Here is a 57,671-nt window from a genome sequence, read left to right on the forward strand (position 1 = left end):
GCAGGTGCAGCAGCATGGTGAACCTGGTCGTGCGCTCCACCAGCGTGCCGATCGCGGACTTGCCGGTGCCGATGATGAGGTTGCCTTCCCCGTGACCCGGGACCGCGCGGTCCTCGGCCTCGGCGGGCGCCGGCTGATCACCACCTCGGGTGTGATGTGCCCACTCGCCCGCTGTCGGGAGCGGGCCCGGGGAACCCGCAGCGCCCGCCCGGTGCGCAGGCAGGCGACCAGCTCGCGCTTGAGCGCCCCGCGCCCCTGGACGCAGAGGGCCTGGTGGATCGCCTCGTGCGAGATGCGCGTGGACTCATCAATCGGGGAAGTCGGCTTCGAGCCGGTTCGCGATCTGCTCGGGACTCCACGACAGCGCCCACCGGCGGTCCTGACACCGGGGCTCGTCGCGCCCCTTCCACGGCGATGCCTGCGGCCCCGCGACCGTTGTTCCGTCCGGACGGCAGACCTCACCGGCGAGCCGTTCCCGCACGTACTCACGCAGCCGCTCGTCGGCCACCAGCTTCGGCGTCTTCGGACGCCGCGCCATCAGCTCCGCCTTCCACTGCGCGGTCGAAGCCCGGTAGCTGAGCTGTCCGCCACGCGTGACAACGTTGCGCCGCAGTTCCCGTGAGACGGTCGACGGGTCTCTGCCCAGCCGGCGTGCGCTCTCGCGTACGCCTTCGCCCTGGGCGTTGAGCAGCGCGATCTCCTCGCGTTCGGTGAAGGACGGGTACCGGCCCGAGAGCGGGCCGAGCCGGATCGACGGCATGCCGCCACGCTCACGGAACCACCGCGAGCCCACCACTGGGGATGCGCCGCAGGAGACCGCCGCGTCCTCGCTGCCCATCCCCTCAGCGATCTTCGCCCGGAAAGCCCGTGCCGCATCTCGACGGATCGGAGGTCGGCCCGGCGACCGCATCACCGGACGCCCCGTCGACCTCGCCGCCCAACTTGGTGGTCTTCCCACACGACACCTCCGTGATCAAGGTGTCGCGGCGACCGCTTGAATCCACTCAGTGCTCCACAGGCGACGGTGGGGCAGCCAGTGGCGGGTCCACTCGACCGCCTGATGCTCTGGGGCCGGATGAAGCCCCGGGCTGACGGGTTCGTCGAACGACTTCCAGGTCGATGCAGAGGATGGCTCCGCGCTCAACGAAGTGCTTACCCGGCACATCGTCAGGTAAATCAGCGCCTGGTCAGCATGAGGCCTCGCGTACTCCGAGGCAGGTGCTCGAGCGGGTCCTTGGGCGGCGACGGCACAACAGCCGGATTCCACGCGGAAGCGCAGGTGGGGAGCCTTCTTGCCCAAGAGGGATCGATGTTCCTCGGAGTCTTCGAGTGCGAGGAGTGTCGGTGTACAGTGAACAACGCCCCTGACCTGCAGAAAGCCGGCAGGGAGCCGTCTTCCGGGAGTCCAAAGTGCTGCGTACTCTGTTCAAGTCCAAAATCTAACATTTGGGTGTTTGTGCAGGTCAGACGCCTGATCGGGTCGCTCAGGTCAGCAAATGGTCAGCAGCGCGCGGGCGAGCGTCCCAGCTTGCTGACCTGGTGGCCACCGCGAGAGGGAGGCCTGGACACAGGCGCCTGGTCCCGCTTTGGGAGGTTCGCTGCGTGACTCGTCGGTTCTTCCGCGGCATGGGCCTCGGCTTCGACACCTTCGTCATTCCCGACACTGAGACCGAAGCCGACTCCACCGGGGCGATCCTCCGCGTGACCTGCTGTGTCATGATCATCCACGCTCGCGAGCGGAGCTGGCCCTGGGTCGGCAGGGCGGCCGGTTGCCGCGCCACCGGGGGCTGCAAGGGTAGGTCATGTTCCGCTAGGCGCCCACGGGGTGAGACGTCCGAGGGAGGGGCGGGCGGCGCCCGACCCGTACGTATGACAGAGGAGTCCCGTATCCACCATGCCGCCGCCTCCCAGCAGCGATACTGGATGCATGGACACGACGACCACCGCCCCCCGCGCCGAGGTGCTGCGGGACCGCTACCGCAGCCGACTGCCCGAGCGATTGCAGGAGCTGGCCGGCCCCGTCGAGGGCAACGTGGACCTGCCGCTCCACATCGTCTGGTCCGGGCGGACGAGCTACAGTCTGGACCGTCCGAAGTCCCGCATGACGCTCTACCGGACCGTCCTCGCCGAAGGACTGCGTGAGGACCTGGTGGCCCTCCTGCACCACCGGCTGCTCACCGAGCAGTGGCCCGTGCTGCGGCGTTTGATCAGCCCCTACATCCGCGAGGTCTGGGAGGATGCCTTCCCCGAGCTGCTCCGCACCGCTCCGGCCGACACGACCGCCGCGTGAAGCTCACTCCGCTTCACGAGCGTCTCCTCGCCGACATCCTCGACCTCGGCTCCCCCTACCCTCTGGTCCTCACCGGCGGATACGCCGTGCAGGCCCACGGCCTTGTCGAACGATTCAGCCGTGACCTCGACGTCGCCACCGAGAACCCCGCCCCGATGCAGGAGATCGTCGCCTCACTCACCGCAGGCCTCAGTGCGCGCGGATGGCGGACCACGCACGTCCAGACCGATCCGCTCAGCGGCCGGTTCCTCGTCACCGATCCGGACACCGGCGAGGAGTGCGAGGTCGACGTCCTCAAGGAGGCATTCTGGGCCCCGCCGGCCCAGACCCCCTACGGCCCCGTCCTCTCCCTCGACGACGTGATCGGCACCAAGGTCCGTGCCCTCGCCGACCGGGGCACCGTCCGCGACCTCATCGACGTCCAGGCCGCCTCCCGTCACTGCTCCACCGCCGACCTCGAATCCCTGGGCCGCCGTCGTGCCCACGACGAGTTCAGCCTCGAAGACCTCCGGGACCGGCTCATCGGCGCGGACTGGTACGAGGACGAGGACTACACCGCGTACGGGCTCACCTCCCGGCAGATCGAAGAACTCAAGGCCTGGGCGCTGGAGTGGGCGGAGGATCTGGGTGCGCGGATCCATGACGAGAACGCCTGAGCGGTGTTTGACAGCGGGTAGAAGCCGCTTGACCTCTGGCTGACCCATGCTGACGGTGACCAGCTGGAAATCTACGCTGCGGTCTGGCCGGACGAGGCGGCCGGTTTCAGCGATGGTGACATCGGTGAACATGCGAGGAGGTCGATGTTGAGCACCCCGGGCTCAACCCACCCTCCGTCTTTCGCAAGCGGACCGCGTTCGTACGTCACGCCGACGAACGCTGGCCCGCTTGCAGGGTCGTGATGAGGCTCAGACCGGCAGGTACGGGCTCGGCTTGTCGTGCCAGCTGATGCGGAGGGCGTCGCGGGCGCGGGTCGCGGCCACGAAGAGCAGCGAGCGTGCCCTGAGCTCCTCGCGTGCGCAGCGCTGGGGGTCGGTGGCGCGGTAGCGCTCGATGACCTCCGTGCGGGGGATGACCCCGTCGCGGGCGCCGACGATGGCCAGCTTCTGGTATTCGAGGCCTTTGAAACGGTGCATCGTGCCGACGTGCACCTCACCGTCCCCCTTGGGCCCGTCCTTGGTGAGTTCGGCGACGGTGATGCCCGCCTTGGTGGCCAGGTGGAACATCACCTGGCTGACCATGTCCCGTTCCGCGACGCACACGGCGATGCTGCCGCGCGGGTCACGGCGCGGGCCGGCGCCGCCGTTGCCCGTGACGATCTCCTCGCGCCAGGCGGTCAGCGCGGCGGCGAGCCGGTCGAGTTCGTCGTCCCAGGAATCGCAGCGGACCAGATCGGGCACGGGGCCGCGCAGGACGGAGCGGTACCCGTCGAGGGTGTCGGTGCTGTCGTCGAGGTCGTCGTAGGCGAGGTTCCTGCCGGTGAGGTCCACCACTCGCATGGCCCGGGAGAGGATCTCCTTGGTGGTGCGGTAGCTGAGGGTGAGCCGGGACGAGCGGCCCCGGATGTTGACGCCGACGGTGCTGAGGGTGACCTGCTGGTCGTAGATGCGCTGGTGCGTGTCGCCGGCGATGAACAGGTCGTCGGGGCCGGGGGCGACCATGGCGCGCAGCATCTTCCAGTGGGCGGCGCGCAGGTCCTGGGCCTCGTCGACGACGATGTGGCGGTACCGGTGGTGGAGGAAGCGCATGCCGGAGCCGTCGTCGCGGTGAATGAGGTCCTTGCCGCCGACGGCTTCCTTGTGCTCCTGCCGGGCCCTGATCTTCGCGTCGCGCTCCATCTCGAGGCGGGCGGCGCGTTCGGCGGCCTGCCCCCAGGTCTCCAGCCCTTCGGTGTCCAGGCGGGCGGTGAACTGCTCCAGGATTTTCCAGATCTGGGCGCGCTCGGGGCGGGTGACGGAACGGCCGCGGCCGGCGCGGCGGGCGTCGAAGTACGCCTTCCGGCTGCCGATGGACTGGCCGAGGATCACCTGGTCCCACTCCTCGTAGAGGAACTCGGCGTCCCAGCGGCGCTCGTCGAGTTCGAGCAGGAGCTGGCGCAGCACGTTGAGCGCGGTGCTGTCGTAGACGCGCTGCTTCGCCGCACCCTTGACGGCGTTCTCGCTGAGGATGCGGGCGGCGAGCTGGTCGATGTGGGCGATCTCGATCCGGGCGAGCAGCTCGGGCTCCAGCAGCGAGGCGAGCCGGGCGCGCAGGTCGGTGGTGAGGTTCTTGGTGAACGTCGTCAGCAGGATCGGCTTGTTGTGCCCGGGCGGCAGCTGCTGCGCGAGGTGCTTGACCCGGTGCAGGGCGACGATCGTCTTGCCGGTGCCGGGGCCGCCCGAGACGCGGGCCGGACCGTTGTAGGTACGGTGGACGAGCTTGGCCTGGGTGGGGTGCAGGAAGACCTTCCAGGCGCGGAAGTCGCCCTCCTCCAGGGCGGCCTGGATGTCGGCGTCGATGGTGGTGACGGTGGTGCGGGCGAGCGCGGCGCCGAGGTCCTGCTCGTAGTCCTGACCGAGGTCGACCTTGACCGGGACGGTGATCTCCTTGCGGACCTCGTCGAGGGGCATGCCGGCGGCGAGCCCGTACAGGATGTCCTTGGACAGCAGCGGCGCACCGGCGACCAACTGGTCGAGCTCGTCGCTGTCGGTGACGGCGAGCGCGAGGTCGATGAGCTGGTCGGCGACGCCCAGGTCGCGCAGGTCGTCGGCGGTGACACTGGTGAGCAGGGGCTCGGCGGTGGCCGGAGCGGGCTCGGGTTCCGGGGCGGGCTCGACGGCGGGTTCCGGGGCGGGCTCGGGTTCGGTGGGGGTGAGGGTGATGCCCGCGCGGTGCAGCACGCTCTCGCCCACGACGGAGAGGTCCACGAACTCGATCTCGCCCGTGATCCGGTTGATCGCGACCGAGAGTTCCTCGTAGACGTGCTTGCGGTGGCGCACCGCGATGACGAGCCAGTTCTCCCGGCCCTTGTCGTCGACGCCGGCCTTGGCCAGCAGGGCGCGGTACGACTGGTCGATCTTGGCGCGGAAGACCCGTCCGTCGCCCTTGAGGGGCTTGAGGTCCAGGCCGGGGTGGTCCGGGTCCTCGCGGAAGCGGTGGCAGAAGTCGTAGAACCTGCCCTTGACCGAGCGGTCGAGCTTGTACAGCTCCTGTTCGGCCTTCTGGTAGAGGCTGAGCCGGGCGGTCATGGGATCAGTGCTGCCTTCCGTTGCCGTGGAGATCATGGGAGTCGTTCGTGCCGTGCGCTTCCGGAGCGTCGGGGAGCCTGCCGACGAGCGAGTCGAGGTGGTCGAGCCAGTCGGCCGCCGTGCGGACCGTCCATCCCGCGTCGGCGTAGGCCCGCTCGCGCCGGAGGGCCTCTTCGTCGTCCTCGCCGTGCGGTGCGGCGACGACGGCGATTCGGACGCCGGGGTCCTGCCAGGCGAAGTCGGCCGGCCAGCGGCGTTCCCCGAGTTCGAAGCCGAAGACGGGGGCGAGCTTGCCGTGTGCGGCGAGTTCGCGGGCGAGCCGGGTGAGCGCGGAATCCGGCTCGTCCTCCTCGAGCAGGGGGAGGATCTCCTCGTCCCAGGCGGCGTCGCGCAACAGCCGGGCGACGGCCCGCTCGGCCAGGGAGCCCCCGGCCTCCGCATCGGGCTCGGGCGCGACGGTGGCGGGTGCCTCCCGGGCCACCGTCGCCGTCGGTTCCTGCGGCCGGTGCAGGGCGACGAGCGAGTCGAGTTCGCCGATGCCGCCGGTGACGGCCAGCACGTCGACCGGGAAGGCGGACGCACGGCTGCCGGCCAGCTGGACGCCGTCCCCGCCGGCGAACGCGAGGAACTGCAGCAGGTTCGACCAGTAGAGCCAGGCACGCCAGCGCAGCTTGTGCGCGTCGGTGCCCAGGACCTCGTCCCGGTCGTCCAGCACGGCCAGGGCGCTCCACCGCACCGCCTCCGGCTCCTCGCCGTCGGTCGCGTCGACGGTGAAGAGCAGGGGCAGACCGGTCCGGTCGGCCGCCTGGAGCACCAGCACGGCCCCGTCGCCGGTGACGGGCTCCACGGACGGTTCGCGGCCCGCGCCGTACGCATCGAGTGCGGACCTCAGCGCCTGGCGTGCCTGGGCGCGGTCCGCCTGCATCGCCAGGGCGGCAGGCTCGGCCATGAGCCCGCCCACCAAGGCCCTGGCGCGGCGGCCCCACCGCTCCTTGGCCGGCTCGCGCAGGTAGGCGAGGAGCGTGTCGACGGGGTTGGCGAACACCGCCCCGGCGAGGTCGGCGCGCTCGCCGCCCATCTCCTCGTACCAGTCCTTGGCCGTGTCCTGCGCGCTGCGCGGGTACGGCGGCCAGACCGGCTCGGCCTTCGCGGCCTCGCCCTTCTCGAACAGCTCCAGGTCGTCCCAGGTGATCTGGAAGACGACGTGGTTCCTGCTCCGCAACTGGTTCCGCTTGTCGCAGTCCGCGGCGATCCGGTTGTGCGCGCGGGTGGCGTGGTAGCGGTGGCCGTCGAGGTAGACGGTGACGTACTCCTTGGGGCCGTCCGTGGACTCGAAGGTGAAGTCGGTGCGGGTGAACTCCATGTCCCGCTGCGCGGTGAGCCGCCAGCTGGCGCCCTGGCTGAAGCGCAGGTAGCCGCTGGCCGTGCTGCTCTCCTCCAGCACGGCGTCCCGTTCCCCGCCGGTCCAGGTGCGCAGGGCGGCCAGGAAACGGGCCTCCAGGTCGGACTCGACCTGCCGGTCCAGGCCGATCAGATCCGTGCTGGGCAGCTCCGTGACCTTCCACAGGTCGACGGGCCGGCCGTCCTCGTCGCGCACCGGCTCCCCGTCCTGGTCGACCGGTCCCAGCAGGTCGTTGATGATCTGCAGCGCCTCGAGGCGCGAGACGGTGTCCTGGTGCCGTTCCTCGGTGTAGCGGTGCAGGCAGCGGTGGCAGGCGAGCCGTCCCTCGTCGCGGCAGGGGCACTTCAGCAGTGCCCGCCGAGCGTCGGCGAGGGCCGCCCGGAAGTGGGCCGGGTCGGTGAGCCGGTGCAGGTAGCCGGTGCCGCCCGGCAGGCGGTCGAACAGCACCAGGAAGTGCCGCGTCTCACCGGTGGCCTGGTCGGGCATGCGCGCCAGGGTCGAGTCGAGGTGCTGCGGATCGCCGCCGAAGTGGTGGTCGACGCCCAACCGCAGGGCCGCCCGGAAGGAGTGGATCTTCTCGTCCACCAGGACGGTGGCGGCCGGCAACAGCACCCGCAGCGCCTCGGTGCGCAGCTGGTGGGCCAGCAGCACCGGCTCCTGCGGCACGTCCTGCGGCTTCCTCCCCCGGCGCAGCGGGCACCACGGCTGGTGGTGCTTGAGCTTGGGGTTGCGCGCCGCCGCGGAGTCCAGGGCGTCGGTGTCGTGGTCGAAGACGGGCCGCCCGTCGGCGGTCGCCGCACCGCAGCCCGTGCACACGTGGAACGGCGCCATCCGCACGCTGTGCCCGGCGAAGTCGTCCTCCGCCCTGGCGTCGAACCGCATCGGGCCGACGTTGACCCGCCGGATGACCGCCTTGCGGCAGAAATCGATGCCGAACGTCTGCGTCGCGTGCCGCCAGGAGGTCTTCGGCTCGATGTCCTGCGCCGCGATGTCGACCGCGTCGATCACCGTGTAATGGCGCTGCTCTCGGTCGTCCCTGTCGTCACCGATCCGGGCGTCCTCCCGCTTGTCCCGGGAGGTGACGACGGCGGGTTCGACGACCTTGTGCAGGCAGGAGCCGTCGTCCGCGATCCGGGCGCTGCCGCAGCGCGGGCACGGCGAGCGGTCCTCCTCCGCGTTCTCCGTGCGCACGTACCCGCACTCCTGGCAGAACCGCCACAGCCGCCAGTCGGGGTCGGTGGCGGTGCCGATCTCCAGGCCGGTGACCTGGTGCTTGTAGCCGTTGACGTAGAAGGTGTTGCCGGGCGCGAACTCGGACAGGGCGTAGCGGCGGGGCCGGTCGTAGGCGCGGGTTTTGGACTTGTACCGCTCCCGGCCGGTCTTCTCGTCGGCTCCCTCCGGCCAGTACAGCGTGGCGTTCAGGGTGGTCACCGTGTCGATGAGCGCGTAGTTCGGCAGCAGCCCGAGGTCGCACAGGGCCTGCTGGGCGGTGGTGAGCCCGAGCGACAGCAGCCGCTTGCCGACCGACCGGTGCTCGGCGTCCAGCTCGGCCTTCTGCCGGGCCTGCTCGTCGTCGCTGTCGTGCAGTTCGTCGCGCGCCTCGCCGATCATCCGTAGCCGGCGGCGCAGCACCTCCTCGCCGCGTCGCCACTGGCGTTCGGCCTCCTCCACCGCGCTGCGCAGCCCGCGGGTGGCGTAGTCGCGCAGCTCGCCGCGAGCCTGGTCGCTCACCCCGCCGGGGAACAACTCAAGGAACCCGCCGACCAGCTGGTCACCGCACCTGAGGGCGGCCTCGACCAGGTCGGCGAGGTAGCCCGAGGGCCCGAACAGCTCCGGCGCCCTGGCCGGGACCGCGGGCAGCGGTTTGCCGTCGGGGCGCGGCAGGCGTCCGCGGGCGGCCAGGTCCAGCAGGTGGGCCAGGTACTGGCGGCGCAGGATCTCGATCGCCGACAGGTGGCTGCCCGGCGGCACGATCCGGCCGGCGATCATCTCGCGCGGCTGGTCCAGGAAGTACAGGTCGCGGCGGCTGCGGTCGGGAATGGTCAGCAGGAACGCGTTGCCCGTGCGCCGCCCGGCCCGGCCCACCTGCTGGGCGTAGTTGGCGGGCCGGCGCGGCAGCGCGGCCAGCACGACGGCGGACAGGTCGCCGATGTCGATGCCCATTTCCAGGGTGGGCGTGCACGACAGCACGTTGGGGTCCTTGAACCCGGTGCCGTGCTTGAACGCCGCCTCGACCCGCTCCCGCTCCGGCCGGGTGAGCATGCCGGTGTGCTCGGCGGTGATCACCTGGTAGGTACCCGCCTTGCGGTACAGCCGCCGGTAGTAGTCGTCCCGGTAGTTCCGGTCCCGGTGGTGCACGCCCAGCTCCTCCGGGCGGTTCCCGGCGACCAGCTGGCCCCGGCGGCAGCGGTACGACGGGCACGGCTGCCCGTGCCACTGGTCCAGCAGCTCCGGGTGGACGGTCTGCTCCCAGAAGCAGACCGGGCAGCGCACGAAGGCCTCGTTGACGACGTCGTCGGCCAGGAGTCGCACGTCGATCGCCCCCGGCTGGAGCCCGTAGACGCGCAGGCTGCCGTCGGCCGGGGTGCGCACCGACAGCAGCCCGGCCGAGACCAGTTCGGGCAGCAGCCGGTTCCAGAACCCGGCGGTCTGCTCGCGGGGCAGGTCCAGGCAGCGCTGCGCCCAGCGCTCGTACCAGGACAGCCGTCCCGTCGCGAAGTCGAACTCGCTCCTGGCCTTGGGCTGGTCGAGCAGGAACACCGGGGCCGCGACGCCCCTGGGGAAGGCACGCATGCCGACCGGCCGCTTGCCCCAGATGAAGTACCGGCTGGTCCCGGCCTCCTTCAGATAGCCGTCCAGCCACTTGTGGCCGATCGCGCCCCGGGTGCGCAACCGCTCCAGGAAGATCCGCAGGAAGGCGAGGTAGCGGGCGTCGTCCTGCTCGACGGGCGGCAGCCCGCCGCGCCGGCCCTCCTCAGCCAGGTGCGCGGCCTTCACCACCGCGACCGCCGCCGCCACGTCCGCGACGCGCACCTGGGCCGCCGCCGTGCGGGTCAGCTCCAGGGTGCGGCCGTTGCGGGAGCGGAACCCGAACTCCATCAGGGCCTCGAACGCGAAACGCTCGCCGATCAGGTTCCACGTCTTGCGGTCGCCGCCGCGCCCCTGGCCGGACAGCAGCCGCTTCACGCCCTGGATGTCGTGCAGGTCGGTCGGTACGACGGCGGCGAGCGTCGTGCGGTCGGTGGTGGCCGCGACGACGTCCGCGATCAGGTCGTTGAGCGCGGTCGGCCGTTCCTCCGACAGGTGCTTCTTGAACAGGGCGCGCAGGGAGAAGGTGTACGAACGGGAGGCGACGAACCCGGCCCGGTGCGCGGCGTCCTGCACCGAGTCGTTGAACATCAGCGTCTTGTCCTCGCCCTGCTTCTCGTCGAGCTCGCCGCCCGTGAACAGCTGGGTGATGGAGGCCGCGGCGAGCGCCGCCGCGCCGGTGCCGAGGAAGCGGATCGCGTTGCGCGAGCCGCACGCCGGGCACCAGTCCTCCTCGGCCGCCGTGTTCGCGGTCTCGCCCAGGTTCACCAGGACGAAGGCGGAGTCGCCGGTGGCCGGGCGAGGGTCCCCGGTCGAGGGATCGTAGTCTCGGACGGGATCGGGCAGTCGCAGCCTCCGTTCCGGCCCGTCCAGCACGCGCAGCTGTCCGCCCCGCCCGGCGGAGAGCGCGGACGCGGCCCGCCCGCCGTCCGCGCCGCGCCCGGCCGACGCCATCGGCGCGGCACCCGAGCCCTCGCGGGCCTCGGCGTCCGTCGCCGCGATCAAGTTGCGCACCCGCATCTTGTCCTGGCTGACCGAGGCCCGCCGGATCTTGTGCGAGTCCACCTGGACGTGGGTGTCGTCCGTCTCCGGGGAGAACACCGCCCAGCCCGAACGCCCGCAGTCACGGCAGTAGACGGCGGGCAGGAACAGGTTCGCGGCCTGGCCCGCCGTCGCCGTGGTGACCGGCGCCGTCCGGGCGTGCCGGTCGCCCTGCCGGTCCGCCGCACCGGCCGCGTCCCACTGGAACTCCGCCTTCGGCCACGGCAGCACGCCGCGTACCAGGCGGGAGACCGACCGGGCCCACTGGTGCACCTCGATCTGCACCAGGGGCCGCGGACTCTTGGGCGTGGACTCCGGGTCGCGGGCGACGGCTAGCAGCGCGACGAAGCGGGCGAGAGCGGAGGCGGCGACCTCCGGCCGCTCGGTGATGGTCTTGCCCCACGACCGCGCGCCCTTGCGCCACATCAGGTCGAGCACTTCGCCGGTGGTGCGGACCTCGCCGTCGAGCGCCAGCATGACGGCGGAGGTGAGCGTCTGCCGCTTCAGGTTCCGGCCCAGCAGGAACGGGTCCGGATCGCGCGTGCCCGTCACCGTCTCGACGAGATCGGCGAACTCCTCCTCCCCGAGGGACGGATCGGGCAGCAGCGCCAGCTCATCGGGCGAGGGGTACGGCAGCGCCGGGTCGAAGTCGTCCGGCGGGAGGAACTCGTCGACGCTCTGCCGGTCCTCACCGATGATCGCGTCCTCGGTGAACTCGGTTCCGAAGACCTGCGTGGCGACGTCGAGGAGCCGGCGCACCCCCTCCCCGTCCGTGCCGGACGCCAGCGTCGCGGACGTGGCGACGGGGCAGATCCGCCCCAGCGGCCTCCCCGGCTCCGATGCCCCGACGGCGGCGGCCAGGCGCCGCAGCAGCATCGCCACGTCGGTGCCCTGGGCGCCGTCATAGGTGTGGAACTCGTCCACGACGACGTACCGGATGTCCGCGCCGTTCCACAGCGCGGCGTCCTGGGAGCGCTGGAGCAGCAGGTCCAGCATCTTGTAGTTGGTGATCAGGATGTCCGGCGGCGACAGCCACATGTCGGAACGGCGGGTGTAGACCCGGTCGTACGTCGTCTCCGCCTTGTCGCCGATGTACAGGCCGGCGCGGAGCTTGCCGAGGTCGGCGTCGTGCTCGCGCAGCAGGTCGTTGATGCGCTGCGCCTGGTCGGTGGCGAGCGCGTTCATCGGGTACAGGAACACGGCCTTGACGCCGTTGTTCCCGGCGTTGCGCTCGCGTGCGCAGTGGTCCAGGACGGGGTAGAGGAACGACTCCGTCTTGCCGGACCCGGTACCGGTCGTGACGAGCGTCGGCCGCGGGGTCCGCCCACCGGCCGACGACAGCCGCTCGAACGCCCTGGCTTGGTGGGCGTACGGGGTCCAGCCGTCCGTGCGCCGCCAGTCCAGCAGTTCCTTCCAGGAGTCGTCGGCCTGCGTGAACGGCGTCCGTATCCGCAGGAACGGCCCCCGGAACATCCCCGAGGTCTCGTCCCCGAGGAACCGGTGTAGCGACTCCCGGGCGCCCTCGTCGGTCAGCGCGTAGGTCGTCGACAGGTACTGGAGCAGGCTCTCCTTGAGCCCCTGCGCTTCGAGCGTCGGCCTCACGGCTCGGGCACCTCCTGCTTCACCGGGTCCCACTCACCCTGGGCGACGGCCTCGTCCAGCCGCTTCTGGAAGTAGGCGTGCGCCTCGCGCATCTCCTTCTCCCGGTCGGCCTTGTAGAAGGGGGCGGTGTAGCCGTCGGGGACGGGGTTGTTGTCGGGGTCCTTCCTGTACGCCTCGAACTGGGCCCAGGTTTCCTTGGTCTGCCGCTGGCCGATGGTGCGGGCGTTGCCGGCGAGCTTCCAGCCCTCGGCGTCGAACCAGGTCACGGCCTCGTACTTCTGCAGCACCGGGAAGCGACCGCGGTAGGCGGCGATCAGCGCGTCGGCGTCCATGCCGAGCCAGACGGCCACGAGGGCGTCGATCTCGACGAGGGCGGACCGGCGGGCGCGCTCGGTGCGAAGGGGGGTGTCGGGGCGCCAGTCGGGGGTGACGTCGTGGAGCGGTTGCAGGCCGGGCCAGGGGAGGGCCCAGGGTTCGTAGGCGGGCCAGGTGGGGTCGTACAGCTCGCGCCAGAGGTCGGCGTAGGCGGTGGTGAGACAGTTCAGGCGGAGGGTGCGCAGCAGTAGAGCGGGCGCGAGCGGGTGAGGATCGTCGGACGGAGCAGGGGTGGCTTTAGCACTCCGGCCAAGAAGGTCGCTGCGACCGGTGACCCGCAGGAAATAGTCGAGCGGGAGCGATGCCCAGAATCCCGCGACCAGCACCGTGTGGTGGTTGTCGGGCATTGCCAGGCTGTTCATGGCATGGATGTGAGTGGCCCCAGGCGGAAGTATCGCCGCGTACAATGCACGCTCAGTGTCGGGTGCGATCTGGCGACGCCAAGCCAGTCGGTAAAATGTTGCATAACGTCGCTTCGCCCGCTCGGTAAGCAGAGCATCAACCTTGGCCGGGGCAGCCTCTTCCGGAGCGACGTTTTCCGTCCGAGCGACTTCCTGGCGAGCGCGAGCCACCGCCTTCTTGTCCTTGCGGAGACGTTCCATGACACGATGATCGACCCAGCGGTCCTGGGCTTCGAGGTACGCCTGACTACGTCCCTTCGCTCGCACGTACTCCGTATCGGGCACGAAGTCAGCAGGAAGGGACATCAAGTCAGCGCCATACGGGTCATTGCTGCTGGCATCGTGGCGCTTAAAGATAGGGGTGGCAGCGCTGATCTGCGCGCCCTTGAGGATTACATGACGCCAGCGGACCGGCTGGTACTTCAGGCCGGTGACAGGATTTGGGCGGTTGTAGTCGATCAGGTTGTCCTTCTTTGCTCCACTCTCGTCGTAACCACGGGTCATCTGCGGCGTAAGCGCGCGCAGTCGCAGCGGATAATCCGCCAGTGCGTCGATCGCGCTAGCTTCTGCTGTGCTCACCGGAAATAGCAGGCGCGCCCGCTCGGTCGGTTCGTCCTCTTCGTCCAACAGGCGTTGCCAAACGGTAAGCAGATCTGTATCAACGTGGACGACTCGGGTCCGGTGCGGTCTCTCGTCGAACTCGCCATTACGGTAGCGAATGCCGGGTACCTCACCAGTGCCATCATGCTCAGCGGAGAACCGCAAAGCGTCGGCTGACACTAGCCAGGAAAGATGGTCGAAACCGATTTCTTGCTGACAGCCATACACGTGCACGCCGAAGTGCGTGGTATGTCCAACAGGCTTAGGGAAGAACCGCCAGACTGCATTGACGAAGTCGCCGTGAATACGGAGTCGCCGGTAGGCGGCTTCCCTCAGCGCACCCTCCTTATCGCCTGTGAAATGGGTGTCGGGGTGAACTAGTCCTGTCGTTCCCCTGGCCGACGCGTGATCCCATACCTGGCACATGAAGGCCCGGTACATGTCTGGCTGCGTGCCGGTCAGTAGGGGATAGACCTGCGAGGCCCCGAAAACCGCTACTTGCCCGGTGATGTTGGTCAGCTCACCCAGCACGTACTGGCGTGCCTTCGGGAGTCGCAGAAGCTCGACCCGCCGCTTCTCCTTCTCCGCCGTCGACGCCCGCTCCGTGAGCTCGAACCACGGCTCGTGCTCGGCCAGCACCGCCCCCTCGTTCCACCGGGGCCGTACCCACGGCGGATTACCCACCTGCAAGTCGAAGCCGCCGCCCTGCGCGAAGACCAATGCGAAGTCCAACTCCCAGTGCAGGAAGCCCTGTTCCTCCGCGATGTTGGTGACCACGTGCATCCAGGGGAAGCGGGTCTCCGGGTCCGCGAGGTCCATCCCCATCAAATGGGGGAGGTTCTTCTCGAAGTCCTTGAGCGCGTCCAGGTTGTCGAACTCGGTGACCAGGTTCTCCTCGTCGGGGTCGACCGTGCCCAGCAGGGCCTCCAGGAAGTCCAGCCAGTCGTCCAGCTCAACCAGCGGGATGGTGTTCCGCCAGGTCCGCCGCTTGGACTGCTTCGGTGCGTTGCGCCTGGACCGGCCGCCCGCCTCCACCGTCTGGAGGTCGATGAGCGGCTCCTCCTCCGCCAGGGCGGACACCAGGGACTCCTGCGTCGGCCCCGACGCGAACAGCATGGTCTGCTCAGTGAAGCGCGGACCGGGGATCATCGCCTTCGTGGGCTCGCCGTCCCCGTCCGGGGAAGCCGTTCCCGCCTCCCCGCCGACCAGCGGCACCCCCAACAGGTCACCCAGCGCGTCCGCGGAGGCCACCGCCGGTACCGTGTCGTCGTACACCCCGTCCGTGCCGTCCAGCAGGGACGCCTTGTCGGCCGGCCAGAACCACAGGGCGCACCAGGCGTCCATGACCTTCTTCAGGCGCCAGTACGGCGTCTCGGTCGCCAGGAACAGGTCGGCCATGACCTGCTCCTTCGGCACCGCGCCCGCCGCCGTGCGCAGGAAGCCGTACTCGGGGTCGTCCGGTGCCGCGCCCCACACGTCGATCTTCCGCGCGATCGCCGCCTCGGAGAGCTGCATGCGCTTGATGACGAGCGACCACAGGAACTCCGCCCGCTTGGCCGCGTCCCGCAGCCGGGTGAACTGCGAGGGCGCTTCCTTCCTCGGCCTGCCCGCCTTGTCCAGCTTGGGCGTGCCGTCCTTGTTCAGGTGCGCGGTGCTGCGCTTGGGGCGCTGGAGGATGCCCTTCTTCCAGGCGGCCAGCTGCGCCACCTGGTCCTTGGCGAGTTCCTTGGCCTCCTTGGAACCGGTCACCGCCGCCCACCCGGGGCTCGGCAGCAGGAACTGGTGCACCGCGTCCTCGGGCAGCGGCTGCTGCTCGCCGTCCTTGAGGAACGGCAGCGGCGTCGGCGCCAGGGTGTTCTTCGCCGCGAGCCAGGCCTTCGCCGGGGAGACGACGTCCTCGCCCGCGTACACCGCCCGCCGTCCGCCGATCAGCGAGTTGCCCCGCCGCAGGTGCAGCCCGAACCACGGCGCCCGCATGCCCGGGTGCATCGTGTTGAGCCACAGCGAGACCTCGGCCAGTTCCACGCCCGTGGCGTTCAGGTCGACGCCGTACGCGTTGTGCAGGGCGACGTACGCCTTGACCTTCTGCTTCTCCGTCAGCGCGTCCGCGGCCGGGACGGAGACGCCCAGCTCGTCCTGCCGGCGGCGCAGGTACTCCTCGGCGACCTGGTTGATCGCCTCGTTGAGGAACGCGCCGGAGCCCAGCGCGGGCTCGCAGATCTTGTACTTCAGCAGTTCCGAGGCCCGCGTCCGGACGACCTCGCCGTTCTCGTCGCGCTCCTGGTCGAGGAGGTGCTTCAGCGCCAGCTCGACGGTGACCTTGGTCAGGGACTCGGGGGTGTAGTACGAGGCGGACGTCTCGCGGTCGCGGCCCGCCAGCCGGTAGACGAACTCGCCCACCTTGTACTTCTTCGGCCCGCGCAGGCCCTTGACCGCGTCGTGCTCGTCGTACTCGACCCAGGTCTTCTCCGGGTACTCCTTCAGGCGGTGCGCGGGCACCAGCCACGAGCCCTTCTCCGGGTCACCACCCTTGGCGACCTCGCACAGCTCCTCCTCGGCGATGATGCCGGTGTACGACATCAGGCCCTCGTACACGGCGCCGAGCTGGTTGATGCCGAGGTTGCGGTAGGAGATGAAGCCGCCGCGCTCCCCGCGCCGCTTGGCCTTCTTCATGGTCAGCAGCCGCAGCACCTCGTGCAGGGCGCTGTTGCGCAGGCGCAGGTCCAGCCACTTCGGCTCGGCGTCCTCGTCGCTGCGCGGGTCGAGGACGCCCCGGCCGATGAGACGGATGGACTTCGGCTCGAAGAGCTCGCTGCGCAGCGGCTCGAAGCGCAGGCCGCGGTCCTCGCTGCGCCGCTTGGCCTTGAGCTTGCGGGTCTCCTCGTCGTCGTCCGGCAGGTCGTCGTCGGGTTCGGTGCCGTAGGGGCGGTGGCCGTGGTTGACCTTGTTGAACAGGACGTCGAGGGAGGCGAAGAGGTGGAAGCCCTTGCGGGCCTCCTCCTCGACGAGCTGCTCGTCGCGCTCGACGAGTTCCCGCAGTCGTGCCACCGAGTAGCCGGCCTCGTAGGTGCCGTCGTCGGCGGGCAGGATGCCCAGCTCCGGGCGGGCCTCGGCGTACAGCAGGAACAGGATGCGGTAGAGGTAGCGCAGCGATTCGCGGGTGAGTTCCTTGGCGAACGGCAGTTTCGGATCCTCGATCTGACGGGGCTCGACACCCGCCTCGTCCAGCCGGTCCAGGACCTCGTTGGCGATGATCTCGACCGAGCGCTGCAGTCCCTCGCGCAGTTCGCTGGAGACGCCGACCGCGTTGTCGCGGGAGGCCTTGATCAGGGCGTCGATGCCCGGTCCCTTGCCGTCCTCGGCGGGGGCGAGCATCTCGTGGCTGAACAGGGCCGCGATGGTGGCCAGTTCGCCGGTCTGCTTGCGGTCGTTGCGCTCCAACGCGGCGTCGAGGTTGACGGCCAGGAAGCGGCCCTCGTCCCACACCTGGCGGTCGGCCAGGACGAGGACGCCGCCGCACAACAGCAGCACGAAACGGGGCGGTTCCCCGCCGGGCTCACCCAGTTCGCTCCGGAAGAGCCAGGTGGCGAGGGACTCGCCGGTCTCGTAGACCTCGCTGCTGCTCACCCGCAGCGGGTGCAGCAGCCGGCCGGGGCCGTCCGCGTCCAGGGCGGTGTCGTTGCCGTCGGCCCAGCCGCACTCGACGGCCACGATGCCGTCGCCGTGCCAGGCCGTGGCCACGGTGTGCTCGCGTCCGGCGCGGTGGACGGTGAGCTCCCGGCGCTCGGGAGCGCCGGGAAAACCGAGGGCCGCGAGCACCTTGTCGTGCCAGGCATCGAGCCGCTCGCGCCAGTCGACGTCCTGGTAGGTGTTGAGGCGTGCTCCGGCGGAGGCGCTGTTCTCGTCGGCGTCGTCCTCGGCGTCCAGCTTGGCGCGCTCGGCGAAGAAGTTGCGGAACTCCTCCGACAGGTACGGGCCGCGCAGGGCGCGCACCCTCTCCCTGGGCGTGGGACGCGGGTCCTTCTCGTCGGTCTCGCGGCCGGTCCAGGCGGCGAGGAGGCCCTTCTTGAGGTCCTGGCCCAGCTGTTCGGCGAAGTAGTGCGCCGACAGGTACTCGCCGCGGTTGGAGAAGGAGTCGAAGTCGGTGCTCATCGGGTGGTCTCCCCAGCAGCGGAGGTGGACAGGGGCTGCAGGACGCAGAGCAGGCGCAGCATGGGCGCCCCGGAGGTCTTCAGCGACTTGATGAGCGTCTTGCGGCGGCTCGCCGTGAGGTTGATGCTGTTGCGGCCCTTCGCCGAGCGGGCGGAGGCGAACAGGGCGTCCTGCTGCCACCGCGTCACGCGCTTCTCGTACGGGGCGAGCATTTCGTCGATCCGCCGCGTGTACTCGGCCTCCCGCTCGCGCAGGTACCGCGCCGCCTCGTCGACCGCCCGGGGCACGAGCCGTTGCAGTGCCTCGCGCTCCTCCTCGGACACGGCGCGGCCAGGCATCTTCGGACCCACGCCGCACGCGTCGAGGAAGGCCGCGTCCATGCGTACGACGCGGGGAGCGTCGGGCAGGCCGACGACGGCCATCCATTCCACCACGGTGGGGCGGCCCAGCGCGTTGGAGTGGATGCCCTGCACCAGGTGGACCGGGCCGGTCAGCTCGTCCGGCAGACGGGGGTCCAGCTTGGCCGCGGCGTCGGCGTCGGGACGGCAGGCGAGGACGAACGCCTCGTCGTGGCGCAGGGACGCCAGGGCCTTGTCGGTCACCCACTCCAGCACGGGATGTACGTCCGAGACGTAACTGACATTAGGCCACTGGGTCTTGGACGACTCGCGGGCCGCCTTCAGCCGCTTCTCCCCGAGCCCCTTGTCGAAGGTGATCCGCAGCCGGCCGGGAGCCTTGCTGGTGGGCAGGATGTTTTGCTCGGTCAAGTACGACTTGGGCAGCGCCTTGAAGCGGTACTGGAGGTCGGCCGGCGGCTCGAAGGCGATGGTGCCGTCGTCCTCGTGGCGCAGCTTCAGCTCGTTGTCCGCCCCGGTGGGACAGATCTGGCGCAGGGCCTCCTCGAAGTAGGCGGAGGTGGAACGGAACAGGCTCGGGACGGTCGCGTACGCCACGTCGTCCTGGACCGGCTTGGCGCCGATGTTGCCCATCAGCTTCCGGAGCATCGACGGGGCGCCCCCGCTGGACCGCTTGATGGACTCCTCCACGGTGCGGCCGGCGAGCAGGTCGCGGGTGAGGCGGTTCTCCTCCTCCTGCGCCCGGTACAAGCCGGTGACCGCCTCCGCCGAGCCGTCGATCCGGTGCGCCTCCTCCTCGCGCCTGAGGAGCTTCGCGCCGACCAGCCGGTCGTCGAGAGGCAAGGCCTCGCCGGTCTCCGGGTCGCGGCGCCACTCCACGTCACTGGTGAGGACCAGGGCGCGGAACTGCGGCTTCTCCTTCTGCCCGTAGCGGTCGACACGGCCGTTGCGCTGCTCGATGCGGATCAGCGACCAGGGCAGGTCGTAGTGGACGAGCTGGTGGCACTCCTGGTGGAGGTTGACGCCCTCGGAGGCGACGTCACCCGTGAACAGGATGCGCACCGGGTCGTCGCGCAGCCCGAACTTCTCGACGATCCGCTTCTGCTCGTCCTCGTTGGTGGCCTCGCCGTGCATCACCTGCACGGCTCCGCCGTACACCAGCCAGGGCCGGTTCTTCCTCTCGCCCGCCTCGACGGAGCCGCTCTGCTGGAACCCGAGCCGGGCGGGCACGACCTCGGCCAGCCAGGTCAGCGTGGGGATGCGCTCGGAGAAGACGACGACGCGGGTGTCCGAACCCGGGCCGACGCCGATCTTCCTGAGCTGCTCGACCAGCGCGTCCAGCTTCGCGGAGTCCTCGTCCCCGATCTCGCCGGCCAGCCGCTCCAGCTCCACGATCGCCTCCCGCTCGATCTTGAGCGCGGCCTCGCGGGCGGCCAGGTCCTCGCCCTTCTTCACCTTCGCGGGCTTGGCCAGGTAGCGGCGCCGCGCCTCTAGTGACTTCTGGAGCGCCTTGTGCGAGGAGAGGAAGGCTTTGAGGAAGTTGTACGCGGCGAGTGGGTCGGCGCAGACCGAGGAGGCGGCCGGATCGCGCGGGATCCAGCGGGCGGCCAGCTCCTCGAAGACCGCGCGCTCCTTATCGGTGGCCTGCGCGGTGACCGGCTCGGACGGGCCGCGGTCGGCCCACACCCCCTTGAGGGAGTCCCGCACCTCCTTGTCCGTCTTGGTGCGCCGGATGTAGAGGTGGTCGAGGTCCTTCACGTCGTAGTCCGACGCGTTCGCGATCGCGGCCTCGTCCAGCATCCTGATCAGCTCGGCGAACGACTCGGCGTCGCCGTTGTGCGGGGTCGCCGAGGCGAGGATCAGCGCGTCGGTGCGGCGGGCCAGCAGACGGGCGAGGTCGTTGTTCTTCGTGCCCCGGTTGACCAGGTTGTGGGACTCGTCGATCACGACGGCGTCCCACTCGGTGGAGTCCAGGTGGTGGGCGTACACGTCGCTCTTGAGCGTGTCCACGGAGATGATCGCCCGCTTGAAGTACGCGAACGGGTTCCGTCCCGCGGGGATGTCCTGCTGGATGCGCTGGATGCCCGTGGAGTCGAGCCGGACGAGCGGAATGGAGAACCGGGTCCACAGCTCGCGCTGGAACTGCTCCAGGACGTGGGCCGGGGTGACCACGAGGATCCGCTCACCCCGCCCGCGCCGGATCAGCTCGGCCAGCAGGATGCCGATCTCCAGCGTCTTGCCGAGACCCACCACGTCCGCGATGAGCAGCCGTGGCTGCGGGTTCTTCATCGAGAGGGCGAGTTCGGCGGGCCGCAGCTGGTGGGTCTGCCTGTCCATGAGGAAGCTGTCGGCCAGCGCGAGCCCGTGCTCGGTCTGGGGCAGTGCCGTCTTGCGGATCACGGCCTCCAGGTAGAGGCGCGCCTTGCGGTGGTTGGGGGAGTCGTCGGGGACCAGCTCGGTCTTCCGTGGATCGAGCACCTGGATGTCGTCGAGCCGGCTGTAGAAGACGGCGTCGGTGCCCCGCACGAACGGGGAGACGCCGGTGACCTCCACCATCCAGCCGTCCCGGGCCGTGGGCGCGACCTTCCGGACGAGCCACTGCTCGTCGCGGACCCGGACCTGGGCACCCGGCGCGTAGGCGACCGCTCCGCCGCCCGGTCGCGCCACGTCCCCCGACGCGTCGAGGACGATCCCGTCCTCGCTCACCGCGTCGAGCACGTCCTGGCCGTCATCGTCCTCGGCAACGGTGGTCACGTGCTGCTCCATTTCCCGCCCTCGATCTTCCTGAGCCGCCGTCGTGCACGGCTCGTCCGCGTCCCTGCTGATCGCGTGCCACCGGCCCCGTGTCTCCCACGGCGCCACCGGAGGCCGGGCTCAGAGGCTTGGCTGTGCGGCGTACCGGGTCCGCAACTCCTCGGCCACGCGCAACGACGCGGGTGGCCGCCCCGGCTTGCGGGCCGTGGGCACGGGGACCTCGGCCGCCGGGCCGGGGGGTGCCGCGCTGCTCTCCGGGGGGTCGGACACGTCCGTGGCCTTGGTCTCCCCGGTTGCCTCGGCGGCGTCCTCCTCGTCCGGCTCCGGTGCGGCCGGGGGAGGGCTGTCCAGAGGGCTGTCCGCCTCGGCCTCGTCCAGCGTGACCGCCCGTTCGGCGGGCCGCTCCCACACGGCCGGCGGGTCGGCCCCGGGTGCCGCCGACGCCCCCTCTCCCGTCGCGGTGGCGTCGATCAGGGCGTGCCGGGCTTCCATGGGGGACAGGCCCGTGGTGGACAGCACATTCGTGCATCCGGCTATCACCGCGTCGAGAGAGGGCCGGTCGGCCGGGTCGTGCGCCAACATGGAGCCGATCAGTGGCGCCAGGGCCTCGGGGAGGCCACTCAGGTCCGGGGCGTGGTCGGGGTTGGCGACCTGCCCGACGATCGCCTCCCAGCGCGCCCCGTCGTAGGGGTAGTGCCCGGTGGCCGCGTACAGCAGGACCGTGCCGAGCCCGTACACGTCGGCGGACTCCTTGACCTTCGTCCGCCCCAGCGCCTGCTCGGGCGGCATGCAGCGCACGGTGCCGATGATCATTCCACTGTGGGACAGCGTGTCCTTGGAGGTGTCGAGGAACGCCCCGAGACCGAAGTCGATCAGGATGGGGCCGTACGCGCCCAGCATGACGTTCTGAGGCTTGAGGTCCCGGTGGAGCAGCCCCACCGCGTGAACCGCCTGGAGCCCTTCCGCGAGCAGGGCGCCGAGGCTCGCCACCAGGGGGACGGGCAGCGGGCCGTTCCCGTCCACGTACGTCAGCAGTGTCTGGCCCGGCACGTACTCCATGGCCAGCCAGGGCCGTTCCGCGTAGGGGTCGGCGTCCAGGAAGCGGGCCACCCGGTTTGTCCCCACCACCGTCCTGGCGATGAGCGCTTCCTTCTCGAAGCGCGCACGGGTGACCGGGTCCAGCCGGTCCGAGCGGATCAGCTTCACCGCGACCGGGTCGCCGGCGGGGGAGAAAGCCAGGTAGACCTCACCCATCCCCCCCGAGCCCAGCTCCCGCTCGACCACGTACCGGCCGATCTGCTCGGGCACCCCATTCAACAACCGTGCGTATCCTCTCGTGCACCGCATGTCCCCCCACGCGGCCTTCAGCAGGCCTACACCTTAGTCCTCAAAGGGGAGCGGGGGGACTCATCCCTCTCATCAACGTGCGAAAAGGCTCGCGCCTGTAAAGAGGGGAAGCGAGGTGGCCGGTGGCGGGCCGACGGACGCCGGGCCGCCACCGGAGGGGAAGTGGTGACACAGGCGGAGCGTCACGGCCCCGGGCACGGCGGATCAGGTCCAGTCCCGCTCCAGGCCCGCGACGAACCCGGACCATGCGCTCCGCGTGAACGTCAGCCGGGGGCCGCCGCGCTCCTTGGAGTCCCGTACGTGTAGCGCGGTCGCTTCGGCGGCGATCTCGACGCACGCCCCTCCTTCGCCGCTGCTGTGGCTGCTCTTGAACCAGTCCAGCCGTGCGGGCTGTTCAGTGTTCATCGGTCTCCCAGCATCTTCTCGATCAGGGCCAGTGACTCTCCTGGTGTGAGCGCCTGCGCCCTAATGCTGCCGTAGCGTGCGGCAAGGATACGCACCTCGTCCGGGTCTGTGATCAGACGGCTGACGTGCTGGACCTCCAGGTACGCCGCCTGCGGCTTGCCCTTCGGGGTGAGCAGGATGAAGGGCCCGCCCAAGCTGGGATGCTCCTTGCGTTCCGTCGGCAGCACTTGGAGCTCCACACTGCGTAGCTTGCCGAACTTCAGCAGCGCTTCCAGTTGTTCCCGATGAACGTCCCATCCGCCGAGCGGACGACGCAACACGGATTCCTCGATGGTGAAAGTGGTGAACGGCGGAGGCCAACGGTTGAAGATCTGCTGACGATCCAGTCGCGCAACTACCCGCTGTTCGACGGTCGCCTCGTCCAACAGCGGTTGGCGCGTGCTGAATACCACATGCGCGTGGGCCTCCGTCTGAAGGAGGCCCGGAATCGCGAGTGAGCTGTAATCGTGCAGCTCGACCGCCTCCGCCTCCAACCGTGCGTAATCCCGGAACCACTCCGGATGCTGCACCCGCCGCCGGGTCTTCGCCCGCTCCACGTCCTCCGCGGCCGACGCGAGCAGGCCGCCGCAGTCCAGCAACCGGTCCACCGCGACCAGCAGTTCGGGCTGGGGCGTCCGCCGGGCCCGCTCGACCGACGAGATCGTCTCCTCGCCGTACCCGATCCGGTCGCCCAGCTCCTTCTGGCTCAGCCCGGCCCGCTCCCGGGCGACTTTGATCTGCCGCCCCAGGGCCCGAAAGAGGTCCGCGACCTCGTCCGTACCGTCCGCCTCACCGCCAGTGGGGATCCCCGTGCCCGACTGTGCCGCCATGCCGTACCACCACCCTGTTCCCTGTACCGAGGACGAACCGGCGAGAGGCCGGCCGGGGCACGGCCGTACGCCCGTACACCACACCGTCCGCACCAGGACAGTCACCGTGCGTACCGCCCGGAGTGCTCCGCACGGTAGGACGACTCGGTCACCCTCGGTGATGTGAATCAGGAAACCGTCACCGCATCCGGTGAACCGATCATCGGCGCGGCCCACTTCCGCACCTCGTTCCCCACCACCGCGCACGGCGCGCACACCGCGCGCCACGCCGCCGAGCGCTGGCTGACCGCGCAGCGGGGCGGGCCGGAGGCCGCCGGCGAGGACGACACGGCCACGGCCTGCCTCCTCATCGCCGAACTGACCGCGAACGCGGCCCTGCACGGCCGGGTGAGAGGCAGGAACGCACGCCTGGCCCTCACCCTGACCCCCACCACCCTGCGGATCGAAGTCACCGACGCGCGCGGCGAGCGCCGCCCCGTGCCGGCCCCGGCGACCGGTGCCGACGGCGAGTCCGGACGGGGCCTGCTGCTCGTCGCCTCGCTCGCGGACGCCTGGGGCTGCGAACCGTACCCGCCGGGCGGCAAGACGGTGTGGGCGGAGTGCGCCCGGCGGGCACCGCTCAGGACGAGCCCCGGCTCTCCCAGCGGTCCCGGAACCACGTCAGCGTCTCGGTGAGCAGTTCCCGGTTGCGCTCCTTCTCCAGCAGGGACAGCCGGATGTTGGGGCGTAGCTCCAGCTTGCCCTCCGGGAGGTCGACGCCGTCCAGGGCGTTGAGGCGGGTGAGGAGTTCGGCGCGCAGCGCACGGTCGGTGAACGGCTCGCGTACGGCCATGTGCTGGAACACCACCTCCGCCGTGCCTCCGCGCCCGGCGCCGGGGTAGAGCGTCATCGGCCAGATGCCGCAGCCGGGGCCGCCCGCCTCACCGAGCATGAGGTACGCGCTCGTGATGACGTGTCCCGAGCCGTGGCCGATCCAGCCGCCGAGTGCCTCCCAGTGGGCGAAGAGCGCGCGGACCGCTTCGACCGTCTCGGGGGAGTCGTCGGCGGCGAGCTGACGGAAGAACCGTTCGGCGCGGGTCTCCTCGCCGGGTGTTCCCGAGGTTGCGTCCTGCGCTGTGTCCTCGCCGTCCGCCCGGTCGTCGTCGGTTCCGGCGAGCAGTGCGGCGAGCTCGTCGGCCGTGAGCCGCTGGGCTGGGTCGGCGGCTCCGGTGGCCGTGAAGCGGACGCCGTCGGCGGTCAGCCGGGCGCGGACGTCGTCGCTTCCCTTCTCCTGGGGCGTCGCCCACCGGAAGCCGTCAGAGACCTTGCCCTCGGAGGTGAGGACGCGGTACGCGTTGGCCACTCCGGGGGTGCTGGCCAGGTGGTTGCCCACGGCCTGGGCGCCGGAGCCGAGGAACGCGGCGAGGTCGCCGTAGGAGGTCCAGGTGCCGTGGGGGAGCGCGGCGAGGACCTGGTGGGCGAGCTGCCAGTCGCGGTTGCGCTCCGCGCGGCCCACTCCGCGCAGTGGGGCGGGCCACAACGCGACGGCACGGTCGGCGAGTTCGTCGGCGCGGGCCAGGATCTCACGCACGCCCCAGCGCTCGGTGGCGGCGATGCGGCGGTTCATCTCCAGGTGGCTGCCCTGCAACAGGTTCTGCTTGCGCTCGAAGGGATGGTTGGACAGCTCCGCGTTGACCGCGGTGAGCGTCAGGTTGCCGAGGGTGTGCTGGAACCTGGCGTGCAGTTCCTCCGCGGTCTCGCCCTCGTCGGTCTCCTCGCTCAGCGTCCGCAGCCACTCCTCGCCGGGCGACTGCGGCATGACGTGCTCGACGGTGAGCTGCGCGGCGGCGAAGTCGACCGGTTCGGGATGCCCGTAACTCTCCTCCAGTCGCTGCAGCACCAGTTTGCGCTGCTGCCACCGGCCGTACTGGTAGAACGGCGCCGTCCTGATCTTCTCGCGCAGGTCAGCGTCGTCGGGCCAGAAGCGGTTCTCGGAGGAGAGGAGCCGGTGCAGCCCCTCGGTGACGGGCACGTCGAGCGGGAGCTGCCCTGGTACGGCCTGGAAGATCCGGTTGAGGTTGTTGGTCGGGACCCGGCAGATCATCCGGCGGACGAGGAAGCTCTCGATGTACGCCAGGGCGCGGGTCATCTCGGAGGAGTCCAGCTCGCCGCGCTCACGCCGGTCGAACAGCAGCATCAGGGCGGGGTAGGTGACGGCCGCCTGCCACGCGTCCAGGCGGCGGAGCGCGTTCCGGACCGCCGGATCGGACTCCTCCTCGGGGTGCAGCAGCCGGCGGAAGTGGGCGCTGCGGCGGTGCAGTTCCTTGATGTACGCCTCGATCTCCGCGTCGCCTGCCTGCGTGTCCTCCAAACGCCTCTGCTGGGCGGCGTAGAGGTCCTGGCGACGGACCCGGTCATCTCCGTCGAGTACCAGTTGCAGCCACATGAGCTGTTCCAGCTCGTCGTTGGTCAGGCTCTTCTGCAGGGGGAGCCAGTAGGTCTCGTAGACGTGCTCGCCGCGCGCCTGGAGCTTCATGAAGAGGTAGTTGCGCAGCAGGTCGGCCTGGCTCAGCTTGAGGCCGGTGTTGTTGAGCGACTCGAAGATGCGGTGGACGTTGTCGCCGCGCTCGGCGGTCACCGCCACCAGCGCGAGCCGGGAGGTGATCGCCTGCTCAATGCGGAACACGTCCTGCGGGGCCGCCGGATCATCCGCCTCGACCAGCTTCTTGCGGAAGAAGGCGTAGGCGGTGGCGATGCCGCTGCCGGTGTCCTGATCGGTGAGGGGGCCGCGGATGTGGGCGGCGAACTGCGTCCGGTCCGCCTGCGTCGGCAACAGACGGAGGTGGTCGTCGCCGCTCTTCCACTTGTTGATCAGGTACTGCTCGTCGATGCGCTGGGCCTCGACCGGTGCGCTGTCCGCGACGTGATCGCGGATGGCGGCCAGGGCCAGGGACAGCGTGGTCAGACGCTGCTGGCCGTCGACGACGAGCCAGCGGGGGAACGTCGCGTCGTTCTGCGGTGACGGTGCGAGCACCACCGAACCGAGGAAGTGCGTGCTCCCCTGCTCCTCGGGCGACTCGAGCAGCACGGCCTGTTCCAGGATGTCGCTCCACAACTGTTTGAGGTGTTTCTCGGTCCACGAGTACGTCCGCTGGTAGAGCGGCACTTGGAACTGCTGGGCCCGGCCCTGCATGAGATCGGCGAACAACGTCTCCTTGGCCTGCATATGGCGGCCCCCCTTGATCCTCGGTCGTCCGCCGCCGATTACACCAGGCCCGCCTGGTCTCCGTATCGAGAAAGCCCCACGAAGTGCGGAATCGGCGGAGAACCAGTCACATTGTGAGCTGACACATGTGCTGGGGGCCTACGCCTCTGAGGAGGGGGCATGTCTCAACTCTCGGCTCCGTCCGTCTTGCTGCTACTGCTGACGTGCCGTCGGAGCGCGGTGGTGAGCTGGCGGCCGTCGTGGATGATCCGGATCAGTTCGTCTTCTATGAGCACTACGACCGTCATCCCCGCTTTCAGACGGGCGCCGACGTCGATCACCTGCCCCTTGACCACGATGCGCCCGGAGGTGTCCACGCGGTGCCGCTCATTGGTGCAAGCCGAAGAGACGACGGGCTTGAAGCGGGCTACCCCCTTTGGGAAGAGCGGTGGAGTGCGGCGTCGCGGGCACGACTTTGGTCGTGACGGGTCGGGAGCGAAGTCGAGGGCGGGCGTTGCGAGGCTCGACTGGACGAGGCGGGGAAATGGAGCCGGTTTTCCCGTAGATTACCACCGAGTAGCGCAAGGCTTCGGCGGCCTGCCTCTCGATCTGGCGCAGTCGTTCCCTGGTGACCCCGAGGTGCCTGCCGATGGCGTCAAGGGACAAGCCAGGGCCGCCGTAGTCCAGGCCATGGAGCAGTGCGAGCACCCAGGCCTCACGCGAGGGTAGCTGGTCGACCAGGCGACGCACTTCGTGCGGTGCCAGACCCATGTAGTCCGGTTCGTCTTCCAGGCTCTGAGATTCCTGCGTCGTACAGTCGAACTCCTCGTGCAGCGCGTCGTCGCCGATGGCCTCAGCCAACTCCTCCAGCGAGACGGTCGTGCGCACTTGAGACAGGAGCTCGGCCGCCTTCTCCTGAGGCATCCCCGCACCGGCGGCCACGGCAGGAAGGGCGTCGGCAGGTGTGTCGTGGCCCAGCTCGCGGTGGTCGAACAGCTCGATCGCGTGCAGCATGCCGAGGTTGCACCGGTCCGCTGAGGGGCGTGTCTCTCGCCCACCGGTACCAGACGGACTATTTCCAGGTCCACCTCGATCCGCTCACCGCCCTCAGCGCGGCGCAGGAGACTCTGCGTTCCGGTCTCTACGCCCTGCTGGAGGGCGCGGCCACCCGCCTGGAGATCACTCGGGACGACATCGACGGCACGGTCCACACCAAAGCCGAGGGGGAAGCCGTCGCTGCTGCTCTTCGACACCACACCGGGCGGGGCGGGAAACGTGATTCGGATCGGCGAGTACCTCGAACCGGTCGTCGAAGCCGCCCTTGCACGCGTGATCGGATGCGAGTGCGGACCGGAGAGCAGTTGCCACGCATGCCTGCGCACCTTCCGCAACGAGCGCTTTCACGAGTTGCTGAGCCATGGTGAAGCCGTCGTACTGTTCGATGCCTTGGCGGGCAGGAGCGCGAGCTGAATGGTAGGCAGGCGTCTGCCCTACTCCACCGTTTTGTGAGCGAAATCGCGGGCATAGAGCGGTCCGGTCCTGGCCTGATCATGCATCGAGATAGTCAGCAACGGGTCAGTGTGAGTCCTGAAACACCTGGCGACAGCTGACCGAACATGCGAATGGTTGTACGCTGCGGAGACCGCCCTTGACCTGCAGAAGCAGGCAGGGAGCAGACGAATTGGGAGTTTCTCCGTGTTCCGTACAATGTTCAAGTCCAAGATCCACCGCGCCACCGTCACCCAGGCCGACCTGCACTACGTGGGATCGGTGACCATCGACGCCGACCTGCTCGACGCCGCCGACCTGCTGCCCGGCGAGCTCGTGCACATCGTGGACGTCACCAACGGCGCCCGGCTGGAGACCTACGTCATCGAAGGCGAGCGCGGTTCGGGCGTGATCGGGATCAACGGGGCCGCCGCCCACCTCGTCCACCCCGGCGACCTGGTGATCATCATCAGCTACGCCCAGGTCACCGACGCCGAGGCGCGGACGCTGGAGCCGCGGGTCGTGCACGTGGACGGAGACAACCGCATCGTGGCCCTGGGCGCCGACCCGTCCGAGCCGGTGCCGGGCTCGGACCAGGAGCGTAGCCCGCAGGCCCGGCGGGCCTGACGCGGTCCGGGCACGGAGCGAGGAGTGTGCCGCCGGTGAGCGGCATTGAGGTCCGCGACCGGGCGGCGGGCCGACCGGGGCCGGAGCCGCGGCACCTCGTCGACGAGCAGGTGCCGGACCGGGCGCGCCACGAGGGACCGGAGGCGGTGGCGACCGTCGTCCCCGCACCGGCCGACCCCGGCACGCCGTCCCCGCCCCGGCCGGGGCCGGCCGGGGCCGGGGGTCCCGTGGCGGCGCCGTGCGGGCGGGCCCACCTGGCCGCCGCCGTTCACGCGGGGGAGTGAGTGGGGGCGCGACCGCCGGGTACGCGGGCAAGTAGTCCAGAGCCGAAGTCGACCGACTGGCCGGAGGACACCTGTCATGACGAACCCGTATCCGGACCCCGTTCCGCCGGGGCCCACGCCAGGTCCGGACCCCCAGCCCCCGCAGCCCTACCCGGACCCCGCCCCGCCACCCGCGCCGCACCCGGCCCCCGGACCGGTGCCGACTCCGCCGCCGGACCCCGGCCCCCAGCCGACCCCGCCGCCGGAACCGGAGCCGCCCGCGCCGCCCGGCCCGGCTCCGGGACCGCAGCCCACGCCTCCGCCGCCGCACCCCGGTCCGCCTCCCGGCCCGTCCCCGTCCCCGATCCCGCCGGGACCGGAGCCGGTGCCGGACCCGGAGCCGGGACCGCCGCTCACCTGAGCCGTACGCGCCACGGGCGGCGGCCGGCCGTCCGCGGCGCCGCCCGCCGCCCCGTCCCGCCACCTCGGTGTGAGCGGCCCATTCGGCCAAACGCCGTCGATTCCACGCCACTTGGCGTGAACGAGCGGCTGATTGCCGTCTTGTCACGGCCGGTGCCCGCCGCATATTTTTGCCCCTCCTGACGCAGTGTCGAGGGGGACCTTCCATGGCCGTACGCGGCCGGCACCGCCGGTACCAGCCGAACAGGATCAACCGCGCCTCACTCACCATCACGGCGGGCGGAGCCGGCTTGGCGCTGCCGCTCATCGGCACCGGGAACGCTCAGGCGGCCGACGTCGAGACCTGGGACGAGGTCGCCGCCTGCGAGTCCACCAACGACTGGGACATCAACACCGGCAACGGGTACTACGGCGGGCTGCAGTTCACCCAGTCCACCTGGGAGGCGTACGGCGGCACCCGGTACGCGCCGCGCGCCGACCTGGCCACCAAGGACCAGCAGATCGCCGTCGCCGAGAAGGTGCTCGACGGGCAGGGCCCCGGCGCCTGGCCGGTCTGCTCGGTCCGCGCCGGACTGACCCGGGGCGGCGCGGAGCCGGACATCCGTCCCGCCGGTTCCCCGAGACCCGGGAAGAGCGCGGAGAAGGCCGACGCGAAGGGTTCTTCCCCGGCGGGGGAGAGGACGGGGAAGGGCGGCGGCGGTTCCGCTCAGGACGTACGGCCGCAGACCCCGCCGCAGTCCCGGGCCGGCCGGACCGAGACGTACACGGTCGTCTCCGGCGACACGCTGTCCGGCATCGCGGAGGCCGAACGGGTCCGGGGCGGCTGGCAGCGGCTGTACGCCGCCAACCGCGGCACGATCGGGGCCGATCCCGACGTGATCCTTCCGGGCCAGCGGCTGAGCGTGAGCGGTGCGGGCACGGCCACCGGCTCCCCCGAGCGCACCGGCCGCAAGAGGGCCGAACCGTCCGCTTCCCCGCAGCGGGGGAAGGCGACGGAGAACAGCCGGGCCGGAAGCGGGAAGAACGGGGGCGGCAAGGGCCGGGACGGGAACGCCGCAACCGGGAAGGGCAGCGGCGGGAAGGCCGACACCGGGAGGGACGGCGCGCGCGGGGCCACGAGCGGACACGCGGTGGTGGCCCCCGTCGACGCCACCCTGGGTACGCCCTACCGCCAGGCGGGCTCCGCCTGGTCGAGGGGTTACCACACCGGCGTCGACTTCCCCGTGCCCACCGGCACCTCCGTGAAGTCGGTCGCGGCGGGCCGCGTCGTCAGCGCCGGCTGGGGCGGCTCGTACGGTTACCAGGTGGTGATCCGGCACACCGACGGCCGCTACAGCCAGTACGCACATCTGTCGGCGATCTCGGTACGGGACGGACAGTCCGTCGGTGCCGGGCAGCGCATCGGCCGCTCGGGGTCCACCGGCAACAGCTCGGGCCCGCACCTGCACTTCGAGGTGCGGACGGGGCCCGATTTCGGTACGGACGTCGACCCGGTTGCCTACCTGCGGGCCGCCGGCGTCAGGATCTGACCCGATCCCGGAACCGGTCGAGCGCCGGCGCCGGCGTGTGGAGGCCCGCGCAGAGCGGGACGCAGAACGGCAGGGGAGCACCGGGGACCGCCGGCTCCCCGGGCCCGTACGGGGGCCCGTGGGCGCCCTCCCGAAGGGCCGGCGCCGCGGGGGCGGGCACGGGCACCGTCCCGTGCGGCGCGGCGGCGGACCGTCCGGTGGGTTCCGCGGGCGGGTCCTCCCGGGCACGCTCCGGCCCGGCCGCAACCGCCGCGCCGGAGCCCTCCGGCGTTCGTGCCGGGACCGGGGCTCCGGCCGGGGCCGGCGCGGCGGCCCGCGTCCCGGCCTCCCACCGGGTACGCGCGATCCGTTCCGTCGTCAACAGGATCAGACCACCGGCCGCCACGACGCCGCAGCCCAGCGCGAGCACCGTGCCCGTGGTGCCGTAACGGAACGTTTCGCCGAACAGCGTGATGCCGACCGCCGCCGCCAGCACCGGGTTCACCACGGTGAGCGTGGCCAGTGGGGCCGTCAGGCCGGCGCCCTTGTAGGAGGCCTGGGACAGCAGCATCCCGGACGTGGCGAAGACGCCTATGACGGCCAGGGACGGCAGGTCCGCCGCCGTCACGCCGCCCGTCCAGTCGACGGCCACCAGCTTGGTGAAGACCGAGGACATGCCGAAGGCGATGCCGGACGCGGTGGCGAGCAGCATGCCGCGCACCGCGGCATGCCGGTGCGCGGCCCGCCCCGCGACCATCAGCGCCACGACGGCACCGCCGGTGACCAGGACCACGGCCACCCGCTCGGACGCGGTCGGCGACTGCCCGTCCGAGGTGCCGACCAGGGACAGCAGACCCGCGAGGCCGACGGTCGCCATGAGCGCGCCCCGCCAGGCGGCCGCACCGGCCCGGCGGTTCACGAACAGCGCCGCCATGGGCAGGGCGAACACGATGGTCAGCGCTCCGAGGGGCTGTACGAGGCTCAGCGGGCCGTAGGCGAGGGCGGCGACGTGCAGCAGCCCGCCGAAACCGTTGAGGGCGATCGCGGCCCACCAGCCGGGCCGCCGCAGGGGGGCGTACTGCCGCTCGGGGGAGGACTCCGCGACCCGCTCCTGCACGATCGCCCCGCCCGCGTACGCCACGGCGGAGACGAGCGACAGGAGGACGGACAACGCGAGGGCGCTCATCGGCTGCTCCTCTGCGCGGGGCGGGGGCCGGGGGCCCGGCGTGGCGTACGGTCGGCTTCCATACCCAACACGATGCCGTGCGGCGCTCTTCCCGTCGTCGTCCTTGAGCACGCACCGGGTCCTACTGCCGATGGAGTAGGGGATGGGCTCCGTCATCCCCTGGGTGGGCGTCGCCGGGTGCCGGCCCCCGAGGGGTTCCCCGGAGGCACCGGGGCCGAGGACGGCCGGGGACGTCCGAGGCATGCGGGGAGGGCCGGGGCAGGGGCACCGGGTCCGGCGGGGAAACGGCGGATCCGGTATGAGTCTCCTTGTGGATCTCGACCCCCGGCTCTCCGCCCTCCGCCCCCTCGGCGGCTTCTTCGCCCTGCGTGCTTGCGGCCCCCCGCCGCGCCCGCTCGTCCCACTCGCGCAGGTGTACGGGCCGGCGGTACCGGGGACCGGCCCGGATCCGCTGGCGTTCCGCGTCCGCAAGGTCGAGGAGGCCCTGCGCGCCCCCGCGACGCGGATCGCCGTCTCCGTGGCCCATCAGGGGCTCGCGGCCCGGCTGTGGTCCGCCGCCCTCGGCTGCGCCGTGCTGTACGGCCGCGTCCCCGACCTCGACCCGCGCCTGCTGCACTGGGACCCCGACGCCACGGCTCCCGACGACCTGTGGCTCACCGAGGTGCGCCCGCACTCCGGTGACACGGGCGGCGTGAGGGACACGAGCGACGAGGACACCGCGGCCGTCCTCGCGGGTGCCGTACTGCGCGCCCACCTGATACCGCTGGCGGCGGCCCTGCGCGCCCGCTACCGCGTCGCGGCGGGCCTGCTGCGGGGCAACACGGCCTCGGCGCTCGCCGGTGCCGCCCGCGAACTGGACCGCTGGGCCCGCGCCCACGGCCGTCCCGGCGCCGCCGCCCGCGCCCGGTCCCTGACCGCCGAGCTGCTCGGGCACCCCCTGCTCGCCGGCACCGGCGTGCTCACCGGCACCGCCTTCCGCCGCCGCAGCTGCTGCCTGTACTACCGCGTGCCCGGCAAAGGCGTCTGCGGCGACTGCTGCTTCCCGAGCCCTCCGGGGTCCGCGTCCCCGAGCCCTTGAGGGCCCGCGGGGCCTTCCCGGGCCCCCGCCGCGCCCCGGCAGCCCGCACCCCCGGCCGTCCGCGTCCCGGCACCCGCCCCCGACATCCAGCCCCCTGCCCCCCGGTCCTCTTCACTCGCCCTCTTCCCCCCACGCCCCGTCCGGGTGACCATGGGACGACCGGCCGCGGCGACGGGAGGGTGCGGGTGCGCGTGGGACTGCTGACCCGGGAGTATCCGCCGGACGTGTACGGCGGCGCCGGCGTCCACGTCGAGTTCCTCGCCCGCGAACTCGGCCGCCTCGTCGACCTGGACGTGCACTGCTGGGGCGAGGGCCGGGCGCAGGGGGTGCGGCGCCACCGGCCCTGGCCCGCGCTCGACGGGGCCAACGACGCGCTGCGCGCCTTCTCCGTGGACCTCGCCATGGCCGCCGCCCTGGCCGGCCGCCACCTGGTCCACTCGCACACCTGGTACACGGCGCTCGGCGGCCACCTCGCCAAGCTCCTCCACGGCATCCCGCACGTGGTCACCGCCCATTCCCTGGAGCCCCTGCGCCCCTGGAAGGCCGAGCAACTCGGCGGCGGGTACGCCCTGTCGAGCTGGGCGGAGCGCACCGCGATCGAGGCCGCCGACGCGGTGGTCGCCGTCTCCGGCGCCATGCGCGAGGACATCCTCTCCTGCTGTCCGGCGCTGGCGCCGGACCGGGTCCACGTCGTGCACAACGGCATCGACACCACCCTCTACCGGCCCGATCCCGCCACCGACGTCCTGGACCGCGTCGGCCTGGACCGCTCCCGGCCGTACGTCCTGTTCGTCGGCCGCATCACCCGCCAGAAGGGCGTGCCCCACCTGCTGCGCGCCGTCCGGGACATCGACCCGGCGGCGCAGGTCGTGCTGTGCGCGGGCGCACCCGACACCCCCGAGATCGACCGGGAGTTCCGCGACCTGTTCGGCGAGCTGAGCCGGGCGCGCGCGGGCGTGCACTGGATCCCCGCGATGCTGCCCCGCCCGGAGGTGATCCAACTCCTCACCCACGCCGCCGTGTTCGTCTGCCCCTCGGTGTACGAACCCCTCGGCATCGTCAACCTGGAGGCGATGGCCTGCGGCACGCCCGTCGTCGCCTCCCGCACCGGTGGCATCCCCGAGGTCGTGGAGGACGGCCGAACCGGGGTACTCGTGCCTGTGGACGACGGCTTCGAGGCGGGTCTCACGCGGGCCCTGGACGGGCTCCTCGGCGACCCGGGGACCGCACGGCGGATGGGTGAGGCGGGACGGGAGCGGGCGGTGCGCGTGTTCGGCTGGGACGCGGTCGCGCGCCGCACCGTCCGGCTCTACGAGGAGGTCCTCGGGGGGGCGTAGCGCGTCCGCACGCGCACGGCAACGGACACAGGCACGGGCAGGAAACGGCGAGGGCGAGGGGAGCGGCCATGCGGCGTGGGGGTCCATCGGTGCTCGGGATCGTGCTGGCGGGCGGGGAGGGCAAGCGCCTGATGCCCCTGACCGCGGACCGCGCCAAACCCGCGGTCACCTTCGGCGGCACGTACCGCCTCGTCGACTTCGTCCTGTCCAACCTCGTCAACGGCGACATCCTGCGCATCTGCGTCCTGACCCAGTACAAGTCGCACTCGCTGGACCGGCACATCACCACCACCTGGCGGATGTCCAGCCTGCTCGGCAACTACGTCACACCCGTCCCGGCCCAGCAGCGGCTCGGCCCCCGCTGGTACCTGGGCAGCGCCGACGCGATCCTGCAGTCCCTGAACCTCGTGCACGACGAACAGCCCGACCACGTCGCGGTGTTCGGCGCCGACCACGTCTACCGCATGGACCCGCGGCAGATGCTCGCCCAGCACATCGAGTCGGGGGCGGGCGTGACGGTGGCCGGGATCCGCGTGCCGCGCGCCGAGTCGTCGTCGTTCGGCGTGATCACGCCCGGACCCGACGGCCTGACCGTCGACGGCTTCCTGGAGAAGCCCGCCGATCCGCCGGGCCTGCCCGACGACCCCGAGTGCGTCTTCGCCTCGATGGGCAACTACGTCTTCACCACCAAGGCCCTGATCGAGGCGCTGCGCCGGGACGCCGAGGACGAGGACTCGGCACACGACATGGGCGGTTCGATCCTGCCCCAGCTCACCGAGCGGGGAGCGGCGGCGCTGTACGACTTCGGCACCAACCACGTGCCCGGCGAGACCTCCCGCGACCAGGGCTACTGGCGGGACGTGGGCACCCTCGACGCCTACTACGAGGCCCACATGGACCTGATCGCCGAGCACCCCGCCTTCAACCTGTACAACCGCGACTGGCCGATCTACACCCACTCGGGCCAGCTCTCGCCCGCCCGCTTCAATGGGGGCGGCATCGCCGGCGAGTCGATCGTCAGCGCCGGGTGCCTGATCCGCGGGCAGGTCACGCGGTCCGTGCTGTCACCGGGGGTCGTGGTCGAGCCGGGCGCGGTGGTGCAGGGCTCGGTGCTGCACGACAACGTGCACGTCGGGCGCGGTGCGGTGGTGCGCGGGGCGGTACTGGACAAGAACGTCGTGGTGCCGCCGGGCGCGACCATCGGCGTCAACCCGGAGCGGGACGCGGAGCTCTACACCGTCTCCCGGGGCGGGGTGATCGCCCTGGGCAAGGGGCAGCGGGTGCGCTGACCGCCGCCGCCCGACGGCTCCCTGGACCCGCACCCCGATCCGTGTTGTCATGCCTATGTCATCACATCGACGCGATGGACGGGATGGCCGGCCGTGGCCCGGCACCCCGCCTCGAAGGAGAGGATCCGTGCCCATCAGACGGTTCAGAGACCGGTTCGCCCTCCTGCTCGCCGCGGCACTGGGCGTCGCGGGACTCACCACCGCCCCCTCCGCGAGCGCGGACGGCGAGCCCGCTCCGGAGATCCACGGGCTGAAGGGCGAGTACTACACCCACTCGGCCCCCGGCACCTTCGACTTCCACGAGCTGAAGGCCACCGCCTTCGACCCGCGACTCGACTTCGACACCCTGGAACCCCGCCTGAACTTCACCACCGGCCGGTCGGACGACGTCAGCGTCCGCTGGACCGGGAAGATCGTCCCGGAGAAGACCGGCCCGCACACCTTCTCGGTCATCGGCGACAACGGCTTCCGCCTGTGGGTCGACGGGAAGCTCGCCATCGACCACTGGGTCGACGACTGGGACCGGGAGCAGACCGCCGAACCCGTGGAGCTGACGGCGGGTCGGGCCTACGACTTCAAGGTGGAGTACTTCGAGCACTTCGGCGGCTCCCACCTGCACGTCCGCTGGACCGAGCCCGGCGGTGACAAGGAGCCCGTGCCGCAGTCGGCGTTCCGGCTGCCCGACGGGTTCGACTACGACGGGCCCACCGCGGCGACGGTCCTCGCCACCGGCCGCACGCTGAAGCTGGATTTCGCCCGGCCCCTCGCCACGCCCCCGGCCGGCTTCACCGACCACCTCGACGCGGTGATCGGCGGCGCGGAGTGGCCCCTGGGCGCGGCCGCGTTGGACCCCGCCGACCCCACGGCCCTGCTCGTCGCCCTCGACGAACCCGTCGTCGGCGACAAGACGGGCACCGCACCCGGCACCGCCGACGTCCGCTACGACGGTGAAGGCGGCCTCGCCGACGCCGACGGCAACGTTGTCAAGGCGTTCCTGAGCAGCGGACCCAACCGGTCCACGTACGAACTGCGCACCCGGTGGGCCGAGGAGGTCGGACCGGGCAACGCCCATCCCGAGTACCCGCGCCCGCAGCTCACCCGCTCCGAGTGGCTCAACCTCAACGGCCGCTGGCAGTTCGCCGCCGCCGAGGCGGGCGAGCGGCCGCCGTTCGGCAGGACCCTCGACGAGCGCATCCTCGTGCCGTACCCGGTGGAGTCCCAGCTCTCCGGCGTCCAGCGGCACGAGGACCGCATGTGGTACCGCCGCACCTTCACCGTCCCCGCCGACTGGCACATCGGCTCCGGCCGGCGGCTGAAGCTCAACTTCGGCGCCGTCGACTGGCACGCCAAGGTCTGGGTCAACGGCACCGAGGTCGCCGAGCACAAGGGCGGCTACGACAAGTTCGCCGCGGACGTCACCGACGCGCTCAGGCCCGGCCGCGCCCAGGAACTGATCGTCGGCGTGTACGACCCGACCGACGCGGCGGACGGCGAGAACCCGCCGCTGGGCAAGCAGCGCCTGGATCCCAGCGGCATCTGGTACACGCCCAGCTCCGGCATCTGGCAGACGGTCTGGCTGGAGCCGGTCGCCCGCGACCACGTCGACTCCCTCAAGCTCACCCCGGACGCCGCCGCGGGCACGCTCACCGTCGAGCCGCGCGGCGTGCGCGACGGCGTCCCGGTCAGGGCGACGGCGTACGCCGGCACCCGCAAGGTCGCCACGGCCACCGGCCGCACCGGCCGCCCCCTGACCCTGACGATCGACGACCCGCGCCTGTGGTCCCCGGACGACCCCTTCCTGTACGGCCTGAAGGTCACCGTCGGCGCCGACCGCGTCGGCAGCTACTTCGGAATGCGGTCCGTCGCGGTCGAGAAGGTGAACGGCGTGCCCCGTACGCTCCTCAACGGCGAACCCGTCTTCCTGATGGCCACCCTCGACCAGGGCTTCTGGCCCGACGGCCTGCACACCGCGCCCACCGACGAGGCCCTCGCCCACGACCTGAGACTGCACAAGCGGCTCGGCTTCAACTCGGTGCGCAAGCACATCAAGGTCGAACCCGACCGCTGGTTCTACTGGGCCGACCGGCTCGGCCTGCTGGTGTGGCAGGACATGCCCGCCATGACGGCCGGGGTGAACCCGGGCACCGAGGCGCGCGCCCAGTACGAACGCGAGATGAAGGAGATGATCGACGAGCACGTCAGCAGCCCGTCGGTGATCATGTGGGTCACCTTCAACGAGGGCTGGGGCCAGTACGACGTCGGCCGCGTCGCCGCGCAGGCCAAGGCCTGGGACCCGACCCGGCTGGTGAACAACCAGTCCGGGCTGAACCTGGGGGCCGACGGCGGCACCGGCGACATCATGGACGAGCACGGCTACCCGAGCCCCGCCCTGCCGCCCCACCCGGACGGTGAACGCGCCCTGGTCAGCGGCGAGTACGGCGGTCTCGGCCTGGCGGTGCCCGGCCACGCCTGGTCCGTGCAGCAGTCGTACGTCGACGTCGACCCGGCCGCGTACACCGACGGCTACCTGGCCAGGCTGGGCGAGGTGCGGGCGCTGGTGTGCCGGGGGAGCAACGGCGCCGTGTACACCCAGATCGCGGACGTCGAGGGCGAGCTGAACGGGCTGACGACCTACGACCGCGCGGTCCTCAAACCGGACGTGCAGCGCGTGCGGGCCGCTCACGAGGCGCTGATCCGTGACGCGTCCCGGGCGACTCCGGCCGGATGCCCGGCGAGTGGTTCCTGAGCCCGGAATCCCGTGAGTCCCGCCTCCCCCACCGGTTCGTGGGGGAGGCGGGACTTAATCTGGTATTAACTGTGCGTAGCGCGACCGTGCTTGACCGTAATCGCCGAAGGGCGATTGACTGCTCGCCCACCCGTCGTCGACGCGAGGCACGCCCTTGACTTCCGACCTGCTGACCCCCCTCGACCTTGCGTTCTGGAACATCGAGTCCGCCGAGCATCCGATGCACCTCGGAGCGCTCGGCGTCTTCTCCGCCCGTTCGCCGGCCGCGGGCGCGCACGCGGCGGACCTGCTCGCGGCCCGCGCCGCCGCCGTACCCGGGCTGCGCATGCGCATCCGGGACGTGTGGCGGCCGCTCGCCCTGGGCCGGCCGCTCTCCTTCGGCGGCGCCGCCCGCGAACCCGACCCCGCCTTCGACCCCCTCGACCACGTCCGGCTGCACCCGCCCACCGCGGACTTCCACGCCGACGCGGGCCGCCTCCTGGAACGCCCGCTGCGGCGCGACCGGCCGCCGTGGGAGGCCCATGTGCTGCCGGACCGGAGCGGCACGTCGTTCGCGGTGCTGTTCAAGTTCCACCACGCCCTCGCCGACGGGCTGCGCGCGCTCACCCTCGCCGCGGCGATCCTCGACCCGGCGGACACCTTCGCGCCCCGCCCGCGCCCCGCGCGGCCCCGGCGCGGCGGACCGCCGGACGCGCGCGGTCTGCCGGAGCTGCTGCGCGGCGCCCTGGCCGAGGCGGGCCGCGCCCTGGACATCGGCGCCTCCGTCGCCCTGTCCACCCTCGACGCGCGCTCCTCGCCCGCGCTCACCGCCGGGCCCTCCGGTACCCGCCGGACCGCCGGGGCGGTCGTCGACCTCGACGACGTGCACCGCATCCGCAAGGTCGAGGGCGGCACCGTCAACGACGTCCTGATCGCGGTCGTCGCGGGCGCCCTGCGCCGCTGGCTCGACGAGCGCGGCGACGGCAGCGAGGGCGTGGCGCCCCGCGCCCTGATCCCGGTCTCCAAGCGCCGCCCGCACACCGCGCAGCCGCCGGGCAACCGGCTCTCCGGCTACTTGATGCGGCTTCCGGTCGGCGACCCCGACCCCCTCGGCCGCCTCGGCGCGGTCCGCGCCGCCATGGACCGCAACAAGGACGCCGGGCCCGACCGGGGCGCCGGCGCGGTGGCCCTGCTCGCCGACCACGTGCCGGCGCTCGGCCACCGGCTCGGCGGGCCCCTGGCCGGACGGGCCGCCCGGCTCTGGTTCGACATCCTGGTCACCAGCGTGCCCCTGCCCGGCATCGGCCTGAGGCTCGGCGGCCACCCGCTCACCGCGGTCCACCCCTTCGCGCCGCTGGCCCCCGGCCACTCCCTGGCGGTCGCCGTCTCCACCTACCGCGGGCGCGTCCACTACGGGCTGGTCGCCGACGCCGAGGCCGTACCGGACCTCGGCGTGCTGGCGCGCGCCCTGTCCGAGGAGGTGGAGACATTGCTCACTGCCTGCCATCCCTGACCGGCGCGGGTTTGGCGGCACGGCCCGGCGCTCCGTAAACTCACCCGTTCGAAAGCGGGCGCGAGTCGGAGCGCCGCAACGGGTGATCAGGGAACGGCAGCGGCGATGACGGTGACAGACAACGGCCCGGCGGCCACGGACGACGCGACCGTGCCCTCGTACGGCCCCGGCATCGACCCGGAGCGCCTGGCCGTCTGCCTCAGCGTGCTGGAGGAACTCGACCGGCTCGACGTCGACCACCCCGACGCGATCAAGGTGCGCCGGGCCACCTCGCACATCTACCGCACGGTCAAGCAGCGCCGCCGCCAGGAGCGCCGGGCCGCCAAGACCGCCCACGACCGGGCGGTCACCGAGGCCACCGCCACCGGCTCCGCCGAGCGCATCGACGACGAGACCGAGGGCGTCCTGCCCTCCTCCAAGGTCGAGCCCGGCCGGATCGCGGGGATACTCCAGCGCCCCCGCTCCTGCTACATCTGCAAGACGCGGTACGTCGAGGTCGACTACTTCTACCACCAGCTCTGCCAGAAGTGCGCCGCCGAGAACCGGGCCAAGCGCGACGCCCGCACCGACCTGACCGGCAAGCGGGCACTGCTCACCGGCGGCCGGGCCAAGATCGGCATGTACATCGCGCTCAGGCTGCTGCGCGACGGCGCCCACACCACGATCACGACCCGGTTCCCGAACGACGCCATCCGCCGCTTCAAGGCCCAGCCCGACAGCGACGAGTGGATCCACCGGCTGAAGATCGTCGGCATCGACCTGCGCGACCCGGCCCAGGTCGTCGCGCTCGCCGAGTCGGTCGCCGCCGCCGGCCCGCTCGACATCCTGATCAACAACGCGGCGCAGACCGTGCGCCGCTCCCCGCAGGCATACAGCGAGCTGGTCGCCGCCGAGTCCGGCCCGCTGCCCGCCGGTGAACTGCCCGCCGCCGAGGTGATCGGCACCTTCGGCTCCGGCGCGGTCGCCGAGCTCCCGGTCGCCGGGGGCGGCGCGCTCACCGCCCAGGAGGTCACCGACCTCGCGCTGGTCTCCGGCTCCGCCTCCCTGGAGCGCATCGCGGCGGGCACGGCGATCGACGCGGGCGGCCTGGTGCCCGACCTGCACGACACCAACAGCTGGGTGCAGACGGTGGACGAGGTCACGCCCATCGAGCTGCTGGAGGTCCAGCTGTGCAACTCGACGGCGCCGTTCATCCTGATCAGTCGGCTGCGTCCGGCGATGGCGGCGTCCCCGTCCCGGCGGAGGTACATCGTCAACGTCTCCGCCATGGAGGGCGTCTTCGCCCGTGGCTACAAGGGTGCCGGCCACCCGCACACCAACATGGCCAAGGCCGCCCTGAACATGCTCACGCGCACCAGCGCCCAGGAGATGTTCGACAAGGACGGCATCCTGATGACGGCCGTCGACACCGGCTGGATCACCGACGAGCGCCCGCACCCCGACAAGGTGCGCCTCGCGGAGGCCGGTTTCCACGCCCCGCTCGACCTGGTCGACGGCGCCGCCCGCGTCTACGACCCGATCGTGCGCGGCGAGGCGGGCGAGGACCTGTACGGCGTCTTCCTGAAGGACTACGCGCCCGGCAAGTGGTGACGGTGCGCGGGTGAGGCGGGCGGGCCGGCGTGCCCGGTCGTCCGTCGGGGCCCCGCGGCGGTCAGTCGACCGCGCCCAGCCGGGAATTGCGCGCCGCCACCAGTTCCAGCAGCGTGCGCCAGTCCTCCAGCACCCCGGCGTCGAAGCCGGCGCCGCGGCCCTCCTCGGCCGCCTGGCGCAGGCCGAGCAGGTCGTCGTCGGCCCAGGCGTCCGAGTCGTCCTGGTGGCGCAGCAGACGGGCGACCCGCTCACCGAGCAGCGACCGCACCGCCGCGGCCGTGCGCTCGGCGCGGCCGTGCGGATCGCCGGGCCACAGCAGCCGGCCGACCGGATGCACCAGCCCGGCCACCTGGAGTTCCTTGTCGGCGGGGCGGCTGCGGCGCAGCAAGGCGGCGGTCCGCAGCGCGTGATCGTGCAGATCCACCGGCGCGCCGCCGTGTCCCGCGGTGCTCCGCGTGCCCTGGCAGGCGTACAGCAGGTCCATCAGCTCCTCGACGCTGCGCAGCTCCATGCGTCAGTCCTCCCGCGAGAAGGCCGTTGCCGTCCGCCAGCAGAGCATGGCCGCCTTGCGCCCCGGCCAACGGCACTTGAACGGTGCGGCCACACGGGTGACGGCCGTACCGGGCGGCGCGCCGGGTGCGAGGGGGCGACGTCCGTCCGGCACAGGGCTCCGCCGCCCGTGCGGTACGCGCGCACGCGGCCGGACCTGGGCCGAACGGGTGAAGGCCGTCAGGGGGAACGACCGGGGGCGAACCGTGCGAACCGGCCGCCGGACGCGCAGCGAAACGTCATGGTTACCCCAAGTTTTCACTCCTATCGAGCGGACCTCCGCTCATTTGGTTAGTCTGGTCCGGACGGGCAACAGCCAAGGGGTCCCAACCCGCACCCACGGCCCGTCATGGGACAAGCCGGCGCACAACGGCCTGCTCTCACCCGAGTTACCGGCGCCACCGCGTCCGAACTGCTTTCGACCAAGACCCGAGCGGGCGTCAGGTGCGGGACGGCAGACCGACCGGCGACGCCCGAGGGTGACCGACACATGAGGAGTGCGCGGTGACACCGGAGAAGACCAATCGCGAACAGCGCCCCAAGGAACGCGGGGAACGGGCCGGCCGCCGGACCGGAGAGATCGGCAGCCTCGACGTCTGGGCCCGTTCCGCCCCCATCCGCCTGGCGGGCTACGAGGACGACCTCGCCGAGCCGCACATCCTGCCCAGCGTGGACTGACCCGCCCACCGGAGACCGGCGGGGAGTCCCCCGCGGTCACCGGCGCACGGGCGTGCGACACTCACGCCCATGCTGATCAGGGACGCAACGACCGACGACTGGCCGCGCATCTGGCCCTTCTGGCACCGCATCGTCGCCGCCGGCGAGACCTACACCTGGGACCCGGGGACCTCCGAGGAGGAGGCCCGGGCCCTGTGGATGAACCCCGCCAAGCGGGTCTTCGCCGTCGAGGACGACTCCGGTGCCGTCGTCGCCTCGGCCTACCTCACCCCCAACTACGGGGGCCCCGCCGCCCGGATCGCCAACGCCGGCTTCATGGTCGACCCCGACCGGGCGGGCCGCGGCACCGGCCGGGCCCTCGCCGAGCACGTCCTGGCCGCCGCCGCGGCCGACGGCTACCGCGGCATGGTCTTCAACGCCGTCGTCGAGACCAACCCGGCCGTCGGACTGTGGAGGTCCCTCGGCTTCGCGATCCTCGGCACCGTTCCGGAGGCGTTCGAGCACCCGCGGCACGGGCGGGTCGGCCTGCACGTCATGTACCGGGCCCTGTAGACGCCGAACGGCCCGGCCACGCCGTACGGTTCGAGCCGCGCGCGGCGGGGGAGCTCTACACAGCAGGGTCCCGTGACCCGCGCGCCCACCCGGTCACCGCCGCGGCCCGCCGAGACCGTCCGCGGCCCAGCCACGGAGCACCCGCATGCATGACGACCGCACCCTGGTCGAAGCCCGCCTCCGGCGGGTCCTCGACGAACGCATCCGTCCCGCCGTGTACCCCGAGTCCGTGCCGCTGGACGTCGCGGTCTGGCACGCGCCCGGCGAGCCCGTGCCGGTCGCCGAAGGGCTGGCGGCCGAACCGGAGCCCGTCACGGTGGGCACCCGCTGGGGCGCTCCCTGGGGCACCAGCTGGTTCCGAGTCACCGGAACCGTCCCCGGACAGTGGGCGGGCCGGACCGTCGAGGCGGTCCTCGACCTCGGCTTCGACGAGAACATGCCCGGCTTCCAGTGCGAAGGCCTGGTGTACCGGCCCGACGGCACCCCGGTGAAGGGCCTCAACCCGCGCACCCCGTGGGTGCGCGTCGGCGCCCCCGTCGAGGGCGGCGAGGAGGTGCGCCTGCACATCGAGGCCGCCTCCAACCCCGTCATCATGGGCCCCCGCCCCTTCGCGCCGACCCGGCTCGGCGACCCGGAGACCGCGGGCGGCGAACCGCAGTACACCCTCGCCCGCATGGACCTCGCCGTCTTCGACGAGACGGTGTGGCAGCTCGTGATCGACCTGGAGGTGCTCGGCGGGCTGATGACCGAGCTGCCGGTGGACTCGCCGCGCCGCTGGGAGATCCTGCGGGCGGTGGACCGGGCCCTGGACGCCGTCGACCTCCAGGACGTGGGCGGCACGGCGGGCGAGGCCCGCGCACGGCTCGCCGGCGTCCTCTCCGCCCCCGCCGTCCCCTCCGCCCACCGCATCGGCGCCGTCGGCCACGCGCACATCGACTCGGCGTGGCTGTGGCCGCTGCGCGAGACCGTCCGCAAGGTCGCCCGCACCGCCGCGAACATGACCGCGCTGCTGGAGGACGAGCCGGACTTCGTCTTCGCCATGTCGCAGGCCCAGCAGTGGGCGTGGGTGAAGGAGCACCGGCCCGAGGTGTGGGCACGGGTGAGGAAGGCGGTGGCCGAGGGGCGGTTCGTGCCGGCCGGCGGCATGTGGGTGGAGTCGGACACCAACATGCCCGGCTCGGAGGCGATGGCCCGGCAGTTCGTGCACGGCAAGCGCTTCTTCCTCGACGAGTTCGGCATCGAGAACGAGGAGGCGTGGCTGCCGGACACCTTCGGCTTCGCCGCCGGCCTGCCGCAGATCATCAAGGCGGCCGGGTCGAAGTACCTGCTGACGCAGAAGATCTCCTGGTCGCAGACGAACACCTTCCCCCACCACACCTTCCGGTGGGAGGGCATCGACGGCACCCGGATCTTCACCCACTTCCCGCCCGCCGACACCTACAACTGCCAGATGACGGGCGCCGAGATCGCCCACGCGGTCCGCAACTTCAAGGACAAGGGCGCCGCCCGCCGCTCCCTCGCCCCCACCGGCTGGGGCGACGGGGGCGGCGGCACCACCCGCGAGATGGTCGCCCGGGCGGCCCGGCTGCGCGACCTCGAGGGCTCGGCGACCGTGACGTGGCAGACCCCGCGGGCCTTCTTCGCCCAGGCCGCCGCCGAGTACCCCGACGCGCCCGTGTGGGTCGGCGAGCTCTACCTCGAACTGCACCGCGCCACCCTCACCAGCCAGGCGCAGACCAAGCAGGGCAACCGCCGCAGCGAACACCTCCTGCGCGAGGCCGAGCTGTGGGCGGCCACGGCGGCCGTGCGCACCGGGTTCCCCTACCCCCACGAGGAACTGGACCGCATCTGGAAGACGGTCCTGCTGCACCAGTTCCACGACATCCTGCCCGGCTCCTCCATCGCCTGGGTGCACCGCGAGGCGCGCGCGACCTACGCGCGGATCGCCGGGGAACTGACCGGTGTCATCGAGGCCGCCCAGCGCGCCCTGGCCGGGGAGGGCGAGGTCCCCCTCGTCTTCAACGCGGCCCCGCACGCCCGCTCGGGCGTCCCGGCGGGCGGCGCGCGGACCCCCGCCGCCCCCGAGGGCCGCACGTCCCTCACCGCGCGCCCCGGCGGCGGCCACGTCCTCGACAACGGCCTGCTGCGCGTCGAGGTCGACACCCGCGGCCTGGTCGTGTCCGCGTACGACATCGGGGCCGGCCGCGAGACCGTCGCCCCCGGCCGGGCGGCGGGCCTCCTCCAGCTCCACCCCGACCTGCCGAACATGTGGGACGCCTGGGACGTCGACGCGTTCTACCGGCACACGGGCACCGACCTGACCGACGCCGACGAGGTCGTCCCGGGCGAGGACGGCGCGTCGGTGCGGGTCGTCCGCTCCTTCGGGGCCTCCCGCGTCACCCAGGTGCTGTCGCTGCCGCCGGGGGAACGGATGCTGCTGCTGGACACGGAGGTCGACTGGCACGAGACGGAGAAGTTCCTCAAGCTCGCCTTCCCGCTCGACGTGCACGCCGAACGGTACGCGTCGGAGACCCAGTTCGGGCACGTCCACCGGCCCACGCACACCAACACCAGCTGGGAGGCGGCCAAGTTCGAGGCGTGCAACCACCGCTTCGTCCACCTGGCGGAACCGGGCTGGGGCGTCGCCCTCGTCAACGACTCGACGTACGGCCACGACGTGACCCGCACGGTCCGCGACGACGGTGCCGACGGCGACGGGGGCACCACCACGACGGTCCGCGCCTCCCTGCTGCGCGCCCCGCGCTTCCCCGACCCCGAGACCGACCAGGGCGTGCACCGCTTCCGGCACGCGCTCCTGCCGGGTGCCGGCATCGGCGACGCGGTCCGCGAGGGCTGGCGGATCAACCTGCCGCAGCGGCGGCTGACCGGGGCACGGGAGGTGGCCCCGCTGGTGGCGTCCGACCGGGACGCGGTCGTGATCACCGCCGTGAAGCTGGCCGACGACGGCAGCGGGGACGTGGTGGTCCGCTTCCACGAGGCGCACGGCGGCCGGGCCCGGGCCACGCTCACCGCGGGTTTCGCCGTCGCCGGCGCCGTGGTGACCGACCTGCTGGAACGCCCGCTCGCCGGGGAGCCCGCACCGCGCGTCGACGGCGGCCGGATCGCCGTACGGCTGCGCCCGTTCCAGCTGACGACCCTGCGGCTGCGGCGCGCCTGACCCCGCGGCCGGCGGGGTCGGGCGCGGTGTCTACGGCCGCCGCGCCGCCCCCGCCAGCCGTGTGGGCGGCAGGTACTCCCGCACGTACGTCCGATCCCAGCAGGCGCCCGTCTCCCGCAGCTCGCGCCAGGTCGTGTACCGGTAGCGGAACAGCCGGGCGCGGACGTACCGCGGCGGCGCGTCCGGCGGGAACGGGGAGCGGCGCAGCAGCTTCAGCGTGGCGGGGTCGTTCTCCAGGAGCCGCTCGACCAGCGTGCCGAACCACGGCTCCGCGTACGCGGGCGACAGCGCGGCGAACCACATCAGCCAGTCCAGCCGCAGGTGGTAGGGGGCGAACTGGCGCGGCCACCGCCGCGGATCGCCGGGCTTGCCCTTGAACTCGTACTCCCGCCACCGCGCGTCCTCACGCGGCGTCGCGTCGGCCGTCCCCTCGATCACCACCTCGTACCGGATCCGGCCGACGCTGCCGAAGGCGCCGTAGGTGTTGACCAGGTGCAGGGGGTCGAAGGAGCGGTTCATCACCTGGCGGCGGGAGACCATGTTGCGGACCGGCCGATGGCTGAGGAACACCAGCAGCGCGCCCACCGCGAGCACGACGATCGCGTACCACAGCGGGGTGCCGGGCACGGGCGGCGGATCGGCGGGGAACTCCACCGCCGACAGGGCCAGCACGATGGTGATCCAGTTCAGCCAGGAGAAGTTGCCCGACAGCACCAGCCACAGCTGGGTGAGGATCATCAGTGCGGCGGCGGCCGTGGCGAGGGGCTGTGGGGTGAACAGCAGGAAGGGCACCACCAGCTGGGTGACGTGGTTCGCGGCCGCCTCCACGCGGTGCAGGGGCTTGGGCAGACGGTGGAAGAACCAGCTCAGCGGGCCCGGCATCGGCTGGGTCTCGTGGTGGTAGTCCAGGCACGTCAGCTTCCGCCAGCACGCGTCGCCGCGCATCTTGATCAGTCCCGCGCCGAACTCCACCCGGAACAGGATCCAGCGCAGCAGGAACAGCACCACGACCGGCGGCGCCACCTCGTCGTTGCCGAGCAGGACGGCGACGAAGCCGACCTCCAGCAGCAGCGACTCCCAGCCGAACGCGTACCAGGTCTGCCCGACGTTCACGATCGACAGGTACAGCGCCCACGGCACCAGCCACAGCAGCATCGCGCCCCACAGCGGCAGCAGGGAGTCCAGCCCCGCCAGCAGCGCCGCCGACACCGCGCAGCCCGTCCAGGCGCAGGCCGCGAAGAACCGGTCGGAGTAGTGCAGCCGGAACAGGCTCGGCGCCCGCTTGAACGGCACGCGCTCCGTGAAACGGGGCACGGGCAGCATGCCGCGCTCGCCGATCAGCGCCCGGAACTGCAGGGCCGCCGTCAGGAACGCGACCAGGTACACGGCGGCCAGGGCCCGCTGGAAGACCAGCCGGGTCAGCCAGTAGTCGGGTGCGGTGAACCACTCCACGGCCGTGCGCTCCTTCCTCCCGTTCCCGCGCCGGAGCGCCTGTCGCGCCTGCCGGGCGACCCTCCGTGTACCGCCGCTCCGGCCGCGCAACCCAGGCGAGTGAAGCAGACGATGGTGACGCAGAGCGGCAGATGGCGACCTCGTGTCTTCGGCGGGCGGGAGGTCGCGTCCCGGGAACCGCCCGCCGCGCCCTGCGTGGACACCCCCGCCACCACGCCCCGAGGGGCCGGACCCGGCGTCCCGGACGGCACCGGTACCGGCGGCACCGCCGGCGGCCCGTCGGACGTCCTCGGCGGCTGAGGGCGGGCCGGTGGCCGGACGCGCGGAGGGGGCCGGAACGGGCCGGAGGAACCCGAACGGGTCGAAGAATCGGACAAATGCTGGCAAGGTGGGTCCATGGCTGATCGGGGAGCGAGCTCCCTGTCCCTCCCGGACGACTGGCCCGCCCGCCCGGGCCCGATCCTGGCGCTCAACCGCATGGGCAGCTTCGACTGGGACCTGGACACCGGCCTGTTCCACATGGACGCCCAGGCCCACGAGGTGTTCGATCTGCGCCCCGAGGAGTTCGACGGACGGCCCGAGAGCCTGTCCGCGCGGGTGCCGCGGGCGGAGGGGCACCGCCTGGACGCCCTCGTCGCCCAGGCTATGAAGGACGGCAGCGAGAACTACGGCACCTACTTCCGCCTCCGCTGCCGGGACGGCACGCTGCGCTGGACCCACACCCAGGGCTACATCCGGCGCGACGGGACCGGCCGCCCCCGCCGCATCGTCGGCATCGTCCGCGACGCCACCCAGGAGATCGGCGACATCGAAGCCCGCCGCGCGCGGGACGCCCAGGACGAGGCCCGGCGCCGGCAGACCAACGTCGTCCAGATCGCCACGGCCGCCCTCGCCCACGCCCGCACCGTGGACGACGTCATGGACGTCCTGCGGGACACCCACGGCCTCACCCGGCTGGGCGCCACCAGCCTCGTCATGGGACTGGTCGAGGGCGCACGCATCCGGCTGGTCGCCGACGGCCCCGACAACAGCTTCGTCCCCGGCACCCGCATCACCAGGATCGACGAGCCCTATCCGATGAGCGAGGCCGTACGGACCCTCAGCCCGTGCTTCATCGAGTCACCGGAGGAGTTCGCGGAGCGCTACCCGGTCCTGTGGCCGCACATCACCCACCTCGACATCACCGCCGCCGCCTATCTGCCCCTGATCGCCCAGGCCCGCCCGATCGGGGCGATGGGCCTGCTCTACGGCGACCGGCACGGGTTCTCCCCCGAGGACCGCAACGTGCTCGTCGCCCTCGGCAGCAGCATCGCGCAGAGCCTGCAACGGGCGATGCTCTACGAGGAGGAGATGGACCTCGCCCAGGGCCTTCAGCAGGCGATGCTGCCCCGCACCATCCCCGGCGTGCCGGGCTGCGACGTCGCCGTCCGCTACCGCGCCGCCACCCTGGGCGGCTCCCTGGGCCGCGACATCGGCGGCGACTGGTACGACCTCATCCCGCTGCCCGGCGGACGCGTCGGCGCCGTCATCGGCGACGTGCAGGGCCACGACACGCACGCCGCCGCCGTCATGGGCCAGCTGCGCATCGTGCTGCGCGCCTACGCCGCCGAGGGCCACCCCCCGGCCACCGTGATGGCCCGCGCCTCCGTCTTCCTCCACGAACTCGACACCGACCGCTTCGCGACCTGCCTGTACGCGGAGGCCGACCTGGCCACCGGGGTGGTCCAGGTGGTCCGGGCCGGGCACATCGACCCGCTGGTGCGCCACCCCGACGGCACCTGCCGCCGGATGCCCGTCGAGGGCGGGATGCCGCTCGGCCTGTCCGCGGAGTTCGGGCGGCTCGCCTACCCGGTCGGCATCCTGGAGCTCGACCCCGGCAGCACCCTGCTGCTGTGCACCGACGGGCTGGTGGAGACGCCCGGCGCCGACCTCGACGACGGCATGCGGGACCTCGCCGCCCTCGTCGCCGCCGGGCCCGGGGACGTACGGGACCTCGCCGGCCGGCTCATCGACGTCTTCGAGGAACGCGGCGGCGAGGACGACGTGGCCCTCCTCCTGCTGCACCGCCGCGGCCTGGACGCCCCGCGGACCGGCGGACGGCTCCAGCAGCACGTGTCCCCCGGGGACGCCGAGGCGCTCGCCGGGGCCCGGCACATGATCCGTGCCGCGGTCACCGCCTGGGGGGCCGAGGAGCGGGCCGACGAGATCGAGCTGGCCGCCGACGAACTCGTCACCAACGCCCTCATGCACACCGAGGGCGCCGCGGTCGTCACCCTGCGGGTCCTCACCGGTGCCGACCGCAGGCTGCGCATCGAGGTCGAGGACTCCTCCAGCGCCCTGCCGCGCCGCCGCGACGCGGGGGAGTCCGGCGTCTCGGGGCGGGGACTGGTCCTGATCGAGACGCTCGCCGAGGGGTGGGGCGTGGAGGCGCGCGGCGGCGGCAAGTGCGTGTGGTGCGAGTTCGTGGTGCCCCGGCGGGAATGAGCCCGCGGCAGCCGGTCTCCCGCCCTGTCGGACCCTCCGTGGTCCCCGCCCCCGCCGGCGCCGGTGGGCGGGGTCCGGCGCGTGCGGCCGCGGGACCGGGGAGGGAGCCGACGGGATGACGCGGAGCGTCGGCGAGTGACGGCGACGCGGCGGGCGCCCGTACCGGGCTCCGGGTCCGCGGTGTGATCCGAGGGGCCTAGAACAAGTGGATGGCGAGGTGGCCGAGGGGCAGGCCCAGCTGCCACGCCGGCGTCCACACCTTCGGCCCCTCGTCCTCCCCGGCCGCGGCGGAGCGGCCGGGGACGGCGTTCAGGTCGGGGGCGAGCAGCTCGGTCTCCCGCAGCCAGCGCCACGCGGCCCGGGCCAGTTCCAGGTCCGGGCCGGGCCGGCCGGAGGCGTCGGCGGCGGCCTCGTCCAGCCGCTCGCGCACCCACTCCTGCCACGACTCGCCGTAGGCGGTCAGGGAGAGCCAGGTCTCCAGTCGGGAGACGACCTGGATGCCGGGCAGCTCGCCGTCGGTGTCGGACAGGAAGACGGTCAGTGCCAGCGCGTCCCGGCCGGCGCGGAACTCGAACGACGCCGGCGGCATCAGATCGCCGGTGCGCAACAACTCGTCGGCGATGTACTCGGCGTAGAACCACGCCAGGGGGACGGTCAGTTCGCCGTCGGCGCCGTCCGTGCCCCCGTGACCTCTGTGCAGCATCCCTTCCTGCCTTCCTCCGGTGCGTGCGCGTCACCCGGCTCCGGGCCCCCGGTCCGGAACGCGAATGGGGACAGCCGATTACCCGACCGGGGTCCTCGGCAAGGCGCTTTACGGAGGTTTGACTCGGCCGCCGGTTTCACCGCAGGTCGGCGGTGTAACCGGGCAAAACCCGGCGCAGGGCGCGCAGTGCGTAGTATGCGCGGGACTTCACGGTACCGGGCGGGATGCCGAGGGCCGCCGCCGCTTCCGCCACACTCGCCCCTTCGAAATACACGAGCACCAGGACTTCACGGTGCCGCGGCGTGAGTGTCTTCACAGCCTGCCGCACGTCGAGGGCGACGGCGGCCCGTTCGGCGTGATCGGCGCACACGCGGGCGTCCTCCAGGGCGGCGTCGCCGACCTCCGCGGGGCGCGCCCGCCGGGCCCGGCGGGCGTCGATCGCCAGCCGCCGGGCGACGGTGAGCAGCCAGGGCCGTACGGAGTCGAAGGCGTCGGCGCGCAGGGCCTCCGGATGCTGCCAGGCGCGGACCAGGGTCTCCTGTGCCAGGTCCTCGGCGCGCTGCCGGTCGCCGTCGCACAGCCGCAGCAGCAGCGCGAACAGCGGTCGGCCGTGCTCGCGCTGGAGCGCGGCGAGCTCGTGCTCGGCGGTCGTTCCGTTCGTCGTCGCGGGGGTGAGGGTGGTTCCGGCCGTCATGGCCGTATGGCACCGCAGGGCGCCCTGCGGGGACAGCGGCGCGCGGCGGGAGTGCGCCGGGCGGTCGATCGCGTCGGCGAGCGGTTCGACGAACGGTCGTCCCGCCGCCGTCCGCGCGGGCCGGACGGGCTAAAGAGCGTGTCGGAGCCGCCTGCGACCACGAAGACCTTCTTACCTGTTTGTAAGTAAATGTGACTTTCTTGTACGGAACGACCGAGCGGGGTGAGCGGATGATCACACGCAGCAGACAGGTGGCCCTCGTCCTGACGGCCGTTCTCACCGCGGGCGCGGCCTGCCGGGCCCACGACCGGGAGCCGTCCGGACATCCGGCCCCGTCCGCCGCCGACGGCGCCTTCACCCTGGTCGCCTCCGGGGACGTCCTGCCGCACGGCTCGGTCATCGACCGGGCGCGCTTCGACGCGGGCGGCACCGGCTACGACTTCCGCCCCATGCTCGCCGACGTCGAACCCGTCGTCTCCGGAGCCGACGTGGCGCTGTGCCACATGGGGACCGTCCGCGGCGAGAAAGGCGGCCACACCGGCTACCCCGTCTTCGAATCACTGCCCGAGGTGGCCCGGGGCCTGGCCGCCACCGGCTACGACGGCTGCTCCACCGCCTCCGACCACAGCCTCGACGACGGCGCCGACGGCATCCGCCGCACCCTGGACGCCCTGGACCGCGCGGGCGTGCGGCACGCCGGATCGGCCCGCACCGGGGGCGAGGCCCGGACCGTCACCCTCCTGCGCGCGGGCCGCGCCCGCCTGGCCCACCTCGCCTACACCCACGGCACCAACGGCGTCCCGCTGCCGCCCGGGCGGCCCTGGGCGGTGAACCTCATCGACGCCGACAGGATCCTCGCGGACGCCCGGGCGGCACGGCGGGCGGGCGCCGACGTGGTCGCCGTCTCCCTGCACTGGGGAACGGAGTGGCAGGAGGAGCCCGGCGAACGGCAGCTGACGCTGGCCCGGCGGCTCACCGCCGCGCGCACGGCCGGGCGCCCCGACATCGACCTGATCCTGGGCACCCGCGCCCATGTGCCGCAGGCGTACGAGAAGGTCAACGGGACCTGGGTGGTCTACGGGACGGGCGACCAGATCGCCGGTGGGACGGTCGGCCACGACGGCGCACCGGACCCGCGCGGCAACGAGTCGACGATCGCCCGCTTCACCTTCGCCCCGCCGGCCCGGCCCGGCGGACGCTGGGAGGTGACGAAGGCCGAGTTCGTCCCGCAGTTGTTCGACATCGACGCCGGCCGGGTGGTCAACCTCAACCGGGCGCTCGCCCGGGGCGCCGAGGTGCGTGCCGTGCGCGACCGGATCCGGGACGCGGTGCTCGGCCGGGGCGCGGCGCGGGACGGGCTGGTGATGGGGGAGTAGACCGCGCCGGCCGCCGGTCAGTCGTCGGCGACGTGGTCGAGGCCTGCCAGCATCGCGCCGAGCACCCGTACGCACGCCGCCACCTCGGCGGCGGTGAGCCCGCCGCCGACCTCGCGCAGCAGGGCGTGCTCGCGGTCGAGCACGGCGGTGATCGCCGCCCGGCCCCCGCCGGTGAGGCGGATCAGCGGCGACCGCCGGTGCGCGGGGTTGGGCACGCTCTCCACCAGGCCCCTCTCCACGGCGTCGTTGACCATGCGCTGCACGAACTGCCGGCTGATCGCCTGCGCGCGGCCCATCTGCGGCACGGTCATCGGGCCGCCCCGGTGCAGCAGCGCCAGTACGGCGCGCACGCCGACGGACAGGCCCTCCGGGGCGAGGCCCCGCTCGACGAGGCGCTGCGCGCGCCGGTAGACGGGGCCGACCAGGTCGTACACCTCGGTGAGCCGGTCGGCGAGGTCGTCGGGGGAGAGGGGCTGGCTGGTGTCGGTCACCGGTCCATCATGACATCCGGGTTGTCAACCAAGGGCGGTCATGACACCTTGGTTGTCATGCTCGCAGACTCGGACCTCCACCACTTCCCGACCGACGACGGTCCCCTCGTCTACCGCGCGGCCGGTTCCGGCCCACCCCTGGTCCTGCTCCACGGCGGCTTCCTCGACCACCGCATGTGGGACGCGCAGATCCCCGCCTTCGCCGCCGGCCACCGCGTCATCGCCCCGGACGCCCGCGGCCACGGCGCCTCCGCCAACGCCACCCGCCCCTTCCGCCAGACCGACGACCTCGCCGCCCTCCTGCGCCACCTGGACACCGGCCCCGCCGTCCTGGTCGGCGTCTCCATGGGCGCGGGCATCGCCGTGGACACCGCCCTCGAACACCCCGACCTCGTCCGCGCCGTGGTCGTCACCGGCGCCGGCACCAGCGAACCCGACTTCCGGGACCCGTGGACCACCGCCGTCCTCGCCGATTGGGGGCGGGCGCTCGCCGCCGGGGACGTCGAGGGGTGGCTGGCGGCGTTCCTGCGGTTCGCCGTCGGCCCGCACCGGCGTACGCGGGACGTCGACCCGGGCCTCCTGAGCCGCCAGCGCGAGATGGCCCTCGGCACGGTCACCAAGCACACGGCCGGCGAGCCCGACCACCGCGTGCCCGTCACGGACACCTGGAGCCGCGCCGCGACGATCGGGGTCCCGGTCCTCGCGGTGCACGGCGGCCTCGACTCCGACGACCACCTCCGCATGGCCGGACGCCTGGCGCGCACCGTCCCCGACGGCCGGGAGGCCACGGTCGAGGGGGCGGCGCACTATCCCAACATGGAGCGGCCGGACGCCTACAACGCGCTGCTCGCGCGGTTCCTGCGCGAGCTTCAGCGCTCCGCCAGCTTCGAGTGCCGGTAGGAGTAGGCGAAGTAGATCACGAGCCCGAGCGCGAACCACACGGCGAACCGCGCCCAGGTCTGCCACTGCAGGAACGTGATCAGCCAGAGCGAGAAGACGACGCCCAGCGCGGGCACGAACGGCATCCACGGGGTGCGGAACGTGCGCGGCAGCTCCGGCTGCCGGTAGCGGAGCACGATCACCGCCGCGCACACCACCACGAACGCCAGCAGGATGCCGATGTTGGTCAGCTCCGCCGCCTCGCCGATCGGCAGGAACCCGGCGATGAGGGCCGAGGCCACGCCCACGATCCAGGTGACGCGGGTGGGGACGTGCCGGGTCGGGTGCGTCCTGGCGAACCACCGGGGCAGCAGCCCGTCCCGGGACATGCTGAACCACACCCGGGTCACGCCCAGCATGAAGGTGAACATGACGGTCAGGATGCCGATGATCGCGCCCACCGCGATCACGTCGGCCAGCCCGCTCAGCCCCACCGACTTGAACGCCGTGGAGAAGCCGCTCTCCTTGTCGATGTCCGAGTAGTGCTGCATGCCCGTCAGCACCAGGCAGGCGGCCACGTACAGCACCATCGAGATCGCCAGGGAGTAGACGATCGCCTTCGGCATGTGCCGCTGCGCGTCCTTGGACTCCTCGGCCGCCGTCGACATCGCGTCGTAGCCGAACACCGCGAAGAACACCGTCGCCGCGCCCGTGAACGCCCCGCCGACGCCGTACGGGAAGAACGGGTTGTAGTTCGAGGTGTCGATGTGGAACACGCCGACCGCGATCACCAGCAGCACCACCAGCACCTTCAGGACGACGACCGCCATCTCGAAGCGGGCGGCGTTCCTGATGCCGAGGGTCAGCAGATACGCGATGAACAGGCACAGCACCGCCGCGAACAGGTCCACCCTGTGCCCGTCGCCGGTGCCGGGCGCCCCCAGCATCCAGTTCGGCAGGTCGGCGCCCATCTCCCCGACCAGGAAACTGAAGTACCCGGAGATGCCGATCGCGACCACCGCCACGATCGCCGTGTACTCCAGCAGCAGGTCCCAGCCGATGAACCAGCCCGCGAGCTCACCGAGCACCGCGTAGCCGTAGGTGTAGGCGGAACCCGCCTTCGGGATCATCCCGGCGAACTCGGCGTACGACAGCGCCGCCGCGGCGCTCGCCACACCGGCGATGAGGAAGGAGACGAGGACGGCGGGGCCCGCCGTGCCGTTGGCGACCGTCCCGGCGAGGGTGAAGATGCCCGCGCCGATGATGCCGCCCACACCGATCGCGGTGAGCTGCCACAGCCCCAGCGACCGCTCCAGCCGGGGACCCTCGCCGGCTTCCGTCTCCTCGATGCGCTCGATGGGTTTGCGGCGGAGGATTCCCTCGCCCCGACGGAACCCGGCCATGCTCCTCACCTCTTCGTGATGGGCAGACGGCTGACGGCGGATCATGATGGCCCAGTCCGCCCCGCGACGGAAGGCGCCACGCACGCCGATCCCGGCGAAGGACGGGCCGGGCTACGGCACCACCGTCACCGGCCAGCGTCCCGCCTTCACCAGCCGGACCGCCACCGAGCCGACGATCCGGTGGCCGGCCTGCTCGGAGGCGCCCACGACCACCGCGTCCGCCTTCAGCTCGTCGGCGGCCCTGACCAGACCGTTGTAGGGGTCGCCGCGGAAGGTGTGGAACTCCCAGCGCACCTCGAATATCCCCTTGACCCGCTCGGCCGCCTCCCGGATCTGCGCCACCAGTTCCCCGGCGATCTCGTCGGTGGTGTCGGCCACCGGGGCCCCGAGCGCCGCGCCCGCCGCCAGCACCGGCTGCACGTACACGACGGCGAGCAGCGCCCGCTGCCGCCGGGCCAGTCCGCCGGCGTAGGCCGCGGCACGGAGTGAGGAGGCCGATCCGTCCACCCCGACCACGATGACCTTCGGCCCGTCCGTGCCTCGCTCGAACTGATGGGAGTGCTGTTCCGTCACGCTGGGAGGCTATCGGAAACCCCTGGTCGGGCCGTTGCCCGGAGCCACCCGACGGGGCGCGGCCGGGACCCCGCCCCGTGATCGCTGGGCCGGGCGGGTGGATTTGCGCCGCCGTGCCGGTGTCGTGGGGGAGCGCCGCCCGCCCACCGGGCGACTGATGAGTCATGAAGAAGGATCATTTGCTCACCCGGCGCCGCGCGTTGCTCGCCGGCGCCGCCGCCGTGGCAGCGGCCGGCACCGCCGGAGTGCTCGAGGCCGGCACCGGGGACGCGCCGGCCCGTCCGGCCGTCCCCGGCGCGGGCCCGCCGGCACACCGCGCGCACCGGCCCTCCGCCTACCGCCTCCAGCCGCTGACCGGATACGGCCCGCCGCGCGCCGTGCCCGCCCGGCCCCCGGTGCGGCGCGAGCCGCTGCTGCGCGTGACCGGACGCGGCCGCACCATGGTGCTGACCTTCGACGACGGCCCCGACCCCCGCTACACCCCGGACATCCTCGACACGCTGGCCGAGTACGAGGTGCGCGCAATGTTCTTCGTGTGCGGGGAGATGGCGGACGGCAACAGGGACCTGCTGGCCAGGATGGCCGACGACGGGCACGTCGTCGGCAACCACACCTGGTCCCACCCGCTGCTCACCCGCCTCACCCGGCGCCGGATCCGCCGGGAGATGGAACGCACCTGCGACGTCATCGAGGAGGCCTGCGGGGACCGCCCCCTGTGGTTCCGCGCCCCCTACGGGGCCTGGAACCGGGCCGCCTTCCAGCTCGGCGCCGAACTCGGCATGGAACCCCTCGCCTGGACCGTCGACACCCTCGACTGGACCACCC

The 57,671-nt window shown here is 72.1% G+C and carries 38 protein-coding genes and 1 pseudogene (2 of these 39 running past the window's edge); 20 read left to right on the forward strand and 19 right to left on the reverse strand.

What is annotated here, in order from left to right:
• A pseudogene (locus tag ACSU6Z_RS26485) lies at nucleotides 1-910 on the reverse strand (IS30 family transposase) (it extends 440 nt beyond the left edge of the window).
• Nucleotides 911-1,927: 1,017 nt separating this feature from the next.
• On the opposite strand from ACSU6Z_RS26485, the gene ACSU6Z_RS26490 reads away from it, so the two are divergent.
• Together ACSU6Z_RS26490 and ACSU6Z_RS26495 are read left to right on the forward strand one after the other, a co-directional pair.
• Nucleotides 1,928-2,290, forward strand: a complete 363-nt coding sequence (locus tag ACSU6Z_RS26490) for a hypothetical protein (RefSeq protein WP_392841975.1) — start codon at nucleotides 1,928-1,930, stop codon at nucleotides 2,288-2,290.
• Nucleotides 2,287-2,946, forward strand: coding sequence for a nucleotidyl transferase AbiEii/AbiGii toxin family protein (locus ACSU6Z_RS26495; RefSeq protein WP_392841977.1), 660 nt, complete (start codon nucleotides 2,287-2,289; stop codon nucleotides 2,944-2,946). The genes ACSU6Z_RS26490 and ACSU6Z_RS26495 overlap by 4 nt, the downstream gene beginning before the upstream one ends.
• Nucleotides 2,947-3,195: 249 nt before the next feature.
• On the opposite strand, the gene ACSU6Z_RS26500 is transcribed toward ACSU6Z_RS26495, so the two are convergent.
• The 7 genes from ACSU6Z_RS26500 to ACSU6Z_RS26530 form a co-directional block, all read right to left on the reverse strand.
• Nucleotides 3,196-5,514, reverse strand: a complete 2,319-nt coding sequence (locus tag ACSU6Z_RS26500) for a UvrD-helicase domain-containing protein (protein WP_437049351.1) — start codon at nucleotides 5,512-5,514, stop codon at nucleotides 3,196-3,198.
• Nucleotides 5,515-5,518: 4 nt separating this feature from the next.
• Nucleotides 5,519-12,367: a DEAD/DEAH box helicase gene (locus ACSU6Z_RS26505; protein ID WP_437049352.1), complete on the reverse strand. Its 6,849-nt coding sequence runs from the start codon at nucleotides 12,365-12,367 to the stop codon at nucleotides 5,519-5,521.
• The gene (locus ACSU6Z_RS26510; RefSeq protein WP_437049354.1) at nucleotides 12,364-17,895 is read right to left on the reverse strand and encodes a hypothetical protein; all 5,532 of its coding nucleotides are present in this window, start codon (nucleotides 17,893-17,895) and stop codon (nucleotides 12,364-12,366) included. The genes ACSU6Z_RS26505 and ACSU6Z_RS26510 overlap by 4 nt, the downstream gene beginning before the upstream one ends.
• Nucleotides 17,892-21,005 carry a DEAD/DEAH box helicase gene (locus ACSU6Z_RS26515; RefSeq protein WP_437049356.1) on the reverse strand — a complete coding sequence of 1,038 codons (3,114 nt, stop codon included), beginning with the start codon at nucleotides 21,003-21,005 and terminating at the stop codon, nucleotides 17,892-17,894. The genes ACSU6Z_RS26510 and ACSU6Z_RS26515 overlap by 4 nt, the downstream gene beginning before the upstream one ends.
• A gap of 120 nt (nucleotides 21,006-21,125) precedes the next feature.
• Nucleotides 21,126-22,313, reverse strand: a complete 1,188-nt coding sequence (locus tag ACSU6Z_RS26520) for a serine/threonine-protein kinase (protein ID WP_437049358.1) — start codon at nucleotides 22,311-22,313, stop codon at nucleotides 21,126-21,128.
• A gap of 243 nt (nucleotides 22,314-22,556) precedes the next feature.
• The gene (locus ACSU6Z_RS26525) at nucleotides 22,557-22,757 is read right to left on the reverse strand and encodes a DUF397 domain-containing protein (protein ID WP_437049360.1); all 201 of its coding nucleotides are present in this window, start codon (nucleotides 22,755-22,757) and stop codon (nucleotides 22,557-22,559) included.
• Nucleotides 22,754-23,626: a helix-turn-helix domain-containing protein gene (locus ACSU6Z_RS26530; protein WP_437049361.1), complete on the reverse strand. Its 873-nt coding sequence runs from the start codon at nucleotides 23,624-23,626 to the stop codon at nucleotides 22,754-22,756. The genes ACSU6Z_RS26525 and ACSU6Z_RS26530 overlap by 4 nt, the downstream gene beginning before the upstream one ends.
• Nucleotides 23,627-23,788: 162 nt before the next feature.
• Between ACSU6Z_RS26530 and ACSU6Z_RS26535 the strand changes: the two genes are divergently transcribed.
• The gene (locus tag ACSU6Z_RS26535; RefSeq protein ID WP_437049363.1) at nucleotides 23,789-24,301 is read left to right on the forward strand and encodes an ATP-binding protein; all 513 of its coding nucleotides are present in this window, start codon (nucleotides 23,789-23,791) and stop codon (nucleotides 24,299-24,301) included.
• Here the strand turns inward: ACSU6Z_RS26535 and ACSU6Z_RS26540 are convergent.
• From ACSU6Z_RS26540 to ACSU6Z_RS26550, 3 genes are all read right to left on the reverse strand, one after another.
• Nucleotides 24,246-26,831: a GmrSD restriction endonuclease domain-containing protein gene (locus ACSU6Z_RS26540; protein WP_437049365.1), complete on the reverse strand. Its 2,586-nt coding sequence runs from the start codon at nucleotides 26,829-26,831 to the stop codon at nucleotides 24,246-24,248. The genes ACSU6Z_RS26535 and ACSU6Z_RS26540 overlap by 56 nt on opposite strands.
• 164 nt (nucleotides 26,832-26,995) lie before the next feature.
• A complete protein-coding gene (locus tag ACSU6Z_RS26545; RefSeq protein WP_437049367.1) occupies nucleotides 26,996-27,187 on the reverse strand; it encodes a hypothetical protein in 192 nt (63 codons plus the stop codon).
• Between the two features lie 10 nt (nucleotides 27,188-27,197).
• On the reverse strand, nucleotides 27,198-27,824 hold the full coding sequence (locus tag ACSU6Z_RS26550; RefSeq protein WP_437049369.1) for a sigma factor-like helix-turn-helix DNA-binding protein: 627 nt from the start codon (nucleotides 27,822-27,824) through the stop codon (nucleotides 27,198-27,200).
• A 225-nt stretch (nucleotides 27,825-28,049) separates the two neighbouring features.
• Here ACSU6Z_RS26550 and ACSU6Z_RS26555 point away from each other — a divergent pair, with 225 nt between their 5' ends.
• The 4 genes from ACSU6Z_RS26555 to ACSU6Z_RS26570 all read left to right on the forward strand — a co-directional run bounded on the left by ACSU6Z_RS26555 (nucleotide 28,050) and on the right by ACSU6Z_RS26570 (nucleotide 31,137).
• Nucleotides 28,050-28,280 carry a DUF1998 domain-containing protein gene (locus tag ACSU6Z_RS26555; RefSeq protein ID WP_437050502.1) on the forward strand — a complete coding sequence of 77 codons (231 nt, stop codon included), beginning with the start codon at nucleotides 28,050-28,052 and terminating at the stop codon, nucleotides 28,278-28,280.
• A gap of 225 nt (nucleotides 28,281-28,505) precedes the next feature.
• Nucleotides 28,506-28,925 (forward strand): aspartate 1-decarboxylase, encoded by a 420-nt coding sequence (panD, locus tag ACSU6Z_RS26560; protein WP_437049370.1) that lies wholly within the window; start codon nucleotides 28,506-28,508, stop codon nucleotides 28,923-28,925.
• A gap of 35 nt (nucleotides 28,926-28,960) precedes the next feature.
• Complete coding sequence (locus ACSU6Z_RS26565) at nucleotides 28,961-29,209, forward strand: hypothetical protein (RefSeq protein ID WP_437049372.1); 249 nt, start codon at nucleotides 28,961-28,963, stop codon at nucleotides 29,207-29,209.
• Nucleotides 29,210-29,814: 605 nt separating this feature from the next.
• On the forward strand, nucleotides 29,815-31,137 hold the full coding sequence (locus tag ACSU6Z_RS26570) for a transglycosylase family protein (protein ID WP_437049374.1): 1,323 nt from the start codon (nucleotides 29,815-29,817) through the stop codon (nucleotides 31,135-31,137).
• Here the strand turns inward: ACSU6Z_RS26570 and ACSU6Z_RS26575 are convergent.
• On the reverse strand, nucleotides 31,127-32,302 hold the full coding sequence (locus ACSU6Z_RS26575) for a DMT family transporter (RefSeq protein WP_437049375.1): 1,176 nt from the start codon (nucleotides 32,300-32,302) through the stop codon (nucleotides 31,127-31,129). The two genes, ACSU6Z_RS26570 and ACSU6Z_RS26575, sit on opposite strands and share 11 nt — an antisense overlap.
• A gap of 298 nt (nucleotides 32,303-32,600) precedes the next feature.
• On the opposite strand from ACSU6Z_RS26575, the gene ACSU6Z_RS26580 reads away from it, so the two are divergent.
• The 6 genes from ACSU6Z_RS26580 to ACSU6Z_RS26605 all read left to right on the forward strand — a co-directional run bounded on the left by ACSU6Z_RS26580 (nucleotide 32,601) and on the right by ACSU6Z_RS26605 (nucleotide 41,834).
• Nucleotides 32,601-33,380 (forward strand): (2Fe-2S)-binding protein, encoded by a 780-nt coding sequence (locus ACSU6Z_RS26580; RefSeq protein ID WP_437049377.1) that lies wholly within the window; start codon nucleotides 32,601-32,603, stop codon nucleotides 33,378-33,380.
• A 185-nt stretch (nucleotides 33,381-33,565) separates the two neighbouring features.
• The gene (glgA, locus tag ACSU6Z_RS26585; RefSeq protein WP_437049379.1) at nucleotides 33,566-34,717 is read left to right on the forward strand and encodes a glycogen synthase; all 1,152 of its coding nucleotides are present in this window, start codon (nucleotides 33,566-33,568) and stop codon (nucleotides 34,715-34,717) included.
• Nucleotides 34,718-34,785: 68 nt separating this feature from the next.
• Entirely contained in the window at nucleotides 34,786-36,006 is a 1,221-nt protein-coding gene (gene glgC, locus ACSU6Z_RS26590) for a glucose-1-phosphate adenylyltransferase (RefSeq protein ID WP_437049381.1), read from the forward strand.
• Nucleotides 36,007-36,133: 127 nt separating this feature from the next.
• Complete coding sequence (locus tag ACSU6Z_RS26595) at nucleotides 36,134-38,752, forward strand: PA14 domain-containing protein (protein ID WP_437049383.1); 2,619 nt, start codon at nucleotides 36,134-36,136, stop codon at nucleotides 38,750-38,752.
• Between the two features lie 154 nt (nucleotides 38,753-38,906).
• Nucleotides 38,907-40,244 carry a wax ester/triacylglycerol synthase family O-acyltransferase gene (locus tag ACSU6Z_RS26600; protein WP_437049384.1) on the forward strand — a complete coding sequence of 446 codons (1,338 nt, stop codon included), beginning with the start codon at nucleotides 38,907-38,909 and terminating at the stop codon, nucleotides 40,242-40,244.
• 105 nt (nucleotides 40,245-40,349) lie between these two features.
• Nucleotides 40,350-41,834, forward strand: coding sequence for an SDR family NAD(P)-dependent oxidoreductase (locus tag ACSU6Z_RS26605; RefSeq protein ID WP_437049386.1), 1,485 nt, complete (start codon nucleotides 40,350-40,352; stop codon nucleotides 41,832-41,834).
• Between the two features lie 61 nt (nucleotides 41,835-41,895).
• Here ACSU6Z_RS26605 and ACSU6Z_RS26610 read toward each other — a convergent pair whose 3' ends face one another.
• Nucleotides 41,896-42,345, reverse strand: coding sequence for a hypothetical protein (locus ACSU6Z_RS26610; RefSeq protein ID WP_437049388.1), 450 nt, complete (start codon nucleotides 42,343-42,345; stop codon nucleotides 41,896-41,898).
• A gap of 542 nt (nucleotides 42,346-42,887) precedes the next feature.
• Here ACSU6Z_RS26610 and ACSU6Z_RS26615 point away from each other — a divergent pair.
• The 3 genes from ACSU6Z_RS26615 to ACSU6Z_RS26625 all read left to right on the forward strand — a co-directional run bounded on the left by ACSU6Z_RS26615 (nucleotide 42,888) and on the right by ACSU6Z_RS26625 (nucleotide 46,791).
• The gene (locus tag ACSU6Z_RS26615) at nucleotides 42,888-43,061 is read left to right on the forward strand and encodes a hypothetical protein (RefSeq protein WP_437049390.1); all 174 of its coding nucleotides are present in this window, start codon (nucleotides 42,888-42,890) and stop codon (nucleotides 43,059-43,061) included.
• Between the two features lie 69 nt (nucleotides 43,062-43,130).
• Nucleotides 43,131-43,613, forward strand: a complete 483-nt coding sequence (locus ACSU6Z_RS26620) for an N-acetyltransferase family protein (RefSeq protein ID WP_437049392.1) — start codon at nucleotides 43,131-43,133, stop codon at nucleotides 43,611-43,613.
• Nucleotides 43,614-43,758: 145 nt separating this feature from the next.
• Nucleotides 43,759-46,791, forward strand: a complete 3,033-nt coding sequence (locus ACSU6Z_RS26625) for an alpha-mannosidase (RefSeq protein WP_437049393.1) — start codon at nucleotides 43,759-43,761, stop codon at nucleotides 46,789-46,791.
• 30 nt (nucleotides 46,792-46,821) lie between these two features.
• Here the strand turns inward: ACSU6Z_RS26625 and ACSU6Z_RS26630 are convergent, their stop codons facing one another.
• Entirely contained in the window at nucleotides 46,822-48,243 is a 1,422-nt protein-coding gene (locus ACSU6Z_RS26630) for a lipase maturation factor family protein (RefSeq protein ID WP_437049395.1), read from the reverse strand.
• Between the two features lie 396 nt (nucleotides 48,244-48,639).
• Between ACSU6Z_RS26630 and ACSU6Z_RS26635 the strand changes: the two genes are divergently transcribed.
• Nucleotides 48,640-50,727 (forward strand): SpoIIE family protein phosphatase, encoded by a 2,088-nt coding sequence (locus ACSU6Z_RS26635; protein WP_437049397.1) that lies wholly within the window; start codon nucleotides 48,640-48,642, stop codon nucleotides 50,725-50,727.
• 196 nt (nucleotides 50,728-50,923) lie between these two features.
• On the opposite strand, the gene ACSU6Z_RS26640 is transcribed toward ACSU6Z_RS26635, so the two are convergent.
• Both ACSU6Z_RS26640 and ACSU6Z_RS26645 read right to left on the reverse strand, forming a co-directional pair.
• Nucleotides 50,924-51,430 carry a hypothetical protein gene (locus tag ACSU6Z_RS26640; protein ID WP_437049399.1) on the reverse strand — a complete coding sequence of 169 codons (507 nt, stop codon included), beginning with the start codon at nucleotides 51,428-51,430 and terminating at the stop codon, nucleotides 50,924-50,926.
• A gap of 136 nt (nucleotides 51,431-51,566) precedes the next feature.
• The gene (locus ACSU6Z_RS26645; protein ID WP_437049401.1) at nucleotides 51,567-52,124 is read right to left on the reverse strand and encodes a sigma-70 family RNA polymerase sigma factor; all 558 of its coding nucleotides are present in this window, start codon (nucleotides 52,122-52,124) and stop codon (nucleotides 51,567-51,569) included.
• Between the two features lie 230 nt (nucleotides 52,125-52,354).
• Between ACSU6Z_RS26645 and ACSU6Z_RS26650 the strand changes: the two genes are divergently transcribed.
• Complete coding sequence (locus ACSU6Z_RS26650) at nucleotides 52,355-53,500, forward strand: CapA family protein (protein WP_437049403.1); 1,146 nt, start codon at nucleotides 52,355-52,357, stop codon at nucleotides 53,498-53,500.
• A gap of 17 nt (nucleotides 53,501-53,517) precedes the next feature.
• Here ACSU6Z_RS26650 and ACSU6Z_RS26655 read toward each other — a convergent pair whose 3' ends face one another.
• The gene (locus ACSU6Z_RS26655; RefSeq protein ID WP_437049405.1) at nucleotides 53,518-53,991 is read right to left on the reverse strand and encodes a MarR family winged helix-turn-helix transcriptional regulator; all 474 of its coding nucleotides are present in this window, start codon (nucleotides 53,989-53,991) and stop codon (nucleotides 53,518-53,520) included.
• Nucleotides 53,992-54,048: 57 nt separating this feature from the next.
• Here ACSU6Z_RS26655 and ACSU6Z_RS26660 point away from each other — a divergent pair, with 57 nt between their 5' ends.
• The gene (locus ACSU6Z_RS26660; RefSeq protein WP_437049407.1) at nucleotides 54,049-54,891 is read left to right on the forward strand and encodes an alpha/beta fold hydrolase; all 843 of its coding nucleotides are present in this window, start codon (nucleotides 54,049-54,051) and stop codon (nucleotides 54,889-54,891) included.
• Here the strand turns inward: ACSU6Z_RS26660 and ACSU6Z_RS26665 are convergent.
• Together ACSU6Z_RS26665 and ACSU6Z_RS26670 are read right to left on the reverse strand one after the other, a co-directional pair.
• The gene (locus tag ACSU6Z_RS26665; RefSeq protein WP_437049409.1) at nucleotides 54,861-56,273 is read right to left on the reverse strand and encodes an amino acid permease; all 1,413 of its coding nucleotides are present in this window, start codon (nucleotides 56,271-56,273) and stop codon (nucleotides 54,861-54,863) included. The genes ACSU6Z_RS26660 and ACSU6Z_RS26665 overlap by 31 nt on opposite strands.
• Nucleotides 56,274-56,384: 111 nt before the next feature.
• Nucleotides 56,385-56,846 (reverse strand): universal stress protein, encoded by a 462-nt coding sequence (locus ACSU6Z_RS26670; RefSeq protein WP_437049410.1) that lies wholly within the window; start codon nucleotides 56,844-56,846, stop codon nucleotides 56,385-56,387.
• A gap of 164 nt (nucleotides 56,847-57,010) precedes the next feature.
• On the opposite strand from ACSU6Z_RS26670, the gene ACSU6Z_RS26675 reads away from it, so the two are divergent.
• Nucleotides 57,011-57,671, forward strand: partial view of a polysaccharide deacetylase family protein gene (locus ACSU6Z_RS26675; RefSeq protein ID WP_437049412.1) — the 5' portion only. Its footprint extends 176 nt past the window's final position; the window shows 661 of its 837 coding nt (coding positions 1-661); the start codon lies at nucleotides 57,011-57,013; the stop codon falls past the right edge of the window.

This window comes from Streptomyces sp. enrichment culture (assembly GCF_964273145.1).
GTDB lineage: Bacteria > Actinomycetota > Actinomycetes > Streptomycetales > Streptomycetaceae > Streptomyces.

What these genes read in the sequence shown, in the direction of transcription:
- ACSU6Z_RS26490 (WP_392841975.1), top strand. Translation starts at nt 1,928, where the DNA reads ATGGACACGACGACCACCGCCCCCCGCGCCGAGGTGCTGCGGGACCGC.
- ACSU6Z_RS26500 (WP_437049351.1), bottom strand. Translation starts at nt 5,514, where the DNA reads ATGACCGCCCGGCTCAGCCTCTACCAGAAGGCCGAACAGGAGCTGTAC.
- ACSU6Z_RS26510 (WP_437049354.1), bottom strand. Translation starts at nt 17,895, where the DNA reads ATGAGCACCGACTTCGACTCCTTCTCCAACCGCGGCGAGTACCTGTCG.
- ACSU6Z_RS26525 (WP_437049360.1), bottom strand. Translation starts at nt 22,757, where the DNA reads ATGAACACTGAACAGCCCGCACGGCTGGACTGGTTCAAGAGCAGCCAC.
- ACSU6Z_RS26530 (WP_437049361.1), bottom strand. Translation starts at nt 23,626, where the DNA reads ATGGCGGCACAGTCGGGCACGGGGATCCCCACTGGCGGTGAGGCGGAC.
- ACSU6Z_RS26540 (WP_437049365.1), bottom strand. Translation starts at nt 26,831, where the DNA reads ATGCAGGCCAAGGAGACGTTGTTCGCCGATCTCATGCAGGGCCGGGCC.
- ACSU6Z_RS26550 (WP_437049369.1), bottom strand. Translation starts at nt 27,824, where the DNA reads ATGCTGCACGCGATCGAGCTGTTCGACCACCGCGAGCTGGGCCACGAC.
- ACSU6Z_RS26570 (WP_437049374.1), top strand. Translation starts at nt 29,815, where the DNA reads ATGGCCGTACGCGGCCGGCACCGCCGGTACCAGCCGAACAGGATCAAC.
- ACSU6Z_RS26575 (WP_437049375.1), bottom strand. Translation starts at nt 32,302, where the DNA reads ATGAGCGCCCTCGCGTTGTCCGTCCTCCTGTCGCTCGTCTCCGCCGTG.
- ACSU6Z_RS26580 (WP_437049377.1), top strand. Translation starts at nt 32,601, where the DNA reads ATGAGTCTCCTTGTGGATCTCGACCCCCGGCTCTCCGCCCTCCGCCCC.
- glgC (WP_437049381.1), top strand. Translation starts at nt 34,786, where the DNA reads ATGCGGCGTGGGGGTCCATCGGTGCTCGGGATCGTGCTGGCGGGCGGG.
- ACSU6Z_RS26605 (WP_437049386.1), top strand. Translation starts at nt 40,350, where the DNA reads ATGACGGTGACAGACAACGGCCCGGCGGCCACGGACGACGCGACCGTG.
- ACSU6Z_RS26610 (WP_437049388.1), bottom strand. Translation starts at nt 42,345, where the DNA reads ATGGAGCTGCGCAGCGTCGAGGAGCTGATGGACCTGCTGTACGCCTGC.
- ACSU6Z_RS26620 (WP_437049392.1), top strand. Translation starts at nt 43,131, where the DNA reads ATGCTGATCAGGGACGCAACGACCGACGACTGGCCGCGCATCTGGCCC.
- ACSU6Z_RS26625 (WP_437049393.1), top strand. Translation starts at nt 43,759, where the DNA reads ATGCATGACGACCGCACCCTGGTCGAAGCCCGCCTCCGGCGGGTCCTC.
- ACSU6Z_RS26635 (WP_437049397.1), top strand. Translation starts at nt 48,640, where the DNA reads ATGGCTGATCGGGGAGCGAGCTCCCTGTCCCTCCCGGACGACTGGCCC.
- ACSU6Z_RS26640 (WP_437049399.1), bottom strand. Translation starts at nt 51,430, where the DNA reads ATGCTGCACAGAGGTCACGGGGGCACGGACGGCGCCGACGGCGAACTG.
- ACSU6Z_RS26645 (WP_437049401.1), bottom strand. Translation starts at nt 52,124, where the DNA reads ATGACGGCCGGAACCACCCTCACCCCCGCGACGACGAACGGAACGACC.
- ACSU6Z_RS26650 (WP_437049403.1), top strand. Translation starts at nt 52,355, where the DNA reads ATGATCACACGCAGCAGACAGGTGGCCCTCGTCCTGACGGCCGTTCTC.
- ACSU6Z_RS26660 (WP_437049407.1), top strand. Translation starts at nt 54,049, where the DNA reads ATGCTCGCAGACTCGGACCTCCACCACTTCCCGACCGACGACGGTCCC.
- ACSU6Z_RS26665 (WP_437049409.1), bottom strand. Translation starts at nt 56,273, where the DNA reads ATGGCCGGGTTCCGTCGGGGCGAGGGAATCCTCCGCCGCAAACCCATC.